Annotated in this window: 48 protein-coding genes (1 of these 48 running past the window's edge); 20 read left to right on the top strand and 28 right to left on the bottom strand. The window is 60.0% G+C overall.

What is annotated here, in order from left to right:
* From C4N23_RS06265 to C4N23_RS06215, 11 genes are all read right to left on the bottom strand, one after another.
* Positions 1-223 carry the 5' portion of a hypothetical protein gene (locus C4N23_RS06265; RefSeq protein ID WP_143406030.1) on the bottom strand. Its footprint begins 167 nt before the window's first position, so 223 of the gene's 390 nt are visible here — the first part of the coding sequence; it begins with the start codon at positions 221-223; its stop codon lies beyond the left edge, outside the window.
* Positions 220-1,167: a hypothetical protein gene (locus C4N23_RS06260; protein ID WP_055191660.1), complete on the bottom strand. Its 948-nt coding sequence runs from the start codon at positions 1,165-1,167 to the stop codon at positions 220-222. The genes C4N23_RS06265 and C4N23_RS06260 overlap by 4 nt, the downstream gene beginning before the upstream one ends.
* A complete protein-coding gene (locus tag C4N23_RS06255; RefSeq protein WP_112144844.1) occupies positions 1,164-3,647 on the bottom strand; it encodes an ATP-binding protein in 2,484 nt (827 codons plus the stop codon). Before C4N23_RS06255 ends, C4N23_RS06260 begins: the two co-directional genes overlap by 4 nt.
* A 3-nt stretch (positions 3,648-3,650) precedes the next feature.
* Positions 3,651-4,379: a hypothetical protein gene (locus C4N23_RS06250; RefSeq protein WP_112144842.1), complete on the bottom strand. Its 729-nt coding sequence runs from the start codon at positions 4,377-4,379 to the stop codon at positions 3,651-3,653.
* A gap of 14 nt (positions 4,380-4,393) precedes the next feature.
* Positions 4,394-4,846 (bottom strand): hypothetical protein, encoded by a 453-nt coding sequence (locus C4N23_RS06245; RefSeq protein ID WP_055191656.1) that lies wholly within the window; start codon positions 4,844-4,846, stop codon positions 4,394-4,396.
* Positions 4,847-4,869: 23 nt separating this feature from the next.
* Positions 4,870-5,169, bottom strand: coding sequence for a hypothetical protein (locus tag C4N23_RS06240; RefSeq protein WP_112144840.1), 300 nt, complete (start codon positions 5,167-5,169; stop codon positions 4,870-4,872).
* 303 nt (positions 5,170-5,472) lie between these two features.
* Complete coding sequence (locus tag C4N23_RS06235; protein ID WP_146746471.1) at positions 5,473-6,297, bottom strand: hypothetical protein; 825 nt, start codon at positions 6,295-6,297, stop codon at positions 5,473-5,475.
* Positions 6,298-6,468: 171 nt separating this feature from the next.
* On the bottom strand, positions 6,469-8,172 hold the full coding sequence (locus C4N23_RS06230) for a ThiF family adenylyltransferase (RefSeq protein WP_112144836.1): 1,704 nt from the start codon (positions 8,170-8,172) through the stop codon (positions 6,469-6,471).
* A gap of 16 nt (positions 8,173-8,188) precedes the next feature.
* Positions 8,189-9,523, bottom strand: a complete 1,335-nt coding sequence (locus C4N23_RS06225) for an AAA family ATPase (protein ID WP_055191465.1) — start codon at positions 9,521-9,523, stop codon at positions 8,189-8,191.
* A gap of 13 nt (positions 9,524-9,536) precedes the next feature.
* Positions 9,537-9,767: a hypothetical protein gene (locus C4N23_RS06220; RefSeq protein WP_055191467.1), complete on the bottom strand. Its 231-nt coding sequence runs from the start codon at positions 9,765-9,767 to the stop codon at positions 9,537-9,539.
* A 14-nt stretch (positions 9,768-9,781) separates the two neighbouring features.
* Positions 9,782-10,729 carry a helix-turn-helix domain-containing protein gene (locus C4N23_RS06215; RefSeq protein WP_055191468.1) on the bottom strand — a complete coding sequence of 316 codons (948 nt, stop codon included), beginning with the start codon at positions 10,727-10,729 and terminating at the stop codon, positions 9,782-9,784.
* A 596-nt stretch (positions 10,730-11,325) separates the two neighbouring features.
* Here C4N23_RS06215 and C4N23_RS06210 point away from each other — a divergent pair.
* Together C4N23_RS06210 and C4N23_RS06205 are read left to right on the top strand one after the other, a co-directional pair.
* Complete coding sequence (locus C4N23_RS06210) at positions 11,326-12,195, top strand: patatin family protein (protein WP_342587749.1); 870 nt, start codon at positions 11,326-11,328, stop codon at positions 12,193-12,195.
* Between the two features lie 265 nt (positions 12,196-12,460).
* Positions 12,461-14,212, top strand: a complete 1,752-nt coding sequence (locus C4N23_RS06205; protein WP_112144832.1) for a S41 family peptidase — start codon at positions 12,461-12,463, stop codon at positions 14,210-14,212.
* 73 nt (positions 14,213-14,285) lie between these two features.
* Here C4N23_RS06205 and C4N23_RS06200 read toward each other — a convergent pair whose 3' ends face one another.
* The 3 genes from C4N23_RS06200 to C4N23_RS06190 form a co-directional block, all read right to left on the bottom strand.
* Entirely contained in the window at positions 14,286-15,212 is a 927-nt protein-coding gene (locus C4N23_RS06200) for an alpha/beta fold hydrolase (RefSeq protein ID WP_112144831.1), read from the bottom strand.
* Between the two features lie 16 nt (positions 15,213-15,228).
* A complete protein-coding gene (locus C4N23_RS06195) occupies positions 15,229-15,480 on the bottom strand; it encodes an AbrB/MazE/SpoVT family DNA-binding domain-containing protein (protein ID WP_112144830.1) in 252 nt (83 codons plus the stop codon).
* A gap of 257 nt (positions 15,481-15,737) precedes the next feature.
* A complete protein-coding gene (locus tag C4N23_RS06190) occupies positions 15,738-16,406 on the bottom strand; it encodes a hypothetical protein (protein WP_112144828.1) in 669 nt (222 codons plus the stop codon).
* 261 nt (positions 16,407-16,667) lie between these two features.
* Here C4N23_RS06190 and C4N23_RS06185 point away from each other — a divergent pair, with 261 nt between their 5' ends.
* The 4 genes from C4N23_RS06185 (at position 16,668) to C4N23_RS06170 (ending at position 20,276) form a co-directional block, all read left to right on the top strand.
* Positions 16,668-17,210, top strand: coding sequence for a hypothetical protein (locus C4N23_RS06185; RefSeq protein WP_112144826.1), 543 nt, complete (start codon positions 16,668-16,670; stop codon positions 17,208-17,210).
* Positions 17,210-18,139: a DMT family transporter gene (locus C4N23_RS06180; protein WP_055191488.1), complete on the top strand. Its 930-nt coding sequence runs from the start codon at positions 17,210-17,212 to the stop codon at positions 18,137-18,139. Before C4N23_RS06185 ends, C4N23_RS06180 begins: the two co-directional genes overlap by 1 nt.
* On the top strand, positions 18,115-18,672 hold the full coding sequence (locus C4N23_RS06175; RefSeq protein WP_112144824.1) for a M48 family metallopeptidase: 558 nt from the start codon (positions 18,115-18,117) through the stop codon (positions 18,670-18,672). Before C4N23_RS06180 ends, C4N23_RS06175 begins: the two co-directional genes overlap by 25 nt.
* A 113-nt stretch (positions 18,673-18,785) precedes the next feature.
* Positions 18,786-20,276 carry a lipopolysaccharide biosynthesis protein gene (locus tag C4N23_RS06170; RefSeq protein WP_112144822.1) on the top strand — a complete coding sequence of 497 codons (1,491 nt, stop codon included), beginning with the start codon at positions 18,786-18,788 and terminating at the stop codon, positions 20,274-20,276.
* A gap of 75 nt (positions 20,277-20,351) precedes the next feature.
* On the opposite strand, the gene C4N23_RS06165 is transcribed toward C4N23_RS06170, so the two are convergent.
* The 6 genes from C4N23_RS06165 to C4N23_RS06140 form a co-directional block, all read right to left on the bottom strand.
* Positions 20,352-21,560 (bottom strand): NADP-dependent isocitrate dehydrogenase, encoded by a 1,209-nt coding sequence (locus C4N23_RS06165; RefSeq protein ID WP_112144820.1) that lies wholly within the window; start codon positions 21,558-21,560, stop codon positions 20,352-20,354.
* 87 nt (positions 21,561-21,647) lie between these two features.
* Positions 21,648-22,835: a pyridoxal phosphate-dependent aminotransferase gene (locus C4N23_RS06160; RefSeq protein ID WP_112144818.1), complete on the bottom strand. Its 1,188-nt coding sequence runs from the start codon at positions 22,833-22,835 to the stop codon at positions 21,648-21,650.
* 24 nt (positions 22,836-22,859) lie between these two features.
* On the bottom strand, positions 22,860-24,044 hold the full coding sequence (locus C4N23_RS06155) for a cation diffusion facilitator family transporter (RefSeq protein ID WP_112144816.1): 1,185 nt from the start codon (positions 24,042-24,044) through the stop codon (positions 22,860-22,862).
* A gap of 226 nt (positions 24,045-24,270) precedes the next feature.
* Positions 24,271-25,917, bottom strand: a complete 1,647-nt coding sequence (gene ptsP / locus C4N23_RS06150) for a phosphoenolpyruvate--protein phosphotransferase (RefSeq protein WP_112144814.1) — start codon at positions 25,915-25,917, stop codon at positions 24,271-24,273.
* Positions 25,918-26,004: 87 nt separating this feature from the next.
* Positions 26,005-26,268: an HPr family phosphocarrier protein gene (locus tag C4N23_RS06145; RefSeq protein WP_112144812.1), complete on the bottom strand. Its 264-nt coding sequence runs from the start codon at positions 26,266-26,268 to the stop codon at positions 26,005-26,007.
* A gap of 202 nt (positions 26,269-26,470) precedes the next feature.
* On the bottom strand, positions 26,471-27,193 hold the full coding sequence (locus C4N23_RS06140) for a DUF4830 domain-containing protein (protein WP_097839087.1): 723 nt from the start codon (positions 27,191-27,193) through the stop codon (positions 26,471-26,473).
* A 143-nt stretch (positions 27,194-27,336) separates the two neighbouring features.
* On the opposite strand from C4N23_RS06140, the gene C4N23_RS06135 reads away from it, so the two are divergent.
* Positions 27,337-29,133 carry a glycoside hydrolase family 2 protein gene (locus C4N23_RS06135; RefSeq protein WP_112144810.1) on the top strand — a complete coding sequence of 599 codons (1,797 nt, stop codon included), beginning with the start codon at positions 27,337-27,339 and terminating at the stop codon, positions 29,131-29,133.
* A gap of 130 nt (positions 29,134-29,263) precedes the next feature.
* Here the strand turns inward: C4N23_RS06135 and C4N23_RS06130 are convergent, their stop codons facing one another.
* The 4 genes from C4N23_RS06130 to C4N23_RS06115 all read right to left on the bottom strand — a co-directional run bounded on the left by C4N23_RS06130 (position 29,264) and on the right by C4N23_RS06115 (position 35,625).
* Positions 29,264-30,388 (bottom strand): foldase, encoded by a 1,125-nt coding sequence (locus C4N23_RS06130; protein WP_112144808.1) that lies wholly within the window; start codon positions 30,386-30,388, stop codon positions 29,264-29,266.
* Positions 30,389-30,511: 123 nt separating this feature from the next.
* A complete protein-coding gene (mfd, locus tag C4N23_RS06125; RefSeq protein ID WP_112144806.1) occupies positions 30,512-33,973 on the bottom strand; it encodes a transcription-repair coupling factor in 3,462 nt (1,153 codons plus the stop codon).
* A gap of 54 nt (positions 33,974-34,027) precedes the next feature.
* Positions 34,028-34,606 (bottom strand): aminoacyl-tRNA hydrolase, encoded by a 579-nt coding sequence (gene pth / locus C4N23_RS06120; protein ID WP_055191517.1) that lies wholly within the window; start codon positions 34,604-34,606, stop codon positions 34,028-34,030.
* Between the two features lie 263 nt (positions 34,607-34,869).
* The gene (locus C4N23_RS06115) at positions 34,870-35,625 is read right to left on the bottom strand and encodes a UDP-N-acetylglucosamine diphosphorylase (protein WP_112144804.1); all 756 of its coding nucleotides are present in this window, start codon (positions 35,623-35,625) and stop codon (positions 34,870-34,872) included.
* A gap of 379 nt (positions 35,626-36,004) precedes the next feature.
* On the opposite strand from C4N23_RS06115, the gene ppdK reads away from it, so the two are divergent.
* The 12 genes from ppdK to C4N23_RS06050 all read left to right on the top strand — a co-directional run bounded on the left by ppdK (position 36,005) and on the right by C4N23_RS06050 (position 50,225).
* Positions 36,005-38,671 (top strand): pyruvate, phosphate dikinase, encoded by a 2,667-nt coding sequence (gene ppdK, locus C4N23_RS06110; protein ID WP_112144802.1) that lies wholly within the window; start codon positions 36,005-36,007, stop codon positions 38,669-38,671.
* Positions 38,672-38,915: 244 nt separating this feature from the next.
* The gene (locus C4N23_RS06105; protein ID WP_242983741.1) at positions 38,916-40,499 is read left to right on the top strand and encodes a C69 family dipeptidase; all 1,584 of its coding nucleotides are present in this window, start codon (positions 38,916-38,918) and stop codon (positions 40,497-40,499) included.
* A 574-nt stretch (positions 40,500-41,073) separates the two neighbouring features.
* A complete protein-coding gene (locus C4N23_RS14200) occupies positions 41,074-41,430 on the top strand; it encodes a hypothetical protein (RefSeq protein WP_242983740.1) in 357 nt (118 codons plus the stop codon).
* Positions 41,431-41,524: 94 nt separating this feature from the next.
* Positions 41,525-42,118, top strand: coding sequence for a hypothetical protein (locus tag C4N23_RS06095; protein WP_112144800.1), 594 nt, complete (start codon positions 41,525-41,527; stop codon positions 42,116-42,118).
* A gap of 581 nt (positions 42,119-42,699) precedes the next feature.
* Positions 42,700-43,494 (top strand): dipicolinate synthase subunit DpsA, encoded by a 795-nt coding sequence (locus tag C4N23_RS06085; protein WP_112144796.1) that lies wholly within the window; start codon positions 42,700-42,702, stop codon positions 43,492-43,494.
* Complete coding sequence (locus tag C4N23_RS06080) at positions 43,491-44,084, top strand: dipicolinate synthase subunit B (protein WP_055191543.1); 594 nt, start codon at positions 43,491-43,493, stop codon at positions 44,082-44,084. The genes C4N23_RS06085 and C4N23_RS06080 overlap by 4 nt, the downstream gene beginning before the upstream one ends.
* 77 nt (positions 44,085-44,161) lie before the next feature.
* Positions 44,162-45,469: a D-alanyl-D-alanine carboxypeptidase family protein gene (locus C4N23_RS06075; RefSeq protein WP_112144794.1), complete on the top strand. Its 1,308-nt coding sequence runs from the start codon at positions 44,162-44,164 to the stop codon at positions 45,467-45,469.
* 196 nt (positions 45,470-45,665) lie between these two features.
* Positions 45,666-46,232, top strand: a complete 567-nt coding sequence (gene rfbC / locus C4N23_RS06070) for a dTDP-4-dehydrorhamnose 3,5-epimerase (RefSeq protein ID WP_055191547.1) — start codon at positions 45,666-45,668, stop codon at positions 46,230-46,232.
* A gap of 6 nt (positions 46,233-46,238) precedes the next feature.
* On the top strand, positions 46,239-47,048 hold the full coding sequence (locus C4N23_RS06065) for an ABC transporter permease (RefSeq protein ID WP_242852837.1): 810 nt from the start codon (positions 46,239-46,241) through the stop codon (positions 47,046-47,048).
* A gap of 12 nt (positions 47,049-47,060) precedes the next feature.
* Complete coding sequence (locus C4N23_RS06060) at positions 47,061-47,804, top strand: ABC transporter ATP-binding protein (protein WP_112144792.1); 744 nt, start codon at positions 47,061-47,063, stop codon at positions 47,802-47,804.
* A gap of 1 nt (position 47,805) precedes the next feature.
* Positions 47,806-49,692, top strand: coding sequence for a glycosyltransferase family 2 protein (locus tag C4N23_RS06055; protein WP_112144790.1), 1,887 nt, complete (start codon positions 47,806-47,808; stop codon positions 49,690-49,692).
* Entirely contained in the window at positions 49,689-50,225 is a 537-nt protein-coding gene (locus tag C4N23_RS06050) for a DUF5662 family protein (RefSeq protein ID WP_097839067.1), read from the top strand. The genes C4N23_RS06055 and C4N23_RS06050 overlap by 4 nt, the downstream gene beginning before the upstream one ends.
* 65 nt (positions 50,226-50,290) lie before the next feature.
* On the opposite strand, the gene C4N23_RS06045 is transcribed toward C4N23_RS06050, so the two are convergent.
* A complete protein-coding gene (locus C4N23_RS06045; protein ID WP_242983739.1) occupies positions 50,291-51,067 on the bottom strand; it encodes a cation:proton antiporter domain-containing protein in 777 nt (258 codons plus the stop codon).
* Between the two features lie 146 nt (positions 51,068-51,213).
* Positions 51,214-52,239, bottom strand: coding sequence for a glycosyltransferase family 2 protein (locus C4N23_RS06040; protein WP_112144788.1), 1,026 nt, complete (start codon positions 52,237-52,239; stop codon positions 51,214-51,216).
* A 232-nt stretch (positions 52,240-52,471) separates the two neighbouring features.
* Between C4N23_RS06040 and C4N23_RS06035 the strand changes: the two genes are divergently transcribed.
* Entirely contained in the window at positions 52,472-54,052 is a 1,581-nt protein-coding gene (locus C4N23_RS06035; protein ID WP_112144786.1) for a RecQ family ATP-dependent DNA helicase, read from the top strand.
* Positions 54,053-54,114: 62 nt separating this feature from the next.
* Here the strand turns inward: C4N23_RS06035 and nrdG are convergent, their stop codons facing one another.
* Positions 54,115-54,666 carry an anaerobic ribonucleoside-triphosphate reductase activating protein gene (gene nrdG / locus C4N23_RS06030; protein ID WP_112144783.1) on the bottom strand — a complete coding sequence of 184 codons (552 nt, stop codon included), beginning with the start codon at positions 54,664-54,666 and terminating at the stop codon, positions 54,115-54,117.
* Between the two features lie 58 nt (positions 54,667-54,724).
* Positions 54,725-56,896, bottom strand: coding sequence for an anaerobic ribonucleoside-triphosphate reductase (gene nrdD / locus C4N23_RS06025; protein WP_055191564.1), 2,172 nt, complete (start codon positions 56,894-56,896; stop codon positions 54,725-54,727).
* Positions 56,897-57,671: the final 775 nt, after the last annotated feature.

The following is a 57,671-nucleotide window of genomic DNA, read 5'->3' as shown; positions in this document are numbered from 1 at the left end:
TGATCGCCTTCCGGTGCAGAAAATAGGCTTTCAGGTCCGCAGGGTCGATGATATCCAGCCCCCTGTGCAGGTAATCACGGTAATATTCGTCGTTTTTTTCTTCCGGGATGCCATTGCACTGCAGATACTCCCGGATGCCCGCCTCGGCGGTCTTCATCTCCTCCTGGCTATAAAAGACAACGCCTTTTGCTGCCATATAATCAAATACCAGATCGATCATCATTTTTTGCTCCTCTCTGCCATCCGGGCCAGGATCTCCTGTGCCTCCCGGGTGGCGGCCACACGTTCAGTATAGTCATCGGAAATGGCACGGTCCAGGCAGCTGCGTAGGCTGTCGAACACTTTATCCCCTGCCAGTTCGTTCACCTTGTCTTCCAGCGCCTTCATGTTGCCGCCAAAGAAGGCTTCCTTCATGGGTGCTTCGCCCACCTGCCCTTCCAGTGCTGTGCACAGGTCTGTGGCATGGCCGTAGATCTGCTGGCGCTGGGCGGCAAGGGCACGTTCCTGGCTAATCTTGGCCAGCTCCCGGTTTGTGTACATGGTCGTGATACCCTCGTTCATTCCTCTGCCTTTCTCTGCATAGTTGGAGATCTCGCCATTCTTATCCGACTTGAACCAGGATGCCTGACGGGTGCCCACGGTATTGTAGACCATGTAGCCGCCCTTTGACGGCTCGGGCACGATGATCTCCCGGTTGAAGCTGCTGCAGTGCACCGTCTCATGGATGGCAGAGCGTTCCAGCTGGTTTTTGCTGGTGGCAAGCAGCTGGATCGAGCTTTTCCCTTCACTGTAGCGGTAGCCGCCGGTCACCCCCTCGCCAAGGTCCTGCACCACCCGGATGCTGTCTGCGCCCTGGCTGACCCGGGCCGCATCCTTGGGCGAAAAGTAGGCCCCGTTCTCCTGTAGGATACTGGCGATGGTATTCTGGTGGATGACCTCGGCCTGCTGCTGCGGGCTGAGCTCCTGTACCTCTGTTGCCGGGGCAGGGGTGATTTCGGCTGCTGGGGCGGCGGGCGGTACTTCGCTGCCCTCGCCCAGCTGGACGCTCTCCAGGTTCCCGCCCGCAAGACCTTCGGTGCCTCCGGAGCCGGTCTGGCCTGTCTCGCCGCCTGTTTCGGGAGTGTTCATCTCATCGTTCTCGGCGCTGCCGCCGCTGATCTCGCTCATACAGTTCCTCCTTTCAGGTGGTTATGGTATGCGGTCACGATCTGTCGGCTCTCGCCCAGCGGCACCCCGGCTCCGGCCAGCATTTCGCCCAGCAGGCAGAGCTTTGTAGGTGCTGCCGCCGTGATGCGCAGCTGCTGCAGCATCTGTTCGATGTTCTCCGCAAGCACAGGGATGTTGTAGGGGTCGGCACGGATACGGGCCAGATGGTACTGCATCTGCCCTGCATCCAGCGGGGCCAGCAGGCCCTGCACGGCACTTTTCCTGCAGCGGAACCGGCTGCCGCACACAAGGCAGGCCGCCGTAAAGCTCCCGGATGTGCCGGGCTTTTCCGTCTGCAGGTGGAACACCCCGTGAGTGCCCCGCACCGTCATCAGGCATTCGCCGGGCCGGAAGGCGTGCAGGGCACGGCGCTGCAGCACCGAAAGGTCCATGACGCTGCCCATGCAGCCCCGGTCCTCGCCGGAATCCATGCCCAGACACAGCTTGACGGCGGTGTTGGCCATGACGGAATCCGGCATCAGGGAGGGCCGCTGGTCGCTGAGGACAAGGCCTGTGCCGCTGGCACGGATCTCGGCAAACATCTTGTCGAAGGCTAGGTTGGAGCGGGCCAGTGCGCTGTCCTCGGCGTCCGTTTTGCGGAACACGTTGTGGGCCTCTTCCAGCACGATGAGCCGCTGCAGCGCCGAAGACTCGGGCAGCCGCTGCAGGTAAGACTGGAAGCGGAACATCAGGATGTTCATGAGGAAGGCCGTGGCTTCCTCCGAGAAGTCGGCCAGTTCCAGAACCGTAGGCACCGTGAGCAGCTGCTTTGCCGTCATGCCAAAGGGGTCGGCGAACACGCGGCCCAACGCACCGCTGGTCATGGTCTCGGCGCGCAGTTCCAGCGCACCGGTCAGGTTCTGGCGCACCTCAGGCCCATAGCGGGCGTGGTGGGCGACATAGTCCTCCACCCCAGCCAGCACATCGGCAAAGGTTGGGAAGGGCTTTGCCGGGTCGGTGTAGGCCGCCATGCCGTACTCCCAGCCAAAGCGGTGGTAGGTCTGCTGCAGCAGGCCGCTGAACGCCTCCGGGATGGGGTGCTCTGCACCGGTGGAAGCCGTCAGCGCCAGCGTAACGGCGGCGTGGTTCTCTATGAGCGTACCGTCTTCCGGGCGCAGCGGATTGATGCGCAGCAATGGGCCATCGGCACCGGAGGTATAGACCATAAGCGAAGGGATCTGCCCCAGCAGAGCGTTGTACTCCTTCTTGGCCGCTTCCAACACCACGAAGGGGGTCTGCTGCCGGGCCCACAGGTCCACCAGCAGGTTCTTCACCAGCGTGGTCTTGCCGGTGCAGCAGGCTCCGAACACCGCCGTGTGGCACAGCAGCGCCGAGAACGGGATCGCTGCCGGTGCGCCGCTGCCCAGCACGCGGCCCGCCGTGACGCCTGCCGCCGCGATGGGGCGCACCACCGGGAACAGCTCCCGGCAACCCTCGTCCTCCACAGGGTTCTGCACATAGAACCCCGGGCAGGCGCAGGTGGGCGGCACGCAGAAGGATGCCGCCGCTTCGGCGCTCTGAAGGCTTGCCACATAGACTGCGGCGGCGGTGCCGTCGGGCAGGCGTACCGCTGCGCGGGGGATGGCAAGGCAGGTCTCCGGATAGCGGAAATCCCCCTGCAGGTCAAAGCAGCGGATAGGCTCAAAGCCCGGCTGCTCTTCCCGCCCGGCAAGGCATGCGCGGATGATGCCGGCAAGCTGCAGATAGTCGGTGCGGCTGTCCGCACCAAAGCGGATCACCGCCTGCACAAGGCCGGTGCTGCGGGCCTTTTCCAGCAGCGTGATCTCCTCCTGCAGTGCATCCAGCGCCGCCGCCACATTCTGCACCGGCACCTCCACCGTGCGGCGGGAAGCGCTGCCGCACACCCGGGGGAACGCCTTGCAGGGTTCAAGCTGCCGGGCAAGACGGCGGTCATCTTCCAGCAGGGCCTGAATGTCGGCATCCGCTGCGGGCAGGGCGATGAAGGCCGCGTAGCAGCGGTCCAGCCCTGACGAAGCCAGTGCTTCGGCCACGCCATCAGCGGTAAAGGTGCCCAGGAACAGCCCCGAACAGCGGTAGCCACCGCTGAACCAGGACGCCTGCGGTCTGGTCTCGCACTCTGGCAAAAGCGACTGGAACAATGCTGCATTGTCGATGCTGCTGCCGTAGAAGGCGGCTGCACTGCCGTGATCCGTGCGGAACACGAACGCCGAGGCGGCACCGCTCTGGTGGGCGGCACGCAGCCACCGCGCCGCAGCCTTTTGCAGCAGGGCCTTGCCTGCTTCGGGCGGGCCGCTCATGCGGAAGCCGCACATCTGCGTCCAGCGGGAGATGTTGGGGAAAAACGCGCCTGCGTCCACCTGCATGGCGTCAGCATCGACCAGGCCGCGGTTTTGCTTGAGGGCAAGGATCTGGTCGGCCAGCGTCATGGCGCGGCGCAGTTCAGTGCTGTAGGGGTTCATGGCTTACCTCCTTCTTCTGCGGTTGGGAAATACGCTCCGGAATAAGATCCAGAAGCCGATCAGCATGATGAACAAGGGCATGCAGGCTGCGAGCAGTGCCAGCAGGAATGCCGCTACCACTCCGGAGCGGAACAGGTAGACCACCGTGCAGGCAAGGGCCGCAAGCAGCGCTGCCAGCAACCCCAGCGTCAGCCAGATGGCTGTGGCGCTGAGCTGCAGCCCGGGCTTCACCTCTGAGCCGGTGGCAAGGTTGTAGATGGACTTTACCACCCGGTGGCCGCCCTGTTCCTTTGCCCGGATACGCACCTCATCGCCGATCTGGATGCGCCCCAGGCAGTTGCCGTACAGGCAGAAGTCCGTCACCTCGCTGGGCACCTCGTCGGTGATGGGCTCGACCCGGACGGTGTATTCCAGCGTCTGGTGGGCGAACTGATACGGTTCCCTGCGCACCAGCGCATTGAACAGCTTGTGCGCCCGACTGTAAAACACAGCCTGATGGTCCAGTTCCAGAACGCGGCCGGTGCAGGTGATGCCGCCCCGGCCGTGCTGCATGAACACTGGCTCTGCCTGTGCCTGCGGCGGGCTGACAAGGGGCGAAAGCGGTAGGCTCACCCGGGGAGAGGCGGCAGGTGCCGTATCCTGCACCAGAACGCTGTGGCAAAAGGGGCAGTGGGTCTTGGCATCGCCGAAGAAGAACTCCGAACGGCAGTCCGGGTTTGGACATCGTTTCATCGTGCCTTCTCCTTTCAGCCAAACAGCTTGCCGGTGGCAATGTACTCCTGCACACTGTCCGCCCACAGCCGGGACACCGACTGCATCTTGGTCAGGCTTGTGACGGGCGAATCCCAGCAGACCCAGTGGTTGCCGTTCGCATCGCTCCAGCGGTGGGTACTGTGGCCGTCGCTGGGGCGACCACACAGGCTGGGCATCCGCAGGATGTACGCGCGCCAGGTGTATGCGTGAAGGGTGCCATCGTATACCCACTTGTAGTTGAACTGATATTCACGGTCCGTTCGGCCATGTGCATCGTTGGCAAAGTAGATCATGGGGCCAGTCTCACCGTGGGGGTCACGCCGGGCCGTTGCTGCCGAAGCCGCTGCCTGCTCCGGGTGCCGGTTGTTTTGATAGATCAAATACCCAACTCTGCCCGCAGCCACCACAAAGATTGCCAAAAGCACCCAGCCAATAAGTTCTTCCATAAAGTCTTCCTCCCAAAGTAACTTCAATAAAGATAGGTCAGGCTCCGCAGAAATACCTTCATGTCGGTATAATCTAGAAACTTCAGCGTTCCGGCCTTCAGCCAGCTTTTCAGAAGCCGGGAGGCTACCGGGCAGCCGCAGGTGAGCCCTTTGTCGATGAAAAGTGCATAGCCCACCTGCTCCTTCTCGAAGCCGATCCGCCCAGAGGGGCGACTGAACGAGGAAGGAAAGATGCACCTCTCATAGACATGGCACCGATCATCATTTAGGGACTGCTTGAGCATCTCGTACTGTGCATCGGTCCCCAAAACGAATTCCTTCATAGGCATTTCTCCTTTCTGGCTGCACATTTGCTGTGCTTTGGTCCCAGTATAAAATTTATCCCGGCTGCTTTGAACTAACCGCTGGTTTACACCGCACAAAAAAAGAAAAGCGGCCTGCAGACAGGTTGGCCACCCTGTCTGCAGGCCGCTGTGCTCAAAGCCGCCATAAGGCGCTTTGCGATCATCTCCTTTCGTTATTATCTGTCAGACGAATGACCAAGCGAGTTCCGACACCAGATGCCCGTCATGGATCAGCATATTGAGCTGCCTTCCATCCTCGCGAGGCCAGATGGCCTTCTAATCCTATTCGATCAGAACATCGGCTCTTTCCCCATTCTCCAGAAGCAGAGTCACTTTCTGCCAGCTCTCTGACGGGTCACCCTGCCGTTCGTCTCCATGGTGGAAGCCGCCACCGGGCAAGCTCGTCTGCTGCTCGCCGCCGTGGAAGCCACCGCCGGGCAAGCTCGTCTGCTGCTCGCCGCCGTGGAAGCCACCGCCGGGCAGGCTCGACTGCTGCTCGCCGCCGTGGAAGCCGCCGCCGGGCAGGCTCGACTGCTGCTCGCCGCCGTGGAAGCCGCCACCGGGCAAGCTCGTCTGCTGCTCGCCGCCATGGAAGCCGCCGCCGGGCAGGCTCGACTGCTGCTCGCCGCCACGGAAGCCGCCGCCGGGCATGCTCGACTGCTGCTCGCCGCCGTGGAAGCCGCCGCCGGGCAGGCTCGTCTGCTGCTCGCCGCCGTGGAAGCCGCCACCGGGCAAGCTCGTCTGCTGCTCGCCGCCATGGAAGCCGCCGCCGGGCAGGCTCGACTGCTGCTCGCCGCCACGGAAGCCGCCGCCGGGCATGCTCGACTGCTGCTCGCCGCCGTGGAAGCCGCCGCCGGGCAGGCTCGTCTGCTGCTCGCCGCCGTGGAAGCCGCCACCGGGCAAGCTCGTCTGCTGCTCGCCGCCATGGAAGCCGCCGCCGGGCAGGCTCGTCTGCTGCTCGCTGCCGTGGAAGCCGCCACCAGGCAGCTGGTTACGGGCGTTCATAGTTTCGTTCTTCATCTTCGCTTCCTCATGGATGTTGTGGGTGTGGATGCGGACCATTTCTGCGTTTGCCATAGGGCAAAGACCTCCGTTTTGTGTGACCACTGGGCTGGGCACCCCGGGTTGGGTGCCAGACCGGCGGAAGTGTATCTTTCAGCATAAGACTTGTGAAGCCTTATGTTGTTTGTATTATAAGCCTCCTGCGTTGGGAAAGGAATCAACCGCTGGTTTACAGGGTCTTTTGTTTCAGCCACCGGTTTGCGGTGCAAAAAGCTCTCAGGTGTCGAAGTGGATAGCGCGGGTGTCCAGCTCGGCCCAGTCCACCTGCAGGTGGCGCAGGTCGCCGGTGCCGCCGCACATCTTGCAGGGCTTTGCACCGAACTCGGGCCGATCCGGGTGCTGGGGCACCCAGAGCGTCTCGTCCATGTAGGCAAAGCACCCGGCGTCCCCGCCCAGCACCTGATCGAACAGCTGGATGCCCAGCTGTTCCTTGAGGTCCGGGGCAAGGCGGATCCACACAAAGTTGCGGTCTTTCACCGCGTCCAGCATCGTGTTGAAGGGGCTGCCGGGAGCCTCGTGGTACAGCAGGAGCATCAGAGCCAGATACCCCTTTGTGGCGTTCATCCGCTCGGTGGCGAAGATGGGGCAGGCCGAGGAGTCCACGTCGTTCTGGTAGCCGTGTTCGTATTGCTCGAACCGGCTGCGCAGCAAACAGCGCGGGCAGCTGGCCGTCACACCGGGGTAGAGGAAAATCAGCTCCGCAGCCGCACCATGTGCGTACATCATGGCTGCCAGATACGGCATGCCGTACTTCAGCGCCAGCATGGAAGAGCGTTTCTGGGCTGCGAAGTTATCAGTGCAGCCAAGGATCAGGTAATCGGTAACTTTGCGACCGGGGAAGCGGTCGAGGTATGCCTTGAACGCTTCATCACTCATGGCATCGTCCAGCGCACGCGGGATGCAGAGCACCTGTGCGTCCGGGTTTATATCGCGGATGCGGTCGCGGATTACCTCGACCTTTTTGCGGCCCATCTCGGAGATGAACACGGCCTGCGTCGCTATGTTGGAGGGGCTGACGATGTCCGGGTCCATGAGGATGAAGTTGCGCAAGCCCGAGCGGGCGCAGTTTTCCAAGAAACTGCGTGCCCCGCCCACGCCAATGCAGACCACCACTTTCTGCTCCAGCACCTTCTGGGGGTAGAGCGAACGCACCTTGCCGAAGTAATCCGGGGTCTCGGCAGGCTGTGCGGGGGCCTTGACTACAGGGTCTTCGGCAGGTGTTTCAGGCTGCTCCTGTGCTTCCAGCGAAGCGCGGTATGCGTCCATCTCCGCCACAGAGTATTCCCTGTGCCACGGGGCAAACGTGCACAGCGCATAGCGGCTGCCGCTTTCCGCCCGCAGCACATGATCCAGATCCACGGTCAGAGTATCGCCCTTGAGGTGCACGATGTAGAAATACAGCGTGAACAGCCCCTTGCGGGCAGGCCGAAGGATGGGCAGGTAGAAGAAGTCCTGCTCAAAGAAGCGCAGATGGATCAGCGCCGTGGAAATATCGTGGTAGGAGGGGCGGATGCAGCCGCGGGGGTGGCTGTGGTAGATGCCGGTAACGCGGTAGCCTTTCTCGGCCCAGTCGTGGAACACCTTTGTCATGGAATCCACATCGTAGTAGAAGGTGCCCGGCGTGTTGCGGGAGAGGGCATCGAAGTGGCACAGGTCCACCAGCGCCATATCCCCGGTGCTGCCCATCATGCCGCCGGTCTCGGGGGCGTAGCGGCCCACATTGCTTCGGAAGTCCGCCAGCACCTGGCGGGAAAAGCGGACCGTAGGCTCCGCCGGTTTTTCCGGGCAGGGCAGCTGGTTCTGGCTCTCCCGCACGGGGTCGCTTGCCAGCTGGCGGGTCAGACGGTCGGCAGAGCTGCACGCAAGGCTGCGCACCGCGGCAGCACCGGCTTCAATGTTTGCAAAGAACTCGTTACGCATGGTATTCTCCTCTCTCTTAAGCAAGATCGAACTGGATCTTGCGCAGTGAACCGCTGAGGGCTGCCGACTTCCCGGCCAGAACCTCCTGCGGGTGGCTCAGTTGCAGGTGCAGCAGCTGCCGGCCCACCGATGCCCGGACGTTCCCGGCGCGGGTGCGGGCACCGTAAGCCGTATTGAAGTCAAGGAACTCGTTGAGCAGTGCCGGGTCGATGGAGCGCAGCTTGATGTCGTAATTCGCCAGCTCCTGACGAATAAACTTGATCACGATGCGCGCATTGGCCTCGGGGCTAAGCTCCTGGTAGACGATGTAGTTGGCGATCTTGCCGCTGATCTCGGGCCGGTGGCAGTATTTGGTGAAGGCATCGCGGCAGATCTCGGTGCGCTCGAAGTCACCGGCTGCCCGGTACTTGTCCATGGGGATGGGGAGATTTGAGGTGAAGATCAGGATGCAGCGGCTGAGGTCGATGGCGGGGGAATTGTCCGCCATGCCTAGCTTGCCGGTGTCAATGGCCTCCATGAGCCCTTCCACCACCTTGGGGTCGCTCTTCTCGATCTCGTCGATGACGATGATCTGGTAGGGGTTCTGCCGCACGGGGTCCAGCACTGTGGGCTGGCCGTGGCCGACGTAGCCCGGAGGCGCGCCGAAAAAGCGGTTCACGGTGTGGGAGCTTGCAAACTCGCTGCCCGCAACCTCGATGCAGCCGTACTCGGTGCCGTAGATCCCGGTCAGTATCTTCGCAAGCGACTTTGCGGTCTCTGATTTGCCTGTTGCTGTGGGGCCAAGCAGCATCACGGTGAGGATCTTCTCCTTCTTCTGCATCTTGTGCACCGCCACCAGCTCCGCGATGTCGTTCAGGGCATCATCCTGCCCAAAGACATGCTTCTTGAGCGGACCGCTGATCTTTTCCGGGTCCACAAGTTGGGGCTGCTCCCGCTTTTCCCGCTGCTCCAGCACCGCCGCCATGTCCACCACATCGTCCTCCGAAGGCGTTTCCTCTGCCACAGGGGGTGTTGCCTGCGCTCTGTCAGGCTCCGCACCAGCGGAAGGGGCCGCTGCACCAAACAGGGGCTGCAGCGCATACAGGAACTCGACCATATCCTGCATGCAGACAAAGCGTACCTCGCCCTGCTCCAGCAGGCTACAGAACTTTGCATCCTGCACCGTGGTCTTGATGCCGTAGTCGATGTAGAGGATATAGACGCTGCTGTTCTTTTCAAAGCCCAGCCGTGCCGTGCCCGGCGTGCAGCCGGGGGGCAGCACGCAGTGCTCAAACACATGGCAGCGGCCATCGGCCAGCAGTGCTTCCAGCCAGTCGAACTGTGCGGCCGTGCCAAAGACAAATTCTTTCATTGCTAAGCTCCTTTCAGCCGAAGAAGGCACCGATCAGTGCCAGAACGATTGCAATGGCGGCCACCCAGCACACCACGGTGGCCACCGAGTAAGCCACCGGGAGAATGAAGAACCCTCCGATCAGGAATGCGCAGGACACGCCAATGCTGCCCGAGATGGTGCGGCAGGTGCAGATCTTCCATGCGGCCACGCCGATGTAGACCAGTACCAGCGCAATGGTGGTGAACTCAATGAAGCTGCTCATAAAGCATCCTCCTTTCAGGCTGCATCGCGCTCGCCGTCAAAGCGGCGGGCAGGCACTGCTTCCAGCAGCTCGTCGGCGGCTTTTGCTGCACCCAGCTCATACCGGCACACATACTCGATCTGTGCAGGCAGACGCTGGAACAGTTTGTTCAGCAAAAAGTTGCTGTGGTCCGCACGGGAAGTGTAGAGCTGGCCGAGGGTGATGCTGTGGGTCATGCAGGTGTCTTCATCGCAGACCAGACGGCCGTTCGCTTCAAAGAAGTGGTAGACCGTGGCTGCGTATTTCTTCATGCTGAGCAGGTAGGCGATCTCCTTGCTGCCAGCAGGCTGGTAGTAGAAGTTGTGTGCGCCAACATACCGCACCGGTCTGCCGGGTCTCTTTGCCAGCGGTGCACGCACGGTGACACAGAGGATGCGGTCTTTATCCTTCTTGCAATTGATGTTTTTCATGGTGGTTCCTCCTTGCGTTTCCAGCTTGTATGCGGCTTTGTTTCGGCTGTCTTGCGACCCCGCCGTGATCATGGTCAAAGTATACTGCCGATGCCAAAAAACCACTATATACCAGCGGTTAACCCCGTGCAAAGCACTCTGCAACGCAAAAAACGCCGCAGGCATGAAACCTGCGGCGTTCAATAGAAGATCATAATAAAAAACGACGGGCTGATCCCCGTCTGCGGCCTCCCTTGCGGACTGCCGGTAAGTACAGATCAGCTCGTCGAGCGTGCAGCCGTACAGCTCCCGCAGGAACACCATGTGCGACAGAGTTGGCAGTTTTTTGCCGCTCTCCCACATGCTGATGCTCACCCGGGAAGCCGGGTCGCCTCCATCCGTCAGAATGCCCGAGAGCCCTTCCTGCGTCAGGTGGTTGGCGTTGCGGTACTGCTTCAGCCTTGCGCCAGTTGCAGCAGGGTCCACCCCCATAAGCCATGCGGTTGCATAATTCACGGTAAGTTTGTTTTCCATGATCTTTCCTCCTGATCGTTTTTGACGTGTGAGCCTTGCGGCTCCGAAAAAAAATTCACGCTGCGATCAATGGAAGGATCAACCCTGTTCAACTACCTGTAGTCTAGCAGATACAAGATGCCCTTGTCAAGAAAAAAACAGACCCTGTAAACTAGTGGTTTACAGAGCCTGCTTCTGGTTCTTGGAATATGCAATCAGAAAAATCTCGAAAGCAGTTTGAACGACATTGAAGATATCATTTCCATAAGATAAGAAAAGAACTTATAAAATAAGAGGACACAGCTATAGCAAGAACCAAAGGCAGTAAGAACGGAACACATTCAACGAAATCAAAGGACAATTATTCAGAACGGATTGCAACAAAAAGGGCAAAGAAAGAGCAGGTTACTGATATGTACCCCCAATACTGGGTGTCCAGTATTGGGGGTACATATCACAGAGCACATGATACGCTGGCCGTTTTTGTTTGCCACCATTGCGGCAGATCCTGCTTTCTGCCGCAAATTGCATCAGATCCCGCCGTTTGCTCAATGAGTATTTCCCGCCGTCCCGTTATACTGGGAGGGAAATGGAATGAAACGATGGAGGAACAGACCATGAAATACGGTGTCATCGATGTGGGTGGCGGCCTGCGGGGCATTTACGGCGCTGGCGTGCTGGACCGCTGCTTGGAGGAGGACCTCCGCTTCGATCTCTGCATCGGCGTTTCGGCGGGCAGCGCCAATATGGCGTCCTATCTGGCAGGCCAGCATGGGCGGAACAAGCCCTTTTACGATGAATACTCCTTCCGCAGGGAGTACATGAGCGTGCACAACCTCATCCGCAAGCACTCCTATCTCGATCTGGACTATGTCTACGGCACCCTCAGCAATGCAGGCGGCGAGAATCCGCTGGATTACGCGGCGCTTGCCCGCAGCCCGGCAGGGCTCTGCGTGGTGGCCGCTAATGCACAGAACGGCGAGGCGCAGTATTTCACCAAGGCAGACCTCCACCCGGACGACTACCGCATCCTCATGGCGTCCTGCTGCATCCCGGTCATCGACCAGCCCTGCGTCATCGACGGCGTGCCTTATTTTGATGGCGGCCTTGCCGATCCCGTCCCGCTGGAATGGGCCTTTGCCCACGGCTGCGACCGGGTGGCTCTCATCCTGACCAAGCCCATCGGGCTGGTGAGCAGTGATGCCCGGGACAAGCATCTGGCACACCTGCTGCAGTCGCATTACCCCGCTGCAGCCGAGGGGCTGCGCCGCCGGGTATGGCGGTACAACACGGCTGTCCAGCGGGCGCGGGAGCTGGAGCGACAGGGCCTTGTCTGCATCATCGCCCCGGACAGCACCGAGGGAATGTCCACCCTGACCAAGAACCGCGCCGGCCTTGAAAAAATGTACGCCAAAGGCAAACAGGACGCCGAAGCGCTGGTGCGGTGGATGCAAAACACCAAACAAGATGAATCGGTGGGCACCTAGAGATGAAACCCGTTCACTTCCCTTGACAATATCCGCCCCGGACATTATAATACGATATGTACATACAGACAAAGGAGCCTGGAGCGGTATCGCTCTGGGCTTTTTTACTTTGTTGTTCTGCTGCGGACAGATAGAGGGGGTCCGCAGCAGAGGATAGGAAACATCAGTCGGCTCGCCGCAGCGGAAATTTCGGCGTCCTCTATAACAACGACACGATGCAGATACAGTTGGAAAAAATCTTGATCGTCTGAGGAGGGCTTCCGTCATGCTTCATCTTCGAAAAATTGCACTTTTCCTCGCCGTCGTGTTTTGCATCTCGCTGGCGGGGTGTTCTGCGGATGCGCCGCAGTCGAAAGCGGCTGGGTCGATCGACCAAACGGCGGTCTACCGCCAGAATTCCGCTTCCCAGCAAACACAGAACCTTGCCAAACTCTGCAAGGTGTGGGGATATGCAAAATATTACCACCCGGCTTTTTTGCTGGGCACCTCCGATTGGGATGCTGAACTTCTGAGCCTTCTGTCCAAAGCATCCGCTTGTGAGACGAGCGACGACGTGAATGCTCTGCTTCACGAATGGTTCACGAGCCTCGGTGAGATCGACTACAAAGCCCGCATTCCCAAAGCAGCTTCCGGCAGCGATGCGAGCGTTTCGGAAGCGGACCTTTCATGGACGGCAGATGCAGATTATCTGGGAGAAGCACTGGTAGGTGACCTCGCCAAACTGCCGACAATGCTTCCCACAAACCTTGACCGGACCCATGCGCCCGTCTTCTTTGATTCGCTGGGGGTTCCGGATTTTTCCAACGAACCTGAACACGGGTCGGACTACACCGACCCGGACTTCCGGCTGCTGGGGCTGTTCCGGCTTTGGAATGCGCTGGACTACTATGCCCCTTACCTGCATTTGCTCGACTGCGATTGGGATGCCGTCCTTCTGGAAGCCATTCCAACGATGTTGGATGGCACCGACCGGGAAAGCTACGAAGCTGCCCTTGCGTCCGTCACGGGAGAACTTCAGGATGCACATGTCTGGTGGAGCAGTACGGTGGAGGGCACAAAGCTTTCGTACCGCTCTAACCCCGGCGAATACTATCTTCCCGTTCCTGTTTCCGATGTGGGGGGTCAGTTGGTCGTGACCGGCACGGCGGACAACTGTCCCTTGGAAAAAGGCGATGTTCTGGTTTCCATCGACGGGGAAACCATCGACGAGTTAGCTGCCGAAAAGAAGCCTTATTATTCTCTGCCCAGAGAGGACATGCTTCTGACAAATGCGTGGCGGGCTATTGTGAATTCTGAGACAGAAACGATGGAGGTCGTCGTTCAGCGCGGAGGTGAGGAGTGCTCCTTTTCCGTGACCGGCTCGGAGCATTCCGTCTCCCACACGAAAAGTGTTTTGAACGGCTTGGATGCTTTTCAAGTCGTTGGTGGCAATATCGGTGTGCTCAACCCCGGCGTCCTCGAATCGGAAACAGAGCTTTGCAACGCTATGGAAGAGCTGCGGAACACGGACGCACTCATCATCGATCTGCGGCAGTATTCCGGGGTCATAGGGCTCTATTTCTATATCCCGACCAGTTACCAGCCCGCCATTGTTGTGGCAAAACCAAACGCCGCCACTCCCGGAACTTTTACGAAGGACCCCATCTCCTGTGGTTACGACTCCAGCCTTTTGACCTACTCGCAGAGTTATTATCCCTATGAAAAACCGGTTGTGATCCTTATGGATAAAAATTCCGTCAGCCGAAGTGAATATCTGATCACCATTCTCAAACAGGCGGACAATGTGACGGTCATAGGGGAAGCTTCGACCGGTGCCGACGGCAATGTTGCCTTTCTGCCCCTCCCCGGCGAACTTCAATTGCAGTTCACATCCTTCGGTATTTATGAAATGGACGGTGCTCAGACGCAGTGCACCGGCATCCAGCCTGATGTTGCGGTGCACTACACTGCTGAGAGAATCCGCGAAGGCCGCGATGAGATCATGGAAGCGGCACTCGACCGGTTGCGCCGTTCCTAAAAGATTTCACATAAAAAGACACCCTGCCGGGCGTGTTCCGGTCAGGGTGCCTTTGCAGTTTTTGCTTTGTTTTTCAGAGCTGCTGTTCCACGAAATCGCCGATGTCCGCAAAGACTTCCAGCTTGTTCGTCTCCACCAGAAGCTCATGGCGGGCACCGGGGTAGAACTTGACCCGGACATTCCGCATCCCGGCGTTCTTCATGCTTTCCACGGCCCGCTTGACGCCCGCGCTCCGCTCGCCCACGGGGTCCGCGTCCCCGGCGAGGAAGAGCACCGGCAGGTTCTTCGGCATCCGGTCGAGGAAGGCTGGGTCGTACAGGCGGAGGATGCCGCTGAACATGCTGTAGTAGGCGTTGAGGGTGAAGGTGAAGGTGCATCGCTCGTCGGCGAGGTACTTGTCCACCTCAGCGTGGTCGCGGTTGAGCCAATCGTGGGTGGTGCGGCCCTCCAGCCCCTTATTGTAGCCGAGGAAGGAGAGCTTCGCCACCAGCTTGCTGCGGTGCTGCCAGCCGAAAAAGACGGCCAGCACCCGGCAGACGGCCCGCGCGAAGGCGACCAGCGCCTTGGGCTGGAAGCCGGTGCCCATGATGATGGCACCGTCCAGCTCCTCGCCCCACTCGCAGAGATACTGCCGGGCATAGAACGAGCCCATGCTGTGCCCCAGCAGGAAATACGGCACGCCGGGGTAGAGCTGCTTTGTCAGCTTGGTCACGGAGTGAAGGTCCTCCAGCACGGCGCGGTTGCCGTCCGGCTCGGCAAAATAGCCGTAGTCGGCCTTGGTGCGGATGGAACCGCCGTGGCCCAGATGATCGTTTCCGGTCACAAGGATGCCCCGCTGGGCCAGCGATTCGGCCAGCGGTTTGTAGCGGTCAATGAATTCCACCATCCCGTGTGAAAGCTGCAAAATAGCGCGAACCTCCCCCTCCGGCACGCAGCGGAACGCATGAAGCGTCCGCCCCGGCACCGTAGAGGGCAGTGTCAGGTCGATCATCTGGCTCATAGAGTCTCTCCTTTTGTTACAGGGCTCCGATCTTTTTGCGGCACTCCGAGCAGATGCAGTAACCCGCAAACTGCACGGCATTGGGGTCCACTTCGCCGCAGAAGTCGCAGCTCCCCGCGGCGCGGTACTTTTTGAGGATGATCTGATCACCCTCCACGAAGATTTCGAGCTTCGAATCCGTCTCCAGCTTCATGCTGGTCCGAAGCTCCTTTGGCAGGACAATACGCCCAAGGTTGTCGATGCCGCGTACGATTCCGGTACTTTTCATTTGATGTGCTTCTCCTTTGATGTGCTTCTCCTTTATTTACGACGCAGGGGTTCCTCATTTTCCATCTTTTTCCGGGCCACAATGCCCGGCGTTGATCCGCCACAGGAAAATTGTACCAGCGTCGTACGCCCAGTATACAAAATCCATCCCGCTTCGTCAATGATTGCGGTCGGTTTCGACAAAAACTTCTTCCTTTTCTTGGGAAAGCCACCAGTATTCCCGGTCTCGCGCTGCCGCTGGGCAGAACAAACGCTTTTTCAGGCGGTTTTATGTGGAATTGGGCTGAATCGGCCGCGCTGTTCTTCCCGACTGCCCCAGTGCATTTGAGTCCATGCGCCGTTTTCCTCCGGGAGGAAAACATACCAGTAAACCATTTTTTCCTCGCCCGGCCTGATCTCCACGGACGCGGCATCGACTGCCGCCACGATCGGCCTCCAGATGCGCTCATTCTTGTCTGTTTCGACCCATGCACCCAGCGCGTCTTCGGCTTCACCCGCAAACAGCCGGTTTGCGTCCATACCGTCCGTTGCATTGCTGGGCGTGACCGAGCCAAGCTCTGCCAGCGTGTGCTTCAGCTGCGCCTTGTGAGCCGTCTGGTTCTCAGCGTGGGTCTGGATCACGATCAGAGTGCCCGGCTTCCCTTGGCACTGGACCGAAACGCTGCGGAGATTCCAGACCTCATAAACCAGCGCCAGCGCATCCCCGATGATCTCCGGTTCCGGTTCGGGCTCCGGCTCTGGTTCGGGCTCTGGTTCCGGTTCCGGGGCGGGGTCCTGCTTCGGGGAATCGTCCGTTGCCGTATCCGCCGGCGGCAGGATGGGCGGCGGCACCGCGCTTTCGCTGCCGCTGCACCCGGCCAGCAGCACCGCAAGACAGAACAGAACGGCTATCCGGCCGAGGTGCTTGCGAAAATCCGGTCGTTCCATCGTCTCATACTGCCTCCTTACTCGAAAATGCGTCAAAATGTGTCGTTTTTATTGCACCGGGTTTCGGTGAGTTTGTCAACCGTTTTCCGCATTTTCGTGTCCAATCTTTTTCCTGCGATTTTGTGAAAATTGCCGGATGCGTTCCATCTGCCGGCTGAGCGCACCAAATGCCCTTGTATGCGGGAAAAAAATGCGGTATACTATATCTGTATAGCGCTTGCGAAAAGTGCACCTTTCTGCAATTTTTGAGGAGCATAAACCATGAAGAAAACAAAACGGATCGTTGCTTTTGCGCTGGCGGCAGTTCTGGCACTGTTGGTGCTGGCCGGCTGCAAGAGCACATTGACGTCCATTGCACACAAATTGACCGGCTCGTCGGACGAGGTGCAGGAGGAGGACACGACCCAGTGGGCCGTCCTCAGCAGTGACCCGCTGATGATCGATGGCATCGCCGACACCTCCGCCAAGTATGCCACGGCGAAGGCCAACGGCTCGCTGAACATCGTGTTCAACGGGGTATGGAGCCGCCAGACCGACTACTTCACCGCCCCGAACGGGATGATCTCAGTCTACGGCTGCGGTACCGCCGAGGGTGTCCAGAAGTTCAAGATCTCGCTGTGGAAAAAGGTCGATGGCGGCGCAGAGTATGTGGACAACACCACCTTCTACTTCGTCACCGACGGCCAGAACTACCACTGCGACATCGGCAACCTCGACCCCAATGCCAGCTACCGACTGACCATCTCTTATGATTCCAGCAAGTATTACCTCTATGGTCTGCTCAAGGTGGAGGGAATCGGCTGATGAATACCCAAACCAAACATTCTCTGATGCTGATGCTCTGCGCCTTTATCTGGGGCACGGCCTTCGTGGCCCAGAGCGCGGGTTCCGGCATGGGAGCCTATTCGTTTCTGGCCGGGCGGAGCTGGCTGGCCGTGATCGTGCTGCTGCCCACGGTGCGGGCGTTCGACGCCGTGCACCGCAAGCAGGGCGTTCCCTTCGGCGGGCCCGCCACCAACGCCGAGCGCAAAACGCTTTTGATCGCGGGCCTGATCTGCGGCACCCTTCTGTTTGCGGCCAGCGCGGCCCAGCAGATCGGCATCACCATCAACCCCTCCACCGCAAAGGCGGGCTTCCTGACGGCGATGTACGTTGTTCTGGTGCCGGTGTTCGGGCTTTTTCTGGGCCGGCGGGGGAACGTGCAGCTCTGGCTGAGCATGGTCATCTCGGTGGGTGGGCTATACCTGCTCTGCATGAAGAACGGCTTTGGCGGCATTGAGTCGAGCGACTGGATCCTGCTGAGCTGCGCCGTGCTGTTCAGTTTTCAGATCATGGCGGTGGATCATTTTTCGCCCCTCGTGGACGGCGTGCGGCTGAGTCTGCTGCAATTTTTCGTCGTGGCCGTGGAGAGCACCGCAGCGGCGTTCCTCTTTGAGACACCTGCGCTGGCCGAGTTCGGGGCCAACTGGCTGCCGCTGATCTACTGCGGCGTGCTGTCCAGCGGCGTGGCCTATACGTTACAGATTCTGGGCCAGAAGGAGCTGAACCCCGCCATTGCCAGCCTCATCATGTGTCTGGAAAGTGTGTTCAGCGCCCTCGGCGGCTGGCTGATCCTGCACCAGCGCCTCTCTGTGCGGGAGGGCTTCGGCTGCGTGCTGATCTTCGCGGCTGTGGTGCTGGCTCAGCTGCCGGTGGAGGAGTGGCGGAAATGCCGGGCCGGAAACCGGAAGTGACCCTGCGCACCGCGGGCGGCATCAACTACGAGGCCGCCCGCCGGAGGGTGAAGAACCTGAACATCCGCGTCCGGCTGGACGGCAGCGTGGCCGTCAGCATCCCGCTGGGGTGCAGCTGGGCGGACGCTGACCGCTTGGTTTTGGAGCGGCGGGAGTGGATCGAGCGCTCGAAAGCCGAGCTTACTGCCCGGCAAGCCAAGATGTACCGTCAGCCCCTGCCCGAAAAAGCGGAGGCGCTGGCCCATTTCACCCGGATGAGCGATGAGGTTTACCCGGCCTTTGCTGCCGTGCTGGGCGGGCAGAAGCCCACCATCAAGGTGCGGGATATGACGAGCCGCTGGGGGGTCTGCGTGCCCGCAAAGCGGCAGATCACCTTTGCGCTCCAGCTTTACAATATGCCCGCTGCAGCGCAGATCTATGTGGTAGTACATGAGTACTGCCATTTTCTTGTGCCCAATCACAGCATGGCCTTCTGGGCGCAGGTGGAGCGCATTCTGCCGGACTGGAAAGCTCGGCGGATGTTATTGAAATAGCCCGCTCAGGCGCTTCGCGCCAGCTCCTCTACAGTGGGAGAGTTTGACAGATCGGGAACGTATAAAAGAAGCGCCCTGCGGGCAAGGGCGGATAGTACAGGAGTTGAAAAACCGTGTCGAATGAAAAGAACACCGGCGACAAATATTCAAAGCTGGCCGGAAATACCATCATCTTTGCGATCTCAAGCTTTTCGTCAAAGCTGCTGACGCTGCTGGTCCAGCCGTTTCTGACCTATGCCATGGCCGAGATCGCCGACCTTGGCCTGTCCAAGATCCTGAGCCAGTACGCAAACCTGCTCATCCCCTTTGTGTCGATGGGAATGTCCAATGCCATCATCCGCTTTGGTCTGGACAAGGGCAACAGTGAAAAACAGGTGTTCACCAACGGCCTGCTGACCATCCTCGGCGGCTTCGGCATCTTGGTGCTCTGCTGGCCGGTGGCGCAGTTCCTGCCCGATATGGCGCAGTACGGGATGCTCATCTACATCTACGTTCTGATGAGCTGTCTGCGCACCCTCTGCACCCAGTTCGTGCGCAGCCGCCAGTGGAACAAGCTGGTGGCCGTGGACGGCGTGCTCTGCACCGTGGCGACCATGGCATTTTATGTGCTGTATCTGCTGGGCTTCAAGTGGGGCGCCAACGGCTACCTGCTGGCTATCATCAGCGGCGACTTCGTCAGCGTGCTCTTCCTCAGCTTCACCGGCAAGCTCTGGAACTTTGTGGAGTTCAAGGGCATCAACCGCGACCTGTGGAAGCAGATGCTCCGCTTCTCGCTGCCCATGATCCCGGCTCAGATCAGCTTCTGGGTCATCAATGCGTCCGACCTGTTCTTCGTGCGGGAGATGTGCAACGGCCTCGACGGCAACAGTGGCGAGGCGTGGAGCGGCTTGCTTTCCACCGGCTACTTCCTGCCCACCATTTTGACCACGCTGGGCCTGATCTTCTACGACGCATGGCAGCTTTCCGCCGTAACGGAGGAGGACGGCCGCGCCAAGTTCTTCACCAAGATCTTCCGCACCTATTCCAGCGTGCTGTTCTGCTGTGCGGCGGGCATCATCTGGCTCTGCCGCCCGGTCATGCACATCATGAAATCGAATTACTACTATGCGTGGCACTTTGTGCCCTTCCTGACGCTGGCGTCCACCTGCAGCTGCTTCAACCAGTTCCTGAACAGCGTCTACGTCGTCAACAAGAAGTCCAGCCACAGCCTGTGGACGATGCTCTCCGGCGCGGTGAGCAACTGCATCATGAACTATTTCTTCATCAAGTGGTGGGGCCCCATCGGTGCGACCTTCGCATCCTTCCTCGGCCTTGGGCTGGTGTTCACCCTTCGTGCGCTGGACGCCCACAAGATGATCGGCATGTCCATCCATCCCGCGCGGGTGGCGGTCAACCTTGGGGCGCTGATGTGTGAAGCCTTCGTCCTGCTGGCAGGTGTGCCCCTCTACGGCCTGTGGACCGGCCTCATCACCGCCGCCATCATCCTGTACAATTTCGCCGGGGTCTGGGCTATGGCCCGCCTCCTCCTGCCGAAAATTTTCGGCCAGCGCGGCAAGGCGCTGGTCAATGCCGTGGATGGCTGGGTGAAACCGAAAAAGGCGTAAAAGTGTATATAAAAATCACGAAAGGCGTCTGCCGTGCTGGCAGACGCCTTTCGTGTTATCCGATAAAATAGAGGCTCACAACATTTTTTCCAACCGCTCGCGGATGGCTTTGATGAAGCCGGTGCTGTCCACGGGGGTGGGGGTGATGCCCTCGGCGAGGCCGCAGAGGTCCTTGGTCATGATGCCGTCGTTCAGGGTCTGGAGGCTGGCGGCTTCCAGCGCCTCACCGAAGCGGACGAGGTCGGGCAGGGCGTCCAGCTCACCGCGCTTTTTCAGCGCACCGCTCCATGCGAAGATGGTGGCCATGGGGTTGGTGGAGGTGGATTCGCCCTTGAGGTACTTGTAGTAGTGGCGGGTCACGGTGCCGTGGGCGGCCTCGAACTCGTACTTGCCGTCCGGGCTGACGAGGACGCTGGTCATCATGGCGAGGGAGCCGAAGGCCGTGGAGACCATGTCGCTCATCACGTCGCCATCGTAGTTCTTGCAGGCCCAGACGAAGCCGCCCTCGCTACGGATGACGCGGGCCACGATGTCGTCGATGAGGCTGTAGAAGTATTCGATGCCGGCGGCCTCGAACTTGGCCTTGTACTCGGTGTCATACACCTCTTGGAAGATGTCCTTGAAGGTGTGGTCGTATTTCTTGGAGATGGTGTCCTTGGCGCCGAACCAGAGGTCCTGCTTTTTATCCAGTGCGTAGTTGAAGCAGCTGCGGGCAAAGCTGCGGATGGAAGTGTCCTTGTTGTAGGAGCCTTGGAGCACGCCGCCGCACTCGAAGTCGTAGACCGTGGCGGTCTGCTGGGAGCCGTCCGCGCCGGTGAACCGCAGCTCCGCCTTGCCGGGGCCGGGGATGCGGAACTCGGTGGCTTTGTACACGTCGCCGTAGGCGTGGCGGGCAATGGTGATGGGCTTTTTCCAGAACTTGACGGCGGGCTTGATGCTGTCGATCATGATGGGGGCGCGGAACACGGTGCCATCCAGTGCAGCGCGGATGGTGCCGTTGGGGCTCTTCCACATCTCGTGGAGCTTGTACTCGTCCATCCGCTGCGCGTTGGGGGTGATGGTGGCGCACTTGACGGCCACGCCGTACTTCTTGTTGGCCTCGGCGGCGTCGAGGGTCACTTGGTCGCGGGTGGCGTCGCGGTTGGGCAGACCGAGGTCGTAGTACTCGGTCTTCAGATCGACGTAAGGCAGGAGAAGCTCGTCCTTGATGAGCTTCCAGAGCACACGGGTCATCTCGTCGCCGTCCATCTCCACAAGGGGAGTGGTCATTTTGATCTTTTCCATGATGGTTTCCCTTTCCTCTCTTACAAAAATCAAAAAATCTAGCAAAGACTCCGGCGGCACTGCCAGATGCGCACCGGAGGTTCGGCTTTATCTGCGGTAGGAAGCAGCCAGCTTTTCCAGAGCCGGGAGGCTGCGCTCGACCTTTTCGGTGTCGATGCAGTAGGCCAGACGTACATAGCCCTTGACGCCGAAGGTGTCGCTGGGGACGAGGAGCAGGTCATACTGCCGTGCCCGCATACAGAAGGCGTTGGCGTCCTCTTCCAGCGCTTTCGGGAAGATGTAGAAGGTGCCGCCGGGGCGCTCGACCTCAAAGCCGAGGGCCTTGAGCTTGTCGTACAGCAGGTTCATGTTCGTCTCGTAGACGGACAGGTCGCTGGTGACATTCAGACAGCGGCTCACGGCCCGCTGGATGATGCTGGGCGGGCAGTTGTGGCCGGTGAAGCGGGAGATCTGGGCCATCATATCCACGAGAATGTCCTCGCCTTCGCAGCCGGGGCGGACCGCCACATAGCCCAGACGTTCGCCCGGCAGACTGAGGCTCTTCGAGAAGGAAAAGCAGGTCAGGGTGTGGGGGTAGAACGCGGCGGGGTAGGGGACAGCTTTCCCGTCAAAGGCGATATCACGGTAGGGCTCGTCGCTGACGAGGAAGATGGTGTGGCCGTAGGCGCGGCTCTTCTCGGCCAGCAGCTCGGCCAGCCGGGTCAGGGTCTCGGCGGAGTAAACGACGCCGGTGGGGTTGTTGGGGGTGTTGATGAGCACGCAGGTGACCTTTTCGGTCAGCATCTGCTCAAAGGCGTCGAGGTTCGGCTGGAACGCCGGGGCCTGCGGCGGCACTACCTTGAGGTGGGCCCCGGTGCCCTCCACGTAGGGGCCGTACTCCGGGAAGTAGGGCGCAAAGGTCAGCACCTCGTCGCCGGGCTGGGTCACGGCGCGGATGGCGTGGGCGATGGCACCGGCGGCACCCGTGGTGGGGAAGATGTGCTTCTGCTGGTAGGGCAGAGCAAAGGTCTTGGCCAGATGCTTTGCCACGGCGGTGCGGAAGCCGGGGTCGCCCTGACTGGGGCAGTAGCCGTGGAGGTCCACCGGTTCCTCGGTGTCCAGCAGGTTCTGCATCGCCAGCGTGAACTGCGGCGGGCAGGGGACGCTGGGGTTACCCAGCGAGTAATCAAAGACGTTTTCATAGCCGATCTCGGCGGCGTGCTGTTTGCCGTACATGAAGGTCTCGCGGATGACGCTCTTGTGGTTCAGCATTCCGCGATAGGTTTCGTTCAGCATAAATACTTCCCCCTGTGAACGATCTTATTTTTGCGGAGCGACGGAATAGCTCTGCTCCAGTTTGATGATGCAGCTGTATTTGGGATCCTGTTCGGTAACGAAGCGGCACATCTCGGCCATGGCAGCGTCGGTGTCGCCGGTGTAGCCCGCCGGGAAAGTGAGGTCGAACAGGACGTTGGTGTGGCTGCCGCCGGGGACGATGCGCAGATCGTGGATGGAAAGCTGGGGGTCCAACTGGCGGAGGTGCTCCGTCAGCCGGGTGCGCAGCACCCCCACGGCGGCGTCCGAGGTCACGATGGGGTCATAGTGGATGGTGACCTGCAAATTGTCTTTTTTCAGAAAATCCCGCTCGATGTTGTCGATGACGTCGTGGGCGGCCAGCGGGTCGGCCTCGGCGGGGAACTCGACGTGGAGCGAAGCGAATTGGTGGCCGGGGCCGTAGTCGTGGACCATCAGGTCATGCACGCCCAGTACGCCGGGGTAGGACATGACGGTCTGCTCGATGTGCGCCACCAGCTCCGGCGAGGGCGTTTCGCCCAGCAGGGGGCTGAGGGTATCCATGACGAGGCCCCAGCCCGACCAGAGGATGAACGCAGCCACCGCCACGCCCATGATGCCGTCGATGACGTTCCAGCCCGTAACGCGGCAGAGGATGGTGGAGAGCAGGACAGCACCGGTGGTCAGCACGTCGTTGCGGCTGTCGGCGGCGGTGGCCAGCAGCGTTTCGGAAGCGATGCGCTGGCCCACCGTGCGGTTGAGGCGGCTCATCCAGAGCTTGACGGCGATGGAAACGGCCAGCACCCCAAGGCTGAGCCAGCTGAAAACGACCGGCGTGGGGTGCAGGACTTTGCCGATGGACTCTTTGCCCAGCGAAAGGCCGATGGCAAGGATGGTCACGCTGACCACCAGCCCGGCGAGGTACTCGTAGCGGGCGTGGCCGTAGGGGTGCTCCGCATCCGGGGCCTTGGAAGCCAGCCGGAAGCCGATGAGGCTGACGACGTTGGACGAAGCGTCCGAGAGGTTATTCAGCGCATCGGCCATGATGGCGATGGAGCCAAACAGGGTGCCCACCGTCAGCTTGCCGACGCAGAGCAGGATATTGCAAGCCATCCCTACAAGGCTGGCCAAGTTGCCGTAAGCGGTGCGGACCGCCGGGTCCTTGGTGTCGGAGGGATGCTTGATGAACAGGCGGATCAAAAGCTGGGTCATACCGATTTCTCCTGATACAGATGAATTTTGTCGGTGGAATGACTTGGAACTAGTATAACATTTTACTTTAGCATTGTGAAGCATTTTGCGATGAAAGCACGGCTTGTTACAGCGCTGTTATATGAAATTTCGTCTTGTTCCACAGACGCAAAATAGCCCCCAAGGCGGCATCTGGGCCGGTTGGGGGCTGCGGTTTTATGGGGTTTTACAAGGGCCGCCGGAACGCTCAGACGTTCTTGGTGGAGGGCTTGCTGAGGTTTACGCTGCGGATGATCTTGCGCACGGGCAGGATGCTCTTGGCGTTCATGGACAGCTCGTCCACGCCCATCCGCAGGAAGGTCTCGGTCAGGGCAGTGTCCGCGCCCAGCTCGCCGCAGATGCCGACCCAGATGCCGTGGCGGTGGCCCGCCTCGATGGTCATCTGGATGGCTTTGAGCACAGCCGGATGGTGCGGATCGAAGAAGGGCTCCAACTTGGCGTTCTGGCGGTCCAGCGCGCAGGTGTACTGGGTCAGGTCATTGGTGCCGATGGAGAAGAAGTCGCACTCGGCGGCCAGATCATCGGCGATGAGGACGGCGGCGGGGGTCTCGATCATGGTGCCGACCTCGATATTGTCGCTGAACTTCTTGCCCTCGGCGGTCAGCTCCTGCTTGCACTCTTCGAGGATGGCCTTGGCGTCCTGCAGCTCGCGCAGACTGGTGATCATGGGGAACATGATGCTCATGTTGCCGTAGGCCGAGGCCCGGAGCAGGGCCCGGAGCTGGGTCTTGAAGAAGTCCCGGCGGGTCAGGCAGATGCGGATGGCGCGGTAACCGAGGGCGGGGTTGTCCTCGTGATCCAGCTTCATATAGTCCACGGTCTTGTCGGCGCCGATGTCGCAGGTGCGGACGACGACCTTCTTCGGGGCAAGGCTCTCAAGGACCTGCTTGTACGCCTCGAACTGGTAGTCCTCGGTGGGGAAGTCCTTGCAGTTGAGGTAGACGAATTCGGTGCGGAACAGGCCGACGCCGCCCGCGTCATTCTGCTGGACCGCACCCACGTCGCCCATGCCGCCGATGTTGGCGAAGACGTTGATGGTCTTGCCGTCCAGCGTGGTGTTGGGCTTGCCCTTCAGCTCGCTGAGCAGGGCCTGTTTCTTCTGATCCTCCTGCTGGCGCTTGGTCAGGCTCTCCAAAAGGTCGGGGGTAGGGTCTACGTACACACAGGCGTTGTAGCCGTCCACCACGGCCATCTTGCCGTCCCAGTCGTCTTGGATCTCCTTGCACTGGATCAGGGCGGGGATGTTCATGCTGCGGGCCAGAATGGCGGTGTGGCTGTTGGAGCTGCCCTCGCGGGTGATGAAGCCCAGCAGCAGACTCTTATCCATCCGGACCGTCTCGGAGGGGGCGAGGTCTTCGGCCACAAGGATGCTGGGCTCGGTGCCCTGCAAAGAGGCGTTGTCCACCCCCTGCAAAATGTCCAGCATGGCCTGTGCAATGTCGATGACGTCTGCGCTGCGGGCCTGAAGATAGGGGTCATCCATGGCCGCGAAGACGGCGGCCTGATTGTCGCCCGCAGTCTTGACGGCGTACTCCGCGCACTTGTGCTGGCCGTTGATGATCTCCTTGATGGTGTCCACGAAGTCGTCGTCGTCCAGCATCATGGCGTGGATGTTGAACACCTCGGCGATGTCCTCGCCCGCCTCGTCCAGTGCCTTTTCGTACAGGGCGGTCTGCTGGTCGATGGCCTTGGCGCGGGCCGCTTCAAAACGGGCCTCCTCGGCAGCGGGGTCGGCCGCGTCTGCCGTGGAGATCACCGTATCTTTTTTCTTGTAAAGTTTCAGTTTGCCGATCGCAATCCCATTCAGGATGCTTTTGCCGGTGCCTACCTGCATCGTTCATTTCTCCTTCTCATCAAAATGTTCCATTGTGCGAAAAAGCCCCCGCAGGGAGTTCCCGCAAGGGCTTTGGTTCGCTGGTGCTCAGACGTTCTCGATCAGGAACTTCTGGATCGCTTCTGCTGCGGCGTCCTCGTCCTCACCCTCGACCTTGATGGTGACGGTCTCGCCCTGCTTGACGCCCATGCCCATCAGGGCCATCAGCTTGCGCAGGTCGCAGGTCTTGCCGTTCTTCTCAAGGGTCGCGGTGCTGGAAAAGCCCTTGACGACCTTGACCAGAAGCCCGGCGGGGCGTGCGTGGATGCCACAGGCATCTTTGACGGTGTACTGGAATTCCTTCATGCTCATTTCTCCTTACCGGTATCCCTTATCATCATCTTAAAAATCCGGGGCCGTTGGCCGCGCCGGACGCAGCCGATCTTGCTGCGGGATATCCTACCCCTATTATAAACCCGGATCGTTCATTTTTCACCATTTCATTTCGCTGATTTTTATACAGTTTTTTTGGTATAGTTCAACAGAATTTTTTGTGGAAAATTTTCAACAGAGTTTATTCGACGGGATACCCCTCTGCGTCGAGGGGAAGATCGGTGTAGCTGTAATCTTCACCGGAGGTCTGCTGGGCCTGATCGGCGGCGGAAAGCTCTTCGTCGTGGCGCTCGCCCCAGTCGCCGCTGTAGTCCTCGCCGGAGGTCTGCTGCGCTTGGTCGGAAGCGCCCAGTTCCTCGTCATGCCGCTCGCCCCAATCGCCGCTGTAATCCTCGCCGGAGACTTCCTCGGCGGGGGTCTCCTCACTGAGCGCTGCGCTCTGGGCGTCTTTGATGCCGGTGACGGTGCCGGAGGGCTTCTCCAATAAATACGCCCCGATGGCTTTTTTCCGGTAGACCAGCAGCACGCCATACTGGCTCAGATCGCCCTTGCTGGCGGCGGGGATAAGAGCCGTCCACTTTTCGACGGTTTTTCCTTTGTAGCGGGCAAGGTCGAGCCCGCTCTGCTGCACCACGCCGTTGAAGGCCGAGAAGCTGTCGTCCCACTTGCGGGGGATCTTGACCTTATCCGCCGTGATGGACGCGCCGTCCACATCCAGCCCGTAGCCCGTGAACCACGTCTGGATATCCTGTGCGCTCTCGATCTTGTTCACGCTGGCCGAAACGCTGACTGTGCGGGTGCTGATGTACCGCCCCAGCAGGGCGCTGAATGCCACCAGCGCACAGCACATGGCCCCGATGCCGAATTTCTTCAAACTTGCTTTGTTCAGTGTGACCACAAACATGCCCATGCCTCCCACCCTTGTTTGGTTCTGGAAGCAGTCTATGCGGGGCGGGCCCGCGATATGCGGAAAGCTTCTATACAAGGCCGCGCTTCTGTGCTAAAATGGGGTCAAATACAACAAACTGCAAAAGGCGGTGATCCCCAATGCCCCAAGCGCCGAAATCATCGAGACCCCAGCACCCGCTGCCGGAATACCCCCGCCCCGCGCTGCGGCGGGACAGCTTCGAGAGCCTGAACGGTATGTGGCAGTACGCCATCACAAAATCGGCCAAGCTCCCGCCCCAGTGGGACGGCGACATCTTGGTGCCCTACTCCCCGGAGACGAAAGCCTCCGGCGTGGGGCGGACGCTCCGGCCCGGCGAGTGGCTCCACTACCACCGCAGCTTTGCCCCGCCCGCGGGGGAGGGCGGCCGGGTGCTGCTCCACTTCGGGGCTGTGGATCACGCCTGCGCGGTGCAGGTCAACGGGCATCTGGTGGGCGGCCACCGGGGCGGCTACTGGCCCTTTACGTTCGACATCACCGACGCGCTGAACGCCGACCACAACCGCCTGTGGGTGGCTGTGCAGGACCCCACCGGCACCGGGCACCAAGCGCGGGGCAAGCAGACGCTCAAGCCCGGCGGGATGTTCTACCCGGCCCAGAGCGGCATCTGGCAGACCGTCTGGCTGGAGCGGGTGCCGGACAACTACATCGAGACCCTGACCGTCACCCCGGACTACGATGCCCGCACCGTGACGGTCAAGGCCCACACGGCCCAGCCCGGCGGCGCGGCGAACCTCTGGGCCGTGGTGCGGGCGGGCGGCGTGACCATCGCCGAGGACTGGGGCAGCGACGAGGCCGGCCAAGACGGCGAGGTGACCCTGACCATCCCGGAGGAGCACTTCTTCCCGTGGAGCCCGGCCAGCCCCTTCCTCTACGACCTGACCGTGGGCACGACGCAGGGCGGCGAAGAGAGCTTCGACACGGTGCACAGCTATTTCGCGCTGCGGAAATGGAGCTGTGAGCCGGACAAGAAGGGCATCCTGCGCTTCTGTCTGAACGGGGAGCCTATTCTGCTGAACGGCTTGCTGGACCAAGGCTACTGGCCGGAAGGCCTCTACACTCCGCCCTCCGACGCGGCGGTGGTCCACGAATTGCAGACCGTGAAGGAGCTGGGCTTCAACCTCCTGCGCAAGCACGCGAAGATCGAACCCCAGCGCTGGTACTACCATTGCGATAAGCTGGGCCTCATCGTCTGGCAGGACATGGTGAACGGCGGCGAGCCCTACAAGCTCTGGTTCGTGACCTACCTGACCAACGTGTTCCAGCCCCTGCTGCGGCACCTGCCCGACGGCGCGGCTCTGCGGGGCCTTCTGAGCCGCCGGAGCGAGGCCAGCCGGGAAACATACCGCCGGGAGCTGGAGGCTACCGTAGAGGCTCTGCGGGGGCATCCCTGCATCGGCTGCTGGGTGCCCTTCAACGAGGGGTGGGGCCAGTTCGACGCGGCCAAGGCTGTGGAGGCCCTGCGCGCCCTCGACCCCAGCCGCCTTGTGGACGAGGCGAGCGGCTGGTACGACCAAGGCGGCGGGGATGTGGACTCCCGCCACAACTACTTCTACCCCCTCCGGGTCCGGCCCGGCAGGCGGGTGGCGGCCCTGAGCGAATACGGCGGCATCGCGTGGCCCATGCCCGGCCATGAGCCGCCCCGTAGGACCTACGGTTACGGCACGGCCAAGAGCCGCGCCGAGTTGACGGAGCGCTACCAGAAATTGCAGCGGGACACCGTGCTCCCTCAGCTCAAAAACGGCCTGTCCGCGCTGGTGTACACCCAAGTGAGCGATGTGGAGGACGAGGTGAACGGTCTGTTCACCTACGACCGCGCGGCCCTCAAGCCCGACCCCGCCGCCGTCCGCGATGTAAATGAGGCGCTGGAAGCGGAGTTTGAGAGACTGACCCGATGATAGTATAAACGCCAAGGCCCCCGGAAGGTTATTGCTTCCGGGGGCCTTGGCGTTGTTATTTGACAGAATCAAAATCAGGATGATTGGATTCTGAAAGGATACCATGTGAGGGGAGCGATAGAAGAGGATCTTAGCGCTTGGACGAGCTTGCCGGTTCGACCTTGGAAGCGGGGAGTTTGTTCATTGCGGGAGCATCAAGGTGATGCTCCATGGAAGCGCCGTAGTCGGCGAGGGCGTCGGCCAGCTCGTCGCTCTTCAGGTCACTCAGCACCTGCGAGCGGACGGCGTCCAGCGAAGAGCCGTCCAGCGGGTCGAGACGGACCGCCATGATGAGGGAGAGGGACGAATACTGCACGGCCACGGCGTCGCCGCAGTGCAGGGCACGGATGGCGTCGGCAGAGCCCTCGGCGGTGAAGGTCGAGTCGAGGGTGCTGTTGCCCAGCAGTTCGGTCTGCAGGGAGGTGGTGCTGTCATCGGGGACGGTGGAATCCAGCACGGCGTAGATGCCGCTCAGCGCGTTGGACGCGGCGGCGTTGAAGGCGGCGAACTGGGCGGCGGCATCGTCCGGGGCAGTGGCATTGTAGCTGTCCACGGCGGCCTGTGCCAGCGAGAGCATCTCGGCTTTCTGGTCATCGTCGGCGAAGGCGTAGGTGCTGGTGTTGTAGAGGGGGATGGCGTAGTAAGCCAGCTCGTACATGCTGGTTTCGAGGTGGCTGGTCAGGTCGGCGTCGGAGACGGGGGTCTCGCCGTTCTGGCCGTACACGAGCTCCAGCAGGTCATTGCTCTTGAGCAGGATGCGCTCGAAGCGCTTGAGGGTCTCCAGACCGATGCCGTTGGCCTTGTAGGTGTCGGCGTACTGGTCCATCAGCTGCGAAGCGTAGCTGTCGGCCTGAGACTCCTCGGCCTCGGTGAGCTGGCCGCCCAGTTCGTCGAAGCGGGACTCCACGGCGGCGTACAGATCCAGATTCTTCTGGGTCTGGTCGGCGATGTAGTCGCTGACGGTGGCGGTCTCGCCGCTGTCGGGATCGGTGGTGATGGTCTCCTTCAAAAAGCTCTTGACGTTGGCGGCGTCCTGATCGGAGGAGGCGAGGTTCGCGGCGGACTGGTAGGCGTTGTACTGGGCCAGCAGATACAGGCCGGAGGTGATCTCCACATCGCCGATGGTGCCCACCGTGTCCGGGGTGGAGATGACGCAGCCCGCAAGGCTGATGATGAGGGCCAGTGCACAGAGAAGTGCGGGAAGTTTTTTCTTCATAAATATACTCCTATTTTTTGTAACTCCCTCAGTCTCGCGTTCGCTCGACAGCCCCCTCTGGGAGGGGGCCAAAAGCCTCCCTCCGGGAGTGAGGTGGCATCGCGAATGCGATGACGGAAGGAGTTATTTATCTTTTAAGATCTCTCCCATTGCCTTCAGGATGCTTTGCAGCAATTCCAGTGGCTTTTCGTCCTTCTGAAGAGTGACGGAGAGGTAGGGCTTGCTGCCCGCCCCGGCGGTGACGCGGCCATTGAAGGCCACGAGCAGCCCCCGGATCATGGGCACGTCCAGCGTCTCCACCTGAAGCACGAGGGTGTCCTTTTTCTGGGTGACCTCATACACGCCCACGGCGGTGGCCTGAACGCGGACAAGGGAGACATTGACAAGGTCGCTGACCGAAGGGGGCGGGTCGCCGTAGCGGTCGATCAGCTCGTCCAGCACGTCGGCGGCATCTTCGGGGGTCTGGATGGCGGCGATCCGCTTGTAGGCCTCGATCCGGCCGGGGCCGTCGGCAATATATTTTTCGGGGATGTAGGCGTCCACCCGCAGATCCACAAGGCATTCGCTCTTGTCCCGCTGGATGGGCTCGCCTTTGGCCCGCGCGATGGCCTGCCCCAGCATCTTGACATAGAGGTCATAGCCTACGGCCTCCATGTGGCCGTGCTGGCTGTGGCCCAGCAGACTGCCCGCGCCGCGAATTTGGAGGTCGCGCATGGCGATGCGGAAACCGGAGCCGAAGGCCGTGAACTCCCGGATGGCGGAAAGCCGCTTCTGGGCAATGTCGGAAAGGGTCTTGTCCCGCCGGAAGGTGAAGTAGGCGTAGGCTTTCCGGCCCGAACGGCCTACCCGGCCCCGGATCTGGTAGAGCTGAGCCAGACCCATCCGGTCGGCGTCCTCGATGATAAGGGTGTTGCAGTTGCGCACGTCAATGCCCGTTTCGATGAGGGTGGTGCAGACGAGGATGTCGATCTCACCGTTCAGCAGGTGCTGCCAGACGGGGTTCAGCTCCTCCTCAGTCATCTTGCCGTGGGCGATGCCGATGCGGGCACCGGGTACCATCTGGCTGACGTGGGCGGCGCAGGACTCAATGTTGTCCACCCGGTTGTGCAGGTAGTAGACCTGACCGCCGCGGGCCAACTCCTTCTTCATGGCTTCGGCGAGGATGATGTCGTTGTACTCCAAAACGAACGTCTCCACAGGCTGCCGCTCGATGGGCGGCTGCTCGATGGTGGACAGGTCCCGGATGCCGCTCATGGCCATGTTCAGGGTGCGGGGGATGGGGGTGGCCGAGAGGGTCAGCATATCCACGCCGATGAAGTTTTCCTTCAGCTTTTCCTTGTGCTTGACGCCGAAGCGCTGCTCTTCGTCGATGATGACAAGGCCGAGGTCGTGGAAGCGGACGTCCTTCGACAGCAGCCGGTGGGTACCCACCACGATGTCCACGCTGCCCGCCTGCAAGCCCCGCAGGGTCTCTTTCTGCTGCTTGGCGGTGCGGAAGCGGGAGAGCATCCCGACCTTGACGGGGAAAGCTTCCATCCGGGAAAGGATGGTGTTGTAGTGCTGCCACGCCAGCAGGGTGGTGGGCGCAAGGATGGCGCACTGCTTGCCGCCCATGACGCACTTGAACGCGGCCCGCAGGGCCACTTCGGTCTTACCCACGCCCACGTCGCCGCAGAGCAGACGGTCCATGGGATAGCCGCGCTCCATATCCTTTTTGATCTCGGAGGTGGCGTTGAGCTGGTCGTCGGTCTCGTCGTACTCGAACCGGGCCTCGAAGTCGCTCTGCCAGTCGCCGTCGGGCGGGAAGGCGTAGCCTGTGGCCTGTCGACGGCGGGCGTACAGCTCAATGAGCTCCTGCGCCATCTCCTCGGTGGCCTTTTTGACCTTGGCGCGGGTGCGCTGCCACTCGGTTCCGCCCAGCTTTGCCAGCTTCACCTTTTCCTCGTCGCCGGGGGCGGTGTAGCGGCTGAGCAGGTCCAACTGGGTGACAGGAACATACAGCACGTCCGAGCCGGAATACTGGATCTTCAGGTAATCCTTGATGGCACCCTGCACCTCAAGACGCTGGATGCCCGCATACATGCCGATGCCGTGGCTCTGGTGCACCACATAGTCGCCGGGCTTGATGTCCGACAGGCTGGACAGGGCGTTCTTATTCTTTTTCCGCTTCTTCGCTTCGGCGGAGGCTTCGTCCAGCCCGTGCCGCCGGGAGGAGATGACCGCCATGCGGGCGAAGGGAAAGTTGCACCCGGCGGTCAGGTGGCCGGGCAGCACCTGCACCAGCCCCTTGGCGGGGCGGACGTCCCGGCTCATGCTGACGGCGTAGCCCTTGTCCGCAAGGTCGCGGGTCAGGGCCGCTGCGCCCTTGGGCGTGCCGGCGAAGAGGGTGACCGCATACCCCTGCGCGATGAGGGGGTCAAGGTCCTCCCGGAGGGACGCCATGTCACCGCCCCAGTTGGGGGCGGCAAAGGCCTCGGCGTTGATGAGGGCTTTCAACTGGAACTCGTTCATGCCGCGCAGGAAGTTTTCGCACAGCAGGGTGCTCTGCTTCTGGGCGGCGATGATGAGGTCGTCCATGGTCTGATACAGCACGTCCAGACCGGGGCAGAGGACGCCCTCTTCCAGCAGACCGGTCAGCTCTTCGCTGCGGCGGAACTCGGTGGCCTTCTGAGCGTCCCGGATGCCGCCCACTTCGTCCAGCACGAAGAGGGGGCTGTCGAGATGGTCCAGCAGGGTGGCCGGGGCGGGGTAGCGGAGACCATAGTATTTGTCCATGGCTTCGGGCATCAGGCCGGAGTCCAGCTGGGACAGGTCGGCTTCCATGGCCTTTTCCAGCGCGGCGCGGTGCTTGCCGCGGGCTTTCTTCTGAGCCGCGCGCAGGGCCTCGGCGGTGTCGGCCGTGCTACCGAACAGCACCTCGCGGGCGGGGGAGAGGTAAATTTTTTCCAGTGTGCCGTCCCGCCGCTGGGTCAGCAGGTCGAAGGAGGCCAGCGAATCAATCTCGTCGTCCCAGTATTCGATACGGGCGGGCTGGCGCATATCGGGGGCGTAAATGTCCACGATGTCGCCGCGGACGCTGAACTGGCCGGGGCCGTCCACCTGACTGCGGCGGACGTATCCGGCGGAGAAGAGCCGCTCCACCAGCGCCTCCCGGTTGTAGACCATGCCGGGCTTGAGGGTGAGGGTGTTCTTCAAAAACTCGTCGCGGGGGACGGTGTACTGCAAAAGCGCCTCCGCCGGGACGCAGACGGCATTCAGCCGCCCGCCCGCCAGTGCGCCCAGCACCGACAGCCGCCGGTACTCGTACTCGCGGCCCGCGCCCTCCACCGGGCGGAGCATGAAGTCGCGGGGCGGGAAGACCGCTGCCGTCAGCCCCAGCGCCTTGAGGTCATCCGCAAAGTGGGTGGCCTCAGCCTCGCCGGGCGTCACGATGCAGAGCACCCGCCCAAGGTCTTTTTGCAGCACCGCATACAGCAGCGCCCGGCCCGCCGGAGGCAGCCCGAACAGCGCTGCCGGGCCCGGCGCGGCAAGGCTCGCAGAAATTTTCTGGTACTCTGCCGTGTTTTTCAGCAGGGATTCGTACATCGTGGACCTCCTTTCGCAGTGGGCTGAGGATGATTGCGCTGCAACGCAGCGCAATCATCCATTATACTTGCTCTGTGCCAGCCCCAGCTTGCCATCCATGATGAGCTTGGCTGCGGCCTCCAAATCGGGATACCGGTCGGCCATGGCCTTGGCATCGTCGGGCGGGAACTTGCCCAGCACCCAGTCGGCCAGATCGTAGTCCGGGCGGGGCTTGGCTCCGACGCCGATGCGGATGCGGGGGAAGTTCTCGCCGCCGAGGCGGGCGATGATGCTCTTCAGGCCGTTGTGGCCGCCCGCCGAACCGGAGGGCCGGATGCGGAGCTTGCCGGGGTTCTGGGTGATATCGTCGCACAGGACGATGACGTGGTCGGCGGGGATTTTGAAGAAGCCCGCCAGCGGGGCGATGGAGTCGCCCGAAAGATTCATGTAGGTCAGGGGCTTGAGCAGCACGACCTTGTGGCCGTCCACATCCCCTTGGCCCCACAGGCCCTGAAATTTGGTTTTGCTGACCGCGATGCCCCACTTGGCGGCGAGGGAGTCCAGCGCGGCGAACCCGGCGTTGTGGCGGGTGCCGTCGTATTTGGGCTCCGGGTTGCCCAGCCCGGCGATCAGCCAGATGTCAGTTGCATTCATATCGTGACTTGCCTTTTCCTGTTTTTTGATGATGCTTTGAAAGCAAGTTCTTAGTATATCATACGCGCGGATAAAAAGATATACATTTTGAATCGAAATATCGTCAAACGCGAAAAAGGCCGCAGTAAACTCCCCCAGTCACGGCTTTGCCGTGCCAGCCCCCTCGGAGAGGGGGCCGAAAGCCTCCCTCATTGAGGGAGGTGGCATCGCATCAGCGATGCCGGAAGGAGTTTGCAGCAGCCCGATGGAGGAGCGGCGGACGCTTACTTGCCCTGCGCATCCTCCAGCTTCTTCTTTTTGGCGATGTAGGCTTCCATCTTGGGGGCAGCCCAGCCTTCGAGGTTGGTCTGGCGGTCGCGGGCGATGCCCAGCGCCTGTGCGGGCACATCCTTGGTGATGGTGCTGCCTGCAGCGGTATAGGCGCCGTCGCCTACCTTGACCGGGGCCACCAAGTTGGTGTTGCAGCCGATGAAGCAGTAGTCGCCGATCTGCGTGCGGAACTTATCCTTGCCGTCGTAGTTGCAGGTGACGGTGCCGCAGCCGAAGTTGCAGTACTTGCCCACGTCGCTGTCGCCGATGTAGGTCAGGTGACTGACCGTGTTGCCGCGGGCAAAGTTGGAGTTTTTGGTCTCCACGTAAGCGCCCAGATGGACGCCGTAATCGGTGACGGTGTTCACCCGCACATGGGTGAAGGGGCCGATGTTGTTGTGGGGGCCGAGGTGGCTGCCGTAAACTTGGCTGGCGTTGACGGTGGTGCCCTCGTCCACGGTGCTGTCCTCGATGAGGCTGTTGGGGCCAATGACGCAGCCCGCGCCGATGACGGTCTTGCCGCGCAGGATGGTGCCCGCCAGAATGGTGGCACCCGGCGCAATGACCACGCCATCGTCGATCTCCACGGTGCGGCTTGCGATGTTTACGCCGTTTGCGATGTGGCGCAGCAGGAGCGTTTCCCGCTTTGCCTCGGCTTCGGCCAGCTTTGCGCGGGCAGCCTCCAGCGCGCTATTGGAAACAGATTCCATAAACTGATCCCTCCTTCGGGACGAAATGACCTTTTTGTTGTATCCATGATGAGGAGAAACTCCGACAAATTTCTGGTACATTGTCCACGATCCTGCACATTGGATAGAAAGTTGTATCCAACAAGCCGAAAACGGCTCCAGAAACTAAAAACCTCTCGAAATCTCTCCCATTCTATATTACTCAAAAACTGAGTAAAATGCAAGGGATTGCACAAAAATTATCAAACAAATTCGGTGTTTTGCATGGTGGCAAGACGTGGATTTTCTGGTATAATGGTTTAGCATTCACATGACAATGTTCATCGTATCAGAATTGTGAGCAAACGATGAGACCGCCGGAGCAAAGCACCGGGGGCCACAATTGGGAGGTAAACAACGCATGAGCAAAAAGTATCTGTACTACTTCAGCGAGGGCAACAACGCCTTCGGCGGCGACAAGGTCACCATGAAGAATACTCTGGGCGGCAAGGGCGCCGGTCTGGCTGAAATGACCGCAGCCGGTATGCCGGTGCCGCAGGGCTTCACCATCACCACCGAGGCCTGCACCCAGTACTATGCAGACGGCCGTCAGATCAATGACGAGATCACTGCTGACATCTTCGAGCACCTCAAGGGCTTGGAGAAGATCACCGGCAAGACCTTCGGTGATAACGAGAACCCCCTGCTGGTCTCCGTCCGTTCCGGCGCACGTCAGTCCATGCCCGGCATGATGGACACCATCCTGAACCTCGGCCTGAACGACGAGGCTGTTGAGGGTCTGGCAAAGAAGACCAACAACGCCCGTTTCGCTTATGACTGCTACCGCCGCTTCGTCCAGATGTTCGCAGACGTCGTTATGATGGTCCCGAAGAGCCTGTTCGAAGTCGAGATCGATAAGATGAAGGAAGCCAAGGGCGTCAAGAACGACGTGGACCTGACGGCTGACGACCTGAAGGAACTGGTCGGCGTCTTCAAGAAGATCTACGAAGAGAACGAGGGCAAACCCTTCCCGCAGGATCCCCGCGATCAGCTGATCGAGGCTGTCAAGGCCGTCTTCCGCAGCTGGGACAACCCCCGTGCAAACGTTTATCGTAAGATGAACGAGATCCCCTACGAGTGGGGCACCGCTGTCAACGTGCAGCAGATGGCATTCGGCAACTCCGGCGACCGTTCCGGCACCGGCGTCGCCTTCACCCGTGACCCCGCCACCGGCGCAAAGAAGCTGATGGGCGAGTACCTGATCAACGCACAGGGCGAGGACGTCGTCGCCGGCGTCCGCACTCCGTCCCCCATCAGCCACCTGAAGGATCAGATGCCTGAGGTGTACGATCAGTTCGTTGAGATCGCGACCCGTCTGGAGAACTACTTCCGCGATATGCAGGATATGGAGTTCACCATCGAGGACGGCCACCTGTACATGCTGCAGACCCGTAACGGCAAGCGCACTGCTCAGGCCGCTCTGCAGATCGCATGCGATCTGGTGGACGAGGGCATGATCACCGAGCAGGAGGCTGTCCTGCGCGTGGAGCCCAAGCAGCTGGATACCCTGCTGCATCCCCAGTTCGACGCCGCTGCCCTGAAGGCAGCCGAGGTCGTCGGCAAGGGTCTGGCGGCTTCTCCCGGTTCCGCCTGCGGCCAGATCGTCTTCACTGCTGAGGAAGCAGAGGAGAAGGTCAAGTCCGGCGAGATGAAGAAGGTCGTTCTGGTCCGTCTGGAGACCTCTCCTGAGGACATCGTCGGTATGCAGGTCTCTCAGGGCATCCTGACCGTCCGCGGCGGCATGACCAGCCACGCAGCCGTTGTTGCTCGTGGTATGGGCACCTGCTGCGTCTCCGGCTGCGGCAACGACAACGAGGTCAAGATCGACGAAGAGGCTAAGACCTTCGAGATCAACGGCCACAAGTTCGTCGAGGGCGATTGGATCTCCATCGACGGCTCCACCGGCAACATCTACGGCGAGCAGGTCGCAACCGTCGCCGCTACCGGCAACAAGAACTTCAACCGCTTCATGGGCTGGGCTGACGCAGCTCGTCAGCTGCTGGTCATGACCAATGCGGATAACCCGCGCGATGCACAGCAGGCAGTGGATCTGGGTGCTGAGGGCATCGGCCTGTGCCGTACCGAGCATATGTTCTTCGCGGAGGACCGCATCAAGGCTGTCCGTGAGATGATCTGCGCCCGTACCGTGGAAGAGCGCGAGGCTGCTCTGGCCAAGGTCGAGCCGTTCCAGCAGGGTGACTTCGAGGCGATGTACCGCATCATGGGTGAGCGCCCGATGACCATCCGTTATCTGGACCCGCCTCTGCACGAGTTCCTGCCCACCAAGGACGAGGACATCAAGGAGCTGGCTGCCGATATGGGCATGACCTTCGATGACCTGAAGAACGTCGTTGCTTCCCTGCACGAGTTCAACCCCATGATGGGTCACCGCGGCTGCCGTCTGGCTGTCACCTACCCGGAGATCGCCGCGATGCAGACCCGCGCTGTCATCAAGGCAGCCCTGAACGTCTCTGCTGAGACTGGCTACATGATCACCCCCCACATCATGATCCCGCTGGTCGGCGAGGTCAAGGAGCTGAAGTTCGTCAAGGACGTTGTCGTCAAGGTCGCGGACGAGCTGATCGCTGCTGCCGGCGTTAAGATGAAGTATCAGGTCGGTACCATGATCGAGATCCCGCGCGCCGCTCTGACCGCCGGTGAGATCGCCAAGGAGGCTGAGTTCTTCAGCTTCGGCACCAACGACCTGACCCAGATGACCTTCGGCTTCAGCCGTGACGATGCTGCCAAGTTCCTCGGCGCATACTACGAGAACAAGATCTACGAGAGCGATCCGTTCCAGCACCTCGATCAGGTCGGCGTCGGCAAGCTGGTCAAGATGGCTGCCCACGATGGCCGCGAGACCCGCCCCGATCTGGGTCTGGGTATCTGCGGCGAGCACGGCGGCGATCCCACGAGCGTCGAGTTCTGCCACAACGTTGGTCTGGACTACGTCAGCTGCTCTCCCTTCCGTGTGCCCATCGCCCGCCTCGCTGCGGCTCAGGCTGCTATTAAGAACCCTCGCAAGTAATTGCGTGAGGGCTTGGGAAAGCACCAATAAAGTATATGACCGCCTCGGTTTCCGAAAGAGGAAGCCGGGGCGGTTTTTTGCGCTCACGGAGGGGCAGATGAAAAACATAGTATGAATATATACCATATAAAAATGAATATATGCTAAAATTTCGGGAAAATACTTGCATTTTAGTTAAAATGGGTGTATTATGACACCTGCCGACGAAATGCCGACAATCAACAAGAGAGGGATCGATACTATTATGTCTTTGAAGAAGAAAATTGCTGCGGCTTTCATCGCCTGTGCGATGACGCTTGCCGTGGTTCCTTCTGCCTTCGCCTGCACGGCACTCTATGTCGGCAGCGACCTCACCGAGGACGGCACCACCATGTTTGGCCGGATCGAGGATCTGGGCACCAACGATTACAACAAGCTGTTCAACATCAGCCCCGCCGGGAAGCACACCGCGGGCGAGGTGTACGAGGGCTGCTACGGCTTTACCTACACCTTCACCCACGACAGCTACCGCTACACCGCCCGCCGGGACGACAACGGTCTGGGTGTCTGCCCGGACTGCGACAGCACCCACGAGCACACCCCCTATGAGGAGGCTGGCACCAACGAGAAGGGCGTCATGGTCTCTGCTACCGAGTCTCTCTACGGTACCGACGCCGTGCTGAGCGTAGACCCCTATGTGGACAACGGCATTGAAGAAGCCGAGATCACCACGGTGCTGCTGAGCGAAGCTTCCACGGCCCGCGAGGGTGTTGCCCTGCTGACCTCCATCTACGACAACGCCGGTGCAGCCGGCGGCTCCGGCGTGTTCATTGCCGACCAGAACGAGACCTGGTTCGTGGAGAACCTGACGGGCCACACCTACCTTGCCCTGAAGCTCTCCTCCAGCGTGGTCTTCATGCAGCCCAACATCGCCGCTATGGGCAAGATCGATCTGGATGACACCGACAACGTGGTGGCCTCCGCCAACCTGATCTCCGTAGCCCAGAAGGCCGGTACCTTTGTGGGCGACGCCGCTGCCAATGTCATCGATCTGGATGCCTCCTATAACGGCGACATCGCATCGGACCGCATGGCAGCCGGCCTGAACTACCTGTACGGCACCGACACCTTTACGAAGGACAACTACAGCGAGACCGACTTTGCTATCAGCAACGTCGGCGAGAACGGTGCCATCGTCCCGGTCTACTCCAACATCCAGCTGACCAAGAAGTTCTCGGTGGAGGATTCCATCCACTTCTTTCAGACCGAGCCCATCGGCAAGACGGGCAATGTGGAGACTCATCTGTTCCAGGTGAGCGCCACCGGCGATCTGAACACCGCCATTACCGAGTGGACCGCTTTTGATGACGACGTGTACAACGCCTTCGTCCCTTACTATCCGATGCTGACCACCGACACCGCAGATGTCTACAAGGTCTCGGTCCATAAAGTCACCCGTTCCGACGAGCAGCCCACCGAGGGCGTCTGGTATCAGGATGCCAAAGGCCGCTACTATACCTACCCGGACGACTGGACCGACTCCTTCTACGGCGTGCGTGACGCCCTCTCCAACCTGCTGACCTACGGCAGCAATGGCAATCAGGTCACCGCAAAGGATCGGACAGCAGCCAAGGCCAGCTATGCCGCGCTCCAGCAGGAGATCATGGCCGACTACGCCGATATGAAGGCCGCCGTTGCCGCCGCCGACACACTTGAGGCCAAGCAGGCTGCCGCCACCAACGCCAGCAATGCCATGAGCCAGAAGGTGTACAACACCACTCTGAAAATGTACAATAAGCTCCAGGCCAAGACGGCCGCCCGGGCATGGGTCAGCTCTCTGCTGCACTGAGGCTTTGCAGCGCCTGAGGCGTTTCCCATAAAACCGCAGCGCCCCCGGTTTCCATGACAGGAAGCCGGGGGCGTTTTGTGTATGACTGCTCCTTGCAAACGCCGCCCATTCGTTCTATATGACAAGGCAAACTGCCGGAATTCTATTTGCAGGAAGAAAATTTGGAGAAGATCATTGCGGAGATGGGGTAAAACACACTGGAAATTCACAAATAACGTATCATCGTTACTCCGAACGCTCTGCAATTTTGGCACCCGCCCCCGGCTGCGATCAAGAGCCCCCGCAAGGTTTTGCGTGAGGGCTTGAGAAAGCACCAATAAAGCGAACAAAGCCCCCCGGTTTCTGTGATAAGAAGCCGGAGGTTTTTTTGCGTCTTGTTTTGTGAACAGAAAGAAGGTACAATAATAACAAGTGACTCACATCTGCGAGGTGATACCATGCTGAACATCTACTTTGATGTATTCTCTGATATCGTAAACGTGCTGTTATTCAACGGAAAGCAAGTTCTAGGCGCAGATTCCAGATCGCGTATCTGAACCGTGAGCAGGTAGAGCTGTTCCAAAGCGATTTCAAGGTGGTTGCAGACTACTTTGTGCAGAAAAGAGAGAAAGGCGATTATGTGCCAAGTTCACAGGATCTGACGCATGTGCAGGAAACGCTTCAGTTGTTGAGCATCATGACGAATGACCACCGATTTGAAGACGCATATAATACCAGCACCGATGACAGGAAAGGAGGCCCACGCAATATGTGTGATGTGCTTGATAAAGTGGAAAGCAGAGGCATTGCAAAAGGCATTCGCCCCTTGGCTGTACCCCCCGCCAAGGGGCTTTTTCTGTCCGCCCATTTTCCTTTGATTTCCAGCAAAATGCCCAGTAGAATCCACCTGAAATTGTCAAATGAAACAAAAATCAAAAAGGGTATTGAATAAACTGTGACAAAATGGTAATATGAGCTTAACAAATCAGGCGAACAGAAAACGCCTGAATGGGTGCAGTGTGAAAACTATTTTGGAGGATACGATTATGAAAATGTTTAAGAAACTCATGGCCGTTGCGCTCGCTGGCGTTATGGCAATGGCAGTCCTGACCGGCTGTGGTTCTTCTCTGAATGAGAAAGAGGTTATTGCTGTTATTAACGACGCAATCAAGTCTCCTTTGGCAAAAGTCGTGGAAGATGAGACCGGTGAAAAGAACGTGGAGATCACTTTCAAGGCTGCTGATTCTGAGCTGAAGGATAAGACGAAGGCTGTTGCCGGCATCGTTGAAGAAAAGATTGGCGAGAAGGATACCATTGATACCATCCTGAAGGGCAAGAAGGATGCTATTCTTGATGCTCTGGCTGGCAAGGATCGCAAGGATACTAATATGTACCTTGTGAGCTATGCTACCAAGGTGAAATATGACAGCAAGCTGTTTAATACTCTGAACGAGGGTATTAATGCACTGGAGATTGCTCAGAATATTACGAAGAATGTGGTTATTCATGCCTCTACCGAAATTGGAGACTACGAGACTAAGGGCACTGGTATGATGGCTTTCCAAGATGTTACTGTCAATGGTAAGACCTATACCATCGTCGTGATGAAGGTTGATATGCAGAAGAAGGCAACCAAGTAATTGGTTTCTACAACAAATTGGGCATTGCATCACTGAATATACCCTTTGAACTGCACCAAATGACCCGTTGAATCAACGAAGCCCCGGAATGAGCTTTGCGGCCTCACTCCGGGGCTTTTTTGCGTAAAAAAGAAACGCCCAAAACAAGCCGAACGCTTGACAATTGGACGTAGGAAGGTTATACTACAAATAGAAAAGGCGCTGGCCCGCAAACGGCTAGCTCCTTACCGGTTTAGTCAAGAAAAAGATGACCGCTCACGGCTGGAACTATGAGGCGGTCATTTTTTCTTGTGTTCATCGCTGTGAGAAACGGTCCATGTGATCTGAAATGTAACGTACACTGCCCCGCCGATCAGGCTGAGCAGGAGAACGACCAGTTCAAGGGCGGTAAGCACTAAAAACAGGAAGCCCCTCGGTAGTAGCGATACCGGGGGGCTTCTTGTTTGCTTACGTGTCTCCATGGAGACTTATTTACATTCGTTAATTCTATTATATGCACTTGGGCCTAAAAGTCAAGCGCGGTTTCACATCTTGGCGGCTCCCTGCATAGCCTGTCGTAAACCTTGGGAGGGGGAGCGGGCATGGAGGAACAGAAACGGTTTGCGGTGATCGGCGGGGACGCGCGGCAAGCGGCGGCGGGCCGGGCGCTGGCGCGGGCGGGGTACGAAGTGTGCGGCGCGGAAGAGGTGGCACGAGCGGATTACATCCTGCTGCCGCTCCCGCTGGACGAGGCGCGGACGCCGCTTGCCGCGCTGCTGCGGGCGGCGAAGCCGGGGGCACTGGCGCTGGGCGGGAAGCTGTCGGCGGAGGCGCAGCAGATCGCGCGGGAGGCCGGGGTAGAGCTGGTGGATTACTTCACGCGGGAGGAGCTGACCGTGCGGAACGCCATCCCCACGGCGGAGGGGTGCATCGGCATTTTGCTGGCGCAGCGGTCCCAGACGCTCTGGGGCAGCGGCGTGCTGCTGGCCGGGTTCGGGCCGGTAGGGCAAGCACTGGGGGTGCGGCTGGCCGCGCTGGGCGCACAGGTGACGGTGGCCGCGCGGCGGGCCGGGCCGCGGGCGCTGGCCGAAAGTCTGGGGCTGCGCAGCATTCCGCTGGCGGCGGTGGCCGGGGCGGCCCCGGCATTTGATACGGTGGTGAACACCGTCCCCGCCCCGGTGCTGACCGAGCCGGTGCTGGCAGCCCTGCGGCCGGGGAGCCTGATCGTTGATCTGGCATCGCGGCCCGGTGGAACAGACTTTGCGGCGGCGCAGCGGCTGGGCCATACGGCGGTCCATGCGCTGAGTCTGCCCGCCGCCTGTGCGCCGGAAACGGCGGGTGGGTTTGTGGCGCAGACAGTCTGCGCGATGATACAGGAGCGGGAGGGGAGAGCATGAACACACCGCGAGGGCGGATCGCGTTTGCGGTCTGCGGGAGCTTTTGTACGCTGGGCACGGCCACGGCACAGGCCGGGCGGCTGGTGCGGCAGGGCTGGGAGCTGCTGCCGGTGATGAGCTTTGCAGCGTCCCGGCTGGACACCCGGTTCGGCACGGCGGCGGAATGGAAGGCGCGGCTGGAGGAGCTGACCGGGAACCCGGTGCTGGATACCCTGCAAGCCGTGGAGCCGCTGGGGCCGAAGCGGCTGGCTGAGGCGCTGGTCATTGCGCCCTGCACCGGAACGACACTGGCCCGGCTGGCGGTGGGCCTTTCCGACACGCCGGTGACGCTGGCGGCGAAAAGTCTGCTGCGGGTGGGGTGCCCGGTTTTGATCGCCGTCTCCACCAACGACGGACTGGGGGCATCGGGGGAGAACATCGCCCGGCTGCGCCAGCGCAAACATTACTATTTTGTGCCCTACGGGCAGGATGACCCGGCCGCGAAGCCGCAGAGCCTGAAGGCGGATTTCGCCCTGCTGCCCGCTGCGCTGGAAGCGGCGCTGGCCGGGCGGCAGATCCAGCCCCTGCTGCGGGAGAGGATCGGGGCGTGAAGGGGCGCATTTCTCTTTTCAGGCGGGGCAAAGTGTGGTATACTAAAACAGATTAAAGGAACAACGGAGTATACCAGATGAAAAAACAGATCACCGTGCTGTGCGCGGCCCTGCTGTGCCTGTTGGCGGCCTTTGCGCCCGGCGCGGCGGCGGCCCCGGCCCTGACGACCACCGAAGCTTACTGCATCATTGACGCGGACACCGGGCTGGTGCTGGCGCAGCAGAATATGGACGAGGAACTGCACCCGGCGTCGATCACCAAGGTGATGACGCTGGGCCTTGCCTGTGAAAAGGCGCAGGGCCAGTGGGACGGCGTGAAGCTGGCCGTCAGCCACGAGGACGTTTACTCGCTGGCGGGTACTGATTCCAGCCACATCGCATTGCAGGAAGGGGAGGAAGTTCCCCTGACGGATGCGCTGTACGCCACCATGATGGCCAGCGCCAACGACGGCGCGAACCTGCTGGCGGAATATTTCGGCGGCGGCACCATCGCCGACGGTGTGGCCGCGATGAACGCACAGGTAGCGGAGCTGGGCTTGCAGCACACCCACTTCGCGAACCCCCACGGCATCAGCGACGAGGACCACTACACCAGCTGCTACGATATGGCGCAGATCCTGCGCTGGGCGCTGACCCAGCCGGGCTTTGAGACCCTTTTCACCCGGAACGAGATGTACACGATGGCCCCCACCAACATCCAGCCCGTGACCCGGTACTTCCACCAGCAGGATAAGATGCGGGTGGGGTCCAGCCGGTACTATATCCCGGCCATTTTGGGCTCGAAGATCGGCTACACCAACATTGCCCGCTACAGCTATGTCTGTCTGGCGGAGCAGAACGGCGTCCGGCTCATCTGCGTGACCATGCAGAGCAACCTGAAGACCGACAAGTACAACGACGTCCGCACCCTGCTGGATCACGCCTTTGCGACCTTTACCGGCTACACCGACATCCCCGCGCAGGGGGTGACGGCCCAGATGGAGGTCGTGGGCGGCGGCAGCGCCATGGGTACTGTGACCGTCAGCGACCCCGGTGTGCGGCTGCTGTTGGCCGACGGCCTGACCGCCGACAATGTGTCGGTGAGCCTTGAACTGCCCGAACGCTATATTTTGGGGGTTGACCCGGAGGCTTACGCGGTGTATACCATTCAGGGCGGCGATGTGCAGGAATCCACCTCCGTCCGGGTCAAGGCGAACATCGAGGGGCTGGAAGAGGTCGTCGCGGCCAACGCGAACGTTCAGCTCCCCGCCTCCCGCAATATCAAGAAAACCGCGGGCGGCTTGCTCGCCATCTCTCTCGGTGCCACCGTGCTGGCGGCGGTGGTGGTGTTTGCAGTCATACGCATCCGAGCTAGGAGAAAACGTAAGCCGAGAAGTAAGCACTGACGATAGAGCGCAAGGCCCGGCTGCTGCCGGTATGCGCTCAGACTTGCCCGATATGCCAAGGGCTCCCACTTTGGGGGAGCTGGCACGCGAAGCGTGACGGAGAGGGCGAGCTATCTACCCTGCGCAAAAGCCCTTCGGGACTTTTCATATACAACAAAAAAATAATTCTTAAAAGAAAACAGAGAGGAAACGAAATATGGGCAAATTTACTTTTACGCAGACCGAGATCCCCGGTGTTGTGGTCATTGAGCCGCAGGTGTTCGGCGATGACCGCGGCTATTTCATGGAGACGTATCAGAAGGATCAGTTCGCAGAAGCCGGCATCGACAAAGAGTTCGTGCAGGACAACCAGAGCCGCTCCACCCGCGGCGTGCTGCGCGGTCTGCACTTCCAGAAGAACCACACGCAGGGCAAGCTGGTCCGCGTGACCAAGGGCGAAGTGTATGACGTCGCCGTGGACTGCCGCCCCCACAGCGCCACCTTCGGCAAGTGGGTGGGCGTGACCCTGTCCGAGGAGAACAAGAAGATGTTCTATATCCCCGAAGGCTTTGCCCACGGCTTCCTCGTGCTGAGCGATGTGGCGGAATTCTGCTACAAGTGCACCGACGTCTACGACCCCACCAGCGAGGGCGGCATCCCCTACGATGACCCCACCGTCAACGTTCAGTGGCCGGACTGCGGCTGCGAGCACAAGACCAGCGCCAAGGACAAACTGCATGAGTCCTTTGCAGCCCAGAAGTTCGAATTCTTTGAAAAGTGGTGATCGCCTGTGGCAAAACTGAAAGGAATGCTCAACGGCTTTTGGCGGTACCGCTATCTGCTGTGGAACCTCGTCAGCCGTGACTTCAAGCTCAAATACCGCCGCAGCGTGCTGGGCGTGGTGTGGAGCGTGCTGAACCCGCTGCTGATGTGCCTTGTGTACTGGGCCGTGTTCAGCAGCCTGATGGATATGCGGGGCAGCGGCATCGACAACTTCCCGGTCTTCCTGATGTGCGGCCAGCTGCTGTTCAACTTCTTCAACGAGGCCACCTCAGCCAGCATGTCCAGCGTGCTCAGCGCCGCGCCCCTGCTGAAAAAAGTGTATATCCCCAAGTATATCTTCCCGCTGGAAAAGTGCTGCTTCGCCATGGTGAACTGCGTGTTCAGCTTTGTGGCCCTGCTGTTGGTGATGATCTTCACCGGGGCACCGTTCCACCTGACGATCCTTGAGGCGCTCTACCCGCTGGTGACCCTCTTCTTCTTCAGCCTCGGCGTCGGGCTTTTCCTCGCGGCGGCAACGGTCTTCTTCCGGGATATCATGCACATCTGGAGCGTCTTCACCACGGCGCTGCTCTACTTCTCCGCCATCTTCTACGACCCCACCCAGATGACCTTCTCCATCGGCGGCTTCAACATGCAGCAGATCATCAAGCTGAACCCGATGTATTGGTATATCACCGGTTTCCGCCGCACCCTGATGTGGGGCATCCCGCTGGACTTCAACATGTTCGCGGTCTGCGGCATCTGCGCGGTGCTGTCCATGGTGGTGGGCGTCTGGATGTTCCGCAAAACGCAGGATCGCTTCGTGCTGCACATTTAAGGAGGGGACAAAATGGAACCGATCATCAAAGTGGACAATGTTTCCATGTGCTTCAACCTCTCCACCGAAAAGCACGAGAGCTTGAAAGAATACCTGCTGGCCATGGTGCAGGGCCGTCTGCAATACGACGAGTTCTACGCCCTGAAAAACGTCAGCCTTGACATCATGCCCGGCGATTTTTACGGCCTTGTGGGCCTGAACGGTTCGGGCAAGTCTACCCTGCTCAAGACCATTGCGGGCGTGTACAAGCCCTCCAAGGGCAAGGTGACCGTCAACGGCACCATCGCCCCGCTCATCGAGCTGGGCGCGGGCTTCGATATGGATCTGACCGCCCGCGAGAACATCTACCTGAACGGCACGGTGCTGGGCTTCTCGCCCAAGTACCTCGACGAAAAATTTGACGAGATCGTGGAGTTCAGCGAACTGCAGAACTTCCTCGACGTCCCGCTCAAGAACTACTCCTCCGGCATGGTGGCCCGCATTGGCTTTGCCATTGCCACCATCACCAAGCCCGACATCCTGATCGCGGACGAGGTGCTGTCGGTGGGCGACTTCCTCTTCCAGCAGAAGTGCGAAAAGCGGATGCAGGAGCTGATGGCGGGCGGTACTACGGTCATTCTGGTGTCCCACTCCATCGAGCAGATCGAGCGGATGTGCAGCAAGGTGGCATGGCTGAGCCACGGCCACCTGAAGATGAACGGCGACACCAAGACGGTCTGCGACGCTTACAAGGCGACCCAGCGCGGCGAGGCATGAGATGAATGTACGACTGAAACGCGCCAAGGAGCTGGCGGGCTATGCTGTCCAACTGACGAAAGATGAGGGCCTCGGCACCATGCTGGCGCGGGGGGCCGGTTTCGTCAAGCGCCGGTGCTTCGGCAAAAAGGCCCGGTATCTGCCCACGAAAAAGGTGCTGGAAGCCCAAAGGGCCGAACTGGCCGGGCAGACGGCGGACTCCTGCGGGCTGCCCACCATCTCGATCTTGACCCCGCTGTACAATACGCCGGAACCATACCTGCGGGAATTTCTGAATTCTTTTGTGGATCAGACGGCTCCCAACGGTCAGCTCTGCCTTGCCGATGCGTCCGACGCGGAACACGATGCCGTAAAACGGATCGTGGAGGAATATCAGGCGAAGAATCAACGCATCGTATACAAAAAGATTGAAAACAAGGGCATTGCGGCGAACACCAATGCTGCTGCTTCCCTTGCCACCGGGGACTATCTGGCCCTTGCGGACCACGACGACATTCTGGCGCCCCACGCGATGTACACGATGGGCAAGGCCATCCTGCAATTGCGGGAGCGGGGGGAGCCGGATGGCTTCCTTTACAGCGATGAAGCACTCTTCTCCAAGAGCATCCAGCGGCCCATCGTAGCGCACTTCAAGCCGGACTATGCGCCGGATTACCTGCTCTGCTGCAACTACATCTGCCATTTGGCCGTGTTCCAAAAGGCCCTGTGGGATGCCGTGGGCGGCGAGCGGCCGGAGTGCGATGGCAGTCAGGACCACGACCTCTTCCTCCGCCTCATCGAGCAGGTGGGCGGCGCGGCCCATGTGCCGCAGGTACTCTATTATTGGCGGGTCCATGCGGGGTCTACTTCCGGCGGCACCGAGGCCAAGCCCTATGTGGCAGCAGCAGCCAAAAAGGCACTGGCCGACCACTTGGCCCGCACCGGCCGCACCGGTACGGTGGAGGACGGCCTCTTCCCCAGCACTTACCGGGTGAAGTGGGACATCGAGGGCGACCCGAAGGTGAGCATCCTCATCCCCAACAAGGACCACACCGATGACCTCGAAAAGTGTCTGCAAAGCATCTGGAAAAAGACGACGTGGGACAACTACGAGATCATCGTCATCGAGAACAACTCCACTGACCCGGCCACCTTTGCCTACTACGAGAAGGCGAAACAGCGATACGACGGCCTGAAGGTGGTCACCTACCCGGAAAAGGGCTTCAACTTCTCCGGCATCAACAACTTTGGCCGGAAAGCGGCAGCGGGGGATTACCTGCTGCTGCTGAACAACGATGTGGAAGTCCGCAACGGGGATTGGCTGACGGAGCTGCTGCGGCAGTGCGCCCACAAGGGCGGTGCGGCCATCTGCGGGGCCATGCTCTACTACCCGGACGAGACGCTCCAGCATGCGGGCGTCATCACGGGCCTTGGGGGCTACGCGGGCCACAGCCACAAGTATAAGCAGAAGGGCGGCAGCGGCTATCTGTTCCGCATCGCCACCGTGCAGGACTTCTCGGCGGTAACGGGGGCCTGTCTGCTGGTCAAGGCCAGTGTCTACGACGAAGTGGGCGGGCTGGATGAACAGTTCGCCGTGGCGTTCAACGACGTGGACTTCTGTCTGCGGGTGCGGGATGCGGGCTGCCGCATCGCATGGACCCCCTACGCCGAGCTGACCCACTACGAGAGCAAGAGCCGCGGCGGCGACGAAAAAGATCCCGCCAAGGCGGCCCGCTTTGCCGCCGAACAGCAGCGGCTCTATGCCATCCACGGGAAGGAAAACATCCTCGACGACCCCTACTACAACCCCAACCTGACCCGCGACCGGGAGGATTTTTCGGAGAGCGACGATCTGCGCGGGCTGAAAGCGGGGAAAGTGACAGTGCGTTTTCGCGGAGGCGAAGCATGAACATCCTAGGCCATTTTGAGACCATCACCCGCCACAAGCTGCTGGTGATGAAATACTGCTTTGAATGCGGCCTGTACGAGCAGGGCTTGGCCCACGACCTGAGCAAATACAGCCCCACGGAGTTCATCCCCGGCTGCATCTACTATCAGGGCGACCACAGCCCCAACGAGGCCGAGCGGGATGCCAAGGGCTACTCCTCGGCGTGGCTCCACCACAAGGGCCGGAACAAGCACCACCTCGAATACTGGATCGACTACAGCTCCAATAAATCCGGCATGACCGGCATGAAGATGCCGCTGCGGTATGTCTGCGAGATGATCTGCGACCGGGTGGCGGCCAGCCAGATCTATCTGGGCGAAAAATACACCGATGCCTCCCCGTGGGAATACTACGAGCACAGCAAGGATCATTACATGCTCCACCCGGAGACCCGTGCCCTGCTGGAAAAGCTGCTGAAAATGGTACGCGACCTTGGGCAGGAGCGGACCTTCGCCTACATGAAATTATTACTGGGCTGCTCGGATACCTACTGAGAACAAAAGGAGCTGCTGCACATTCGGCGAAACGATGTGCAGCAGCCCCTTTTTGTTTCTTGAGATCAGTCCAAGGTGACGGGTGCCTCCGGTTTGTTGGCGGTACGGGCGCTGGTACGGCCTTCCGGTTCGATCTCACCGGCGGCGGTCAGGCTGAACTTGGTCAGGGTCGGGCCGACCAGCTCATACACGAGCACTGAGAAAAGCACGACGTTCCGCACCATGTGGCCGTCGGAAAGTTCGGCGGCTTCGGCTGCCATGCCCAGCGCCACACCGGCCTGCGGCAGCAGCGTGATGCCAAGATACTTCTGGATCCTCTCGCTGCAGTGGGTGGCGCGGCAGCTCACGTAGGAGCCGCTGATCTTGCCCAGCGAGCGGGAGGTGATGTACACCACGCCGATGAGGAGCACCAGCGGGTTCGACAGGATGTTCAGGTCCAGCTCTGCGCCGCTGAGGACGAAGAAAAGGATGTTCACCGGCGACACCCAGCGGTCGAGGCGGTCCATCAGCTCATCGGAAGTGGGGCAGATGTTGCAGAAGACGGTGCCCGTCATCATGCAGACCAGCAGCAGAGAGAAGCTGCAGTGCACCGGCCCGATCTGGAAGGAGAGCATCGAGAGGCCCACCGTCAGCAGGACAAAGGCGACGGAGAGGCTCATGCGCTTGGAGCGGGAGTGGAAGTAGACTTCCAGCTGGTTGAGCACAAAACCGGCCAGCGCACCCAGCCCCAGTGAGATGACGATCTCCACCAGCGGCTCGACGATGACGCTGAGGGGGTCGATGCGGCCCTGCTCCAGCGCGTTCGCCACGCCGAAGGAAGCCGAAAAGAGCACCAGACCCACGGCGTCGTCGATGGCAACAACATTTCACAAGGCTCAACTCTGAAGTTTTCTTAACGAGCTTGTATCCAAACGAAAACCGGGCAGCTGGATGTGACCCAGCTGCCCGGTTCGGCAACATTATTCCAAAAGAAACAACAAGTTTTATTTTAGTTGAATTTGAAGAGCTTCTGCGCGATGCGGTAGCAGCCGATGACGATGGTATCCCCCTTGGGGAAGTTGAGGTTGGTCACGCCGCCGAAGCCGTAGCGGATGGAGTGGAAGACGGCGGGGCTGGTGTGGGCCTTGAGGTAGCTCCACAGGTCGGCCTTCTTGGCCTTGGCCTCGGCGCTGCCGTCCAGCAGCAGGAAGATATCGCTGACGGCCATCATCATGGACAGGTAGTGCAGCATGTAGCTGCGCAGACGCTTCTCGTTCTTGAGGGCGTCGAGGTCCTGACAATCGATCATGTGCTTGGTGACACGGAGCTGCTGGTCTACACGCTTGACCATGACGCTCTCGTTCACGCTCTGGTCGGAGCGGCCGATGAAGTAGCGGTAGAGGTCAAGGTTCATGTAGTACATGCTCTTGACGTAGGGCAGCGGCTGGTAGACGAAGATGTTGTCCACATAGAAGGTGTGCTTGGGCAGCACCATGCCGCAGTCCCGCAGCACCTGCGTGCGGTAGATGACCGAGTGCATCAGCAGGTTCTGGTCCGGGCGGAAATGGCCCACGTGCATCCAAGTGAAGAGCCGGTTCTCCGGGAAGACGTTGGTGTAGCGGACGGTGTGGCTGGTGTTGTCCTCCACATGCTCGTACACATAGTTGCAGATCATCAGGTCGGGGGCGGTGCCGCGGGCCGCGAGGGTCTGCAGCTTGGCCAGCACGGTCTTGAGGGCGGCGGTGTCGAGCCAGTCGTCGCTGTCCACGACCTTGTAGTACAGGCCGGTGGCGTTCCGGATGCCCTGATTGACGCCCTCGCCGTGGCCGCCGTTCTCCTGATGGATGGCCTTGACGATGGTGGGGTACTTCTCGGCATATTCGTCGCAGATGGCGGGGGTCTCGTCCTTGACGGAACCGTCGTCCACGAGGATGATCTCGGCCTGTTCTCCGGCGGAGAGCAGGGTCTCGATGCAGTGACGCATATAAGCGGCAGAATTATAGCAGGGGACTGCAAATGTGATCAATTTCTGCATGGTTTAAAATGCTCCTTTTTCGTTGGGTCCGGCACAAAAAACAGCCGGGATGGAGATATGTAGTCTCATTATATCATTTTCGCGCCTGAAAAGCTATCAATTGTAAAAAAATCCTTGTGACATTTCGTTCGTTTTGCCAAAAAGGAGGCCCTCCGGCGCGCAAACCGGCGTTTTTTGTGGTATACTGGTAAGGCTCCAAAGGCAGTGCTCATCTATTATAACGGAGGAACTCATGGAAAACCCGCATTCGATCTTAAAAAAAGTGTTCGGCTATGACGGCTTCCGCCCCGGACAGGAGCAGATCGTCTCCCGGCTGCTGGCCGGGCAGGACGTTCTGGCCGTGATGCCCACCGGTGCGGGCAAGTCCATCTGCTATCAGGTGCCTGCGCTGCTGCTGCCGGGCATCACCATCGTGGTGTCGCCGCTGGTCAGCCTGATGAAAGATCAGGTGGGGGCGCTGGTACAGGCCGGCGTGGCGGCGGCGTTCCTGAACAACAGCCTGACCGATCACCAGAAGGCCCTGATGCTCCGCCGTGCGCGGGAGGGCTGGTATAAGATCATCTATGTGGCCCCGGAGCGGTTGGAGATGCCGGGCTTCCAGCGGTTTGCGCAGGAGCGGGAGATCAGTATGGTGACAGTGGACGAGGCCCACTGCATCAGCCAGTGGGGGCAGGACTTCCGCCCCAGCTACCTCCGCATCAAAGAGTTCGTGGAGACCCTGCCCAAGCGCCCGGTCATCGGAGCCTTCACGGCCACGGCCACCGCCCATGTCCGGGACGACATCCGCAGCCATCTGGATCTCCACGACCCCTATGAGGTCATCACCAGCTTCGACCGCCCGAATCTCTACTTCGGCACCCGCCGGGCCCTGCCCAGCGAAAAGCCGCGGGTCCTGCTGGATTTGGTGCTCAAAGAGCGGGACAACGCGGGCATCATCTATTGCAGCACTACCAAGCAGGTGGACGAGACGACCCGTCTGCTTCAGAGCCGGGGCATCCGGGCGGCGGCGTATCACGCCAAGCTCGACCCGGAGACCCGGCGGAAAAATCAGGACGATTTCCTTTACGACCGGGTGCAGATCATGGTGGCCACCAACGCCTTTGGCATGGGCATCGACAAGCCCAACGTCCGGTTCGTCATTCATTACAATATGCCCAAGGATCTGGAAAGTTACTATCAGGAGGCGGGCCGCGCGGGCCGCGACGGGGAACCGGCTCGCTGCACCCTGCTCTACTCCGGCACCGACGTGCGGACCATCCGCTTCTTCATCGACAAGGAGATGGAAGCGGACAACGGCCTCCCGGCGGACGTCAAAGCCGAAGCGGCCCGCAAAGCCGAGGAACGGCTCAAGTACATGACCTTCTATTCCACGACGCCGCGCTGTCTGCGGAGCTTTCTGCTCAACTACTTCGGCGAGGCTGCGGCCCCCAGATGCGGCAACTGCTCCAACTGCCGGATGTCGGAACAGGCCGCCGAGGAGATGCAGCAGCAAGCCGCACAGGCCAAGGAGCGCGCCGCCGCCAGCGCCAAGCGTCTGGCCGGTGCCCGCCGCCGCGCAGCCGATGCCGAACCGCTGAGCGAAGCCGACGAAAAGCTGCTGGCCGGGCTGTATGCCCTGCGCAAGCGGCTGGCCGCGAAGCAGAAGGTGCCCGCTTATATGATCTTCAACGACGCCACCCTCCGCGAGATGACGCAGAAGAAGCCCCTCAGCCTCGACGAGCTGCTGAACATCACGGGCGTGGGCGAAAAGAAAGCCGCCCACTATGGCCGGGACTTCCTCCGCATCATCGAGGACGCGGTGGAGTCACGATAAACGAAAAGCGTTCTGGTTTCCACATTGCCCTGCCGGGCGGTGGAAACCAGAACGCTTTGTTGTTACATCGTATGCGTGGCGAAGACCTTCTCATCCTCCCACCAGACCGGCTGCCCGGCGGCAAGAGATTTGGGCACATCCAGCAGACGCTGATTGGAGCTGCCGCGGAAGCGCAGGGAGATATCGTGCTTTGCCTCGAGGAAGCGGCCGTCTACGAGGACGTCCAGCAGGGCCAGCAGCTCGTCGGTGACTTCGCACCGGGCGGGACAAGGGTCCTTGCCGGTGAGCTGCTCCCACGTATAGCCGGAGTAGCACCAAATGGTCTTGTTTGGGTAGAGGGCTTTGAAATTCCGGACGAAGGGGAGAAGTTCCCGCTGGTTTTCCGGCTCCATGGGCTCGCCGCCCAGAAGGCTCAGCCCGGTGATGTAGGCGGGCTGGCAGGAGGCGAAGACCTCGTTGCGGATGGCCTTGTCGAAGGGCTTGCCATAGCCGAAATCCCATGCCACCTCGTTGAAGCAGCCGGGGCAGTGGTGGCGGCACCCAGAGACGAACACACTCGTCCGCACGCCGGGGCCGTTGGCGATGTCATAGTATTTAATGGTAGCGTAATTCATGGTAAATATCAGAAAATTGACTCCTTCCGTCATCGCTTGCGCGATGCGCCTGAGAAGGTCACAGGTGTAAAACGCGGTCCTTGATCTCCTGCGTGCGGCCCTGATTCCAGAACTGAGTGCCGATGTAACCGCAGGTGCGGCGGGCGACGTTCAGCTTATTCTGGTCGCGGTTGCCGCACTTGGGGCACTCCCACACCAGCTTGCCGTCGTCCTCAACGATCTTGATCTCGCCGTCGTAGCCGCAGCACTGGCAGTAGTCGGACTTCGTGTTCAACTCGGCGTACATGATGTTGTCGTAGATGAACTGCAGCACGCTTATGACGGCTTCCAGATTGTCCTGCATGTTGGGTACTTCCACATAGCTGATGGCGCCGCCCGGCGACAGCCTCTGGAACTCGCTCTCGAACTTCAGCTTGGTGAAGGCATCGATGGGCTCGGACACATGGACATGGTAGCTGTTGGTGATATAGTTCTTGTCGGTGATGCCGGGCACGATGCCAAACCGCTTCTGGAGACACTTGGCGAACTTGTAGGTCGTGGATTCCAGCGGGGTGCCGTAGAGGGAGTAGTCGATGTTCTCAGCCTTCTTCCACTCATTGCACTTGTCGTTCATGTGCTGCATCACGCTCAGGGCAAAGGGCTTGGCACCGGCGTCGGTGTGGCTGCGGCCGGTCATATACTTGACGCACTCATACAGGCCGGCATAGCCGAGGCTGATGGTGGAGTAGCCGCCGAAGAGCAGCTTGTCGATCTTCTCGCCCTTCTTCAGACGGGCCAGCGCGCCGTACTGCCACAGGATCGGGGCAGCGTCGCTGGGGGTGCCCAGCAGCCGCTTGTGGCGTGCCTGAAGGGCACGATGGCAGAGGGCCAGACGCTCGTCGAAGATCTTCCAGAACTTCTCAAAGTTGCCACCGGAGGACAGGGCCACATCCACCAAGTTGATGGTGACGACGCCCTGATTGAAGCGGCCGTAATACTTGGGCTTGCCGGTCTCCGGGTCCACATACGGGGTCAGGAAGCTGCGGCAGCCCATGCAGGTATAGCAATGGCCCTCGCCATTTTTGTCGATCTTCATCTCCAGCATTTTCTTCTCGGAGATGTAGTCGGGCACCATCCGCTTGGCGGTGCACTTGGCGGCCAGTTCGGTCAGGTAGTAATACGGGGTGCCGGGGCGGATGTTGTCCTCTTCCAGCACATAGATCAGCTTCGGGAAGGCCGGGGTGATCCAAACGCCCGCCTCATTCTTGACGCCCTGATACCGCTGGCGGATGGTCTCCTCGATGATGATGGCAAGGTCGGCCTTCTCCTGCGCGTTCCGGGCCTCTCCCAGATACATGAAGACGGTGATGAACGGAGCCTGACCGTTGGTGGTCATCAGGGTGACGACCTGATACTGGATGGTCTGGACGCCGCGGTTGATCTCGTTGCGCAGACGGCGCTCGACGATGGCCTTCTTCCGCTCGGCGGAGACGTTCAGGCCCTCCATCTCGGTCTCGACCTCGGCGGCAATCTTCTTGCGGGAGACATCCACGAAGGGGGCGAGGTGAGTCAGGCTGATGCTCTGGCCGCCGTACTGGTTGGACGCCACCTGTGCGATGATCTGGGTCGCAATGTTGCAGGCGGTGGAAAAGCTGTGGGGCTTTTCAATATAAGTGCCGGAGATGACGGTGCCGTTCTGGAGCATATCTTCCAGATTGACCAGATCGCAGTTGTGCATGTGCTGGGCAAAGTAATCGGAATCGTGGAAGTGGATCAGGCCCTCCTGATGGGCCTTGACGATCTCCGGGTCCAGCAGCAGACGGGCGGTCAGGTCCTTGGAGATCTCGCCGGCCATGTAGTCACGCTGAACGCTGTTCACGGTGGGGTTCTTGTTGGCGTTCTCCTGCTTGACCTCTTCGTTCTGGCACTCGATCAGGCTCAGGATGCGCTCGTCGGTGGTGTTGGTCTGGCGCTTCAGGCTCTGGACATACCGATAGGTGATGTAGTGGCGGGCAATGTCGTGGGCCTTCATGTCCATCAACTTGTTCTCCACCATATCCTGAATCTCTTCCACGCTGACCGCGCGATTCAGGGACTGGCACTGGTCCGTGACCTCCGCAGCGATCTGGGTGATCTGCTCGCGGGTCAGGCGGCTCTTGCCGCTTACGGAATCGCTGGCTTTGGTAACAGCGGTGATGATCTTGGTAATATCGAAAGGAACCTCCGAGCCGTTGCGCTTGATGATCTTCATGGCTTTCCTCCATCTTTTTATCGGGTTGCACTCTTTGCCGCAGTTCAAACGGGCGTCCCCTTTTTGCCAGAGCCGCCCGCAAAATGCCGTAGAATCAATTCGTTTGAATGTGCTTCTATCATATCACTATTTAGTGATATGTCAATGGATAGACCACTACATTTTGTGTTTCGGAAGTTTGACCAAAAATACGGAGAGATTTTCGGGGCAAAATTTGAACGCAAAGGTCTTGACAAGCAGTGCAGGGATAGTATCCGCATTCCGGCTCGTAATATCCGCTGGCATCTATACGGAGCTCTTATATTATTACATTATATAGGGACAGAACAGAAAGAAAAGCCCCGGAGAAGACCTTGTATCCAAGCTTGTCAAAGAGAGTGTTGAAAAGGAACAAAAAACTAGCAAAAAGAGACAAAGCGAAAAAAGAGGGCAAAAAAGTTGAAAAAAGGGGTTGCCAAACGGGCGGGCATGTGGTATTATACTTGAGCGCCAAGCGCTGAGGCAAAAGAATGACTTCCGAAGTCTCAGTGAGAAGCTGAAGAAAAGAACCAATAGACGTCAAGAAACACCAAAGAGATTTGAGAGGTTTCGAGGCGCTCCAAGTTCAGAAAGTTCGACAGCTTCGAAAAAAAGAGCTTGACAAAAAATCACTTCTGTGATAAAATAATCAAGTCGTCAGCCGAAAGGCTGAGGCGCTCACAGGACCTTGAAAATTGAACAATATCGAAAAACTTGTAACGGAACCTATTTTCGTGTTGGAAAAACACGGTAAACA

It is taken from the genome of Faecalibacterium hattorii (assembly GCF_003287455.1).
In the GTDB taxonomy this organism is placed as follows: Bacteria; Bacillota; Clostridia; order Oscillospirales; family Ruminococcaceae; genus Faecalibacterium; species Faecalibacterium hattorii.
This window is presented reverse-complemented; position numbering and strand designations above follow the sequence as displayed.

Coding starts and splice junctions, on each gene's coding strand:
- C4N23_RS06050 (WP_097839067.1), top strand. CDS start 49,689: ATGAACATCCTAGGCCATTTTGAGACCATCACCCGCCACAAGCTGCTG.
- C4N23_RS06055 (WP_112144790.1), top strand. CDS start 47,806: ATGAATGTACGACTGAAACGCGCCAAGGAGCTGGCGGGCTATGCTGTC.
- ppdK (WP_112144802.1), top strand. CDS start 36,005: ATGAGCAAAAAGTATCTGTACTACTTCAGCGAGGGCAACAACGCCTTC.
- C4N23_RS06240 (WP_112144840.1), bottom strand. CDS start 5,169: ATGAAGGAATTCGTTTTGGGGACCGATGCACAGTACGAGATGCTCAAG.
- C4N23_RS06095 (WP_112144800.1), top strand. CDS start 41,525: ATGAAAATGTTTAAGAAACTCATGGCCGTTGCGCTCGCTGGCGTTATG.
- C4N23_RS06145 (WP_112144812.1), bottom strand. CDS start 26,268: ATGAGCATGAAGGAATTCCAGTACACCGTCAAAGATGCCTGTGGCATC.
- C4N23_RS06185 (WP_112144826.1), top strand. CDS start 16,668: ATGAAGAAAACAAAACGGATCGTTGCTTTTGCGCTGGCGGCAGTTCTG.
- C4N23_RS06140 (WP_097839087.1), bottom strand. CDS start 27,193: ATGTTTGTGGTCACACTGAACAAAGCAAGTTTGAAGAAATTCGGCATC.
- C4N23_RS06205 (WP_112144832.1), top strand. CDS start 12,461: ATGCTTCATCTTCGAAAAATTGCACTTTTCCTCGCCGTCGTGTTTTGC.
- C4N23_RS06190 (WP_112144828.1), bottom strand. CDS start 16,406: ATGGAACGACCGGATTTTCGCAAGCACCTCGGCCGGATAGCCGTTCTG.
- C4N23_RS06135 (WP_112144810.1), top strand. CDS start 27,337: ATGCCCCAAGCGCCGAAATCATCGAGACCCCAGCACCCGCTGCCGGAA.
- C4N23_RS06250 (WP_112144842.1), bottom strand. CDS start 4,379: ATGAAACGATGTCCAAACCCGGACTGCCGTTCGGAGTTCTTCTTCGGC.
- C4N23_RS06160 (WP_112144818.1), bottom strand. CDS start 22,835: ATGCTGAACGAAACCTATCGCGGAATGCTGAACCACAAGAGCGTCATC.
- C4N23_RS06195 (WP_112144830.1), bottom strand. CDS start 15,480: ATGAAAAGTACCGGAATCGTACGCGGCATCGACAACCTTGGGCGTATT.
- C4N23_RS06215 (WP_055191468.1), bottom strand. CDS start 10,729: ATGGAAAACAAACTTACCGTGAATTATGCAACCGCATGGCTTATGGGG.
- C4N23_RS06105 (WP_242983741.1), top strand. CDS start 38,916: ATGTCTTTGAAGAAGAAAATTGCTGCGGCTTTCATCGCCTGTGCGATG.
- ptsP (WP_112144814.1), bottom strand. CDS start 25,917: ATGCAGGTAGGCACCGGCAAAAGCATCCTGAATGGGATTGCGATCGGC.
- C4N23_RS06225 (WP_055191465.1), bottom strand. CDS start 9,523: ATGAAAGAATTTGTCTTTGGCACGGCCGCACAGTTCGACTGGCTGGAA.
- C4N23_RS06230 (WP_112144836.1), bottom strand. CDS start 8,172: ATGCGTAACGAGTTCTTTGCAAACATTGAAGCCGGTGCTGCCGCGGTG.
- C4N23_RS06260 (WP_055191660.1), bottom strand. CDS start 1,167: ATGAGCGAGATCAGCGGCGGCAGCGCCGAGAACGATGAGATGAACACT.
- C4N23_RS06075 (WP_112144794.1), top strand. CDS start 44,162: ATGAAAAAACAGATCACCGTGCTGTGCGCGGCCCTGCTGTGCCTGTTG.
- C4N23_RS06035 (WP_112144786.1), top strand. CDS start 52,472: ATGGAAAACCCGCATTCGATCTTAAAAAAAGTGTTCGGCTATGACGGC.
- C4N23_RS06040 (WP_112144788.1), bottom strand. CDS start 52,239: ATGCAGAAATTGATCACATTTGCAGTCCCCTGCTATAATTCTGCCGCT.
- rfbC (WP_055191547.1), top strand. CDS start 45,666: ATGGGCAAATTTACTTTTACGCAGACCGAGATCCCCGGTGTTGTGGTC.
- C4N23_RS06210 (WP_342587749.1), top strand. CDS start 11,326: ATGAAATACGGTGTCATCGATGTGGGTGGCGGCCTGCGGGGCATTTAC.
- C4N23_RS06245 (WP_055191656.1), bottom strand. CDS start 4,846: ATGGAAGAACTTATTGGCTGGGTGCTTTTGGCAATCTTTGTGGTGGCT.
- mfd (WP_112144806.1), bottom strand. CDS start 33,973: ATGTACGAATCCCTGCTGAAAAACACGGCAGAGTACCAGAAAATTTCT.
- pth (WP_055191517.1), bottom strand. CDS start 34,606: ATGAATGCAACTGACATCTGGCTGATCGCCGGGCTGGGCAACCCGGAG.
- C4N23_RS06130 (WP_112144808.1), bottom strand. CDS start 30,388: ATGAAGAAAAAACTTCCCGCACTTCTCTGTGCACTGGCCCTCATCATC.
- C4N23_RS06115 (WP_112144804.1), bottom strand. CDS start 35,625: ATGGAATCTGTTTCCAATAGCGCGCTGGAGGCTGCCCGCGCAAAGCTG.
- C4N23_RS06200 (WP_112144831.1), bottom strand. CDS start 15,212: ATGAGCCAGATGATCGACCTGACACTGCCCTCTACGGTGCCGGGGCGG.
- C4N23_RS06165 (WP_112144820.1), bottom strand. CDS start 21,560: ATGGAAAAGATCAAAATGACCACTCCCCTTGTGGAGATGGACGGCGAC.
- nrdG (WP_112144783.1), bottom strand. CDS start 54,666: ATGAATTACGCTACCATTAAATACTATGACATCGCCAACGGCCCCGGC.
- C4N23_RS06085 (WP_112144796.1), top strand. CDS start 42,700: ATGGAGGAACAGAAACGGTTTGCGGTGATCGGCGGGGACGCGCGGCAA.
- C4N23_RS06080 (WP_055191543.1), top strand. CDS start 43,491: ATGAACACACCGCGAGGGCGGATCGCGTTTGCGGTCTGCGGGAGCTTT.
- C4N23_RS06155 (WP_112144816.1), bottom strand. CDS start 24,044: ATGACCCAGCTTTTGATCCGCCTGTTCATCAAGCATCCCTCCGACACC.
- C4N23_RS06175 (WP_112144824.1), top strand. CDS start 18,115: ATGCCGGGCCGGAAACCGGAAGTGACCCTGCGCACCGCGGGCGGCATC.
- C4N23_RS06220 (WP_055191467.1), bottom strand. CDS start 9,767: ATGAGCAGCTTCATTGAGTTCACCACCATTGCGCTGGTACTGGTCTAC.
- C4N23_RS06060 (WP_112144792.1), top strand. CDS start 47,061: ATGGAACCGATCATCAAAGTGGACAATGTTTCCATGTGCTTCAACCTC.
- C4N23_RS06255 (WP_112144844.1), bottom strand. CDS start 3,647: ATGAACCCCTACAGCACTGAACTGCGCCGCGCCATGACGCTGGCCGAC.
- nrdD (WP_055191564.1), bottom strand. CDS start 56,896: ATGAAGATCATCAAGCGCAACGGCTCGGAGGTTCCTTTCGATATTACC.
- C4N23_RS06180 (WP_055191488.1), top strand. CDS start 17,210: ATGAATACCCAAACCAAACATTCTCTGATGCTGATGCTCTGCGCCTTT.